The sequence below is a fragment of the Azonexus sp. genome (genome assembly GCF_030824335.1).
GTDB lineage: Bacteria > Pseudomonadota > Gammaproteobacteria > Burkholderiales > Rhodocyclaceae > Azonexus.
On record NZ_JAVBXX010000017.1, the window covers coordinates 1 to 56174 of the forward strand.

Sequence of the window (56174 nt, forward strand, 5' to 3'; positions counted from 1 at the left end):
CCGGAAGGCGTTGAAATGGTCATGCCAGGTGATAACATCCAGATGACGGTCAAGCTGATTGCGCCGATCGCCATGGAAGAAGGTCTGCGCTTCGCGATTCGTGAAGGTGGTCGTACCGTCGGCGCCGGCGTCGTTGCCAAGATCATCGAGTAATTGCTCTTTTGAAAAACCCGGGGCGGCAAGCTTGCTGCCCCATCGCTCTTTTGGAAGCCAAAAAATGCAAAGCCAAAAAATCCGTATCCGTCTGAAGGCCTTTGACTATCGTCTGATCGATCAGTCTGCTCAGGAGATCGTTGAAACTGCCAAGCGTACCGGTGCCGTCGTTCGTGGCCCGGTGCCGTTGCCGACCCGCAAACAACGTTTTGACATCCTGCGTTCGCCGCACGTTAACAAGGCTTCCCGTGATCAGCTCGAGATTCGTACCCATCTGCGTTTGATGGATATCGTTGATCCGACCGACAAAACGGTAGATGCGCTGATGAAGCTGGATCTGCCGGCTGGCGTAGACGTCGAAATCAAGTTGCAGTAATTGTAGTATTGCGGATATAATCCGCGCCTTTCGGGGGTGGCCGGCAACGGTTGCCCATTTGTTGTTTTACATCGACCGGCCAATCGCAGCCGGCGATGAGGAGAATAACCATGAGTCTAGGCCTTGTTGGTCGCAAGGTTGGCATGACTCGCATTTTTGCTGAAGATGGCGCGTCCATCCCGGTAACTGTGCTTGACGTGTCAAACAACCGCGTGACCCAAGTAAAAACGCCGGAGATCGATGGCTACGCAGCCATTCAGGTCGCATTCGGCCAGCGCCGTGCCTCTCGTGTTTCCAAGCCCCTGGCTGGCCATCTGGCCAAGGCAGGTGTGGAAGCCGGGCATGTGCTCAAGGAATTCCAGATCGATGCTGATCAACTTGCTTCTTTCAAGGCGGGCGATCAAGTGGCTGTCACTATTTTTGCTGAAGGGCAAAAAGTCGATGTGTCCGGCACTTCTATCGGTAAGGGTTTTCAGGGCGGCATTAAGCGTCACAATTTCAGTTCCAATCGTGCTACTCACGGTAACTCGCTGTCGCATAACGCGCCGGGTTCCATTGGTATGGCGCAGGATCCCGGTCGTGTTTTCCCGGGTAAGCGCATGGCTGGTCACATGGGTGATGTGCAGTCCACGATGCAGGGTTTGACCATCGTTCGCGTTGATGCAGAACGTCAGTTATTGTTGGTGCGCGGTGCAGTGCCGGGTTCCAAGGGTTCTGATGTCGTCGTGCGTCCGGCAGTCAAGGCTTAAGGGGGCGACATGGAACTTAAGGTTATTAATGAACAGGGTCTGGAAGCTGCTAAGTTGCAGGCTTCGGATTTGCTGTTTGGGCGTGAATTCAATGAGGCGCTAGTTCATCAGCTCGTCGTGGCCTATCAGGCTAACGGTCGCTCAGCTGATAGCAAGCAGAAGGATCGTTCGGAAGTTCGTCATACCACCACCAAGCCGTGGCGTCAGAAGGGTACTGGTCGTGCTCGCGCTGGTAGCAACGGTAGCCCGTTGTGGCGTGGGGGTGGTCGCATCTTCCCGAACTCTCCCGAGCAGAATTACAGCCAAAAGGTTAACAAGAAGATGTTCCGCGCCGGTATGGCAGCGATTCTCTCCGAGTTGGCTCGCCAGGATCGTCTGGTGGTGGTTGATGATATTGCTGTGGATGCGCCGAAGACCAAGTTGTTCTCGCAAAAGCTAAAGAGTATGGGTCTCGAGGGCAACCTCTTGGTTATTACTGATGCGTTGAACGAAAACCTGTACCTTTCTTCGCGTAATCTGCCCAATGTTCTGGTGCTCGAGGCACAAGAGGCTGACCCGGTTTCGCTGGTTCGCTTCGCCAAGGTGCTGGTCACCAAGAGCGCGATCGCCAAGTTCGAGGAGATGTGGGGATGAATCAACAACGTCTGATGCAGGTGCTGTTGGCGCCGCAAATCTCCGAAAAGGCAACCTACGTTGCCGAGAAAAATAACCAGGTTATTTTTCGCGTCGCCAGTGATGCAACCAAGCCGGAAATTAAATCTGCCGTTGAGTTGCTGTTCAAGGTCGAAGTTGACTCTGTTCAGGTTGCAAACGTCAAAGGCAAGGTCAAGCGCTTCAAGGGCGCAACCGGTCGTCGTAAGGGTTGGAAGAAGGCTTATGTCTGCTTGAAGGCTGGCCAGGAAATCAACTTTGTTGAAGGGGGGAATGCCTAATGGCACTCGTTAAAGTCAAGCCGACTTCCCCCGGCCGTCGTGCCGTGGTTCAGGTCGTCAATGCTCATCTGCATAAGGGCAAGCCATTCGCGGCGTTGGTCGAATCGCAATCAAAGAATGCCGGTCGCAATAACAACGGTCGCATTACCGTGCGCCACCAGGGTGGTGGGCACAAGCAAGCGTATCGCGTTATTGATTTCAAGCGGACCAAGGACGGCATCCCGGCCAAGGTTGAACGTCTGGAATACGACCCGAATCGCACCGCGAACATTGCACTCGTCTGTTATGCGGACGGTGAGCGTCGTTACATCATTGCCAACAAGGGCATGGTGGTTGGTCAGCAGATCATGAGCGGTTCCGAGGCGCCAATCAAGTTGGGCAATGCATTGCCGATTCGCAATATTCCGGTCGGTACGACGATTTGTTGCGTTGAAATGCTGCCGGGCAAAGGTGCGCAAATCTCCCGGTCGGCTGGTACGTCGGTGCAGTTGCTGGCTCGCGAAGGTACTTATGCCCAGATTCGTTTGCGCTCCGGTGAGGTTCGTCGGGTTCATGTCGAATGCCGCGCTACGATTGGTGAGGTTGGTAACGAAGAAAACAACTTGCGCAAGTTTGGCAAGGCCGGCGCGATGCGCTGGCGTGGTATTCGTCCGACGGTCCGTGGTACTGCAATGAACCCGGTCGATCACCCGCATGGTGGTGGTGAAGGCAAAACTGGCGAAGGTCGTGTGCCGGTTAATCCGTGGGGTCAGCCTACCAAGGGTTACCGCACCCGCAGCAACAAGCGCACGAACAGCATGATCGTTCAGCGCCGTCACAAGCGTTAAGGGGTAGGAAATGGGACGTTCTCTCAAAAAGGGCCCGTTTATTGATGCGCATCTGATCGACAAAGTCGAAGCAGTTCGCGCCACCAATGACAAGCGCCCGATCAAGACCTGGTCGCGTCGTTCGACAATCCTCCCCGAGTTTATCGGCCTGACGATTGCGGTCCACAATGGTAAGCAGCATATTCCGGTGTTTGTCACCGAAAATATGGTCGGACACAAGCTTGGCGAGTTTTCGCTGACCCGGACGTTCAAGGGTCACACCGCCGGCAAAAAGGCCAAGAAGTAAGGAGCTGACATGGAAACTCGTGCAAGTCTGCGAGGCGTACGCCTCTCTGCGCAAAAGGGCCGCTTGGTTGCGGATCTGGTGCGCGGCAAGCCGGTTGGTCAGGCTCTAAACATCCTGGCTTTTTCCCCGAAGAAGGGGGCCGTTATCGTTAAAAAGGTGCTGGAGTCGGCTATTGCCAACGCTGAGCACAACGACGGTGCCGATATCGACGAACTGAAGGTAAAAGTCATTTACGTCGAAAAAGGCATGGTGCTTAAGCGCTTTACTGCGCGCGCCAAGGGTCGTGGCAATCGGATCGTCAAGCCGACCTGTCACATCTATCTGACCGTTGGTAACTAAGGAAGAGCCATGGGACAGAAAATTCATCCGACTGGCTTCCGTCTAGCCGTCACTAAAAACTGGAGTTCGCGCTGGTTTGCCAACAGCAAAGACTTTCCTGGCATGTTGCAGGAAGACGTCAAGGTTCGTGAGTATCTCAAGCGCAAGCTGGCTCATGCCTCAGTTGGGCGCGTACTGATCGAGCGCCCGGCGAAAAATGCTCGTGTTACCATCTATTCCGCCCGTCCGGGTGTGGTTATTGGTAAAAAGGGTGAGGATATTGAGCAACTTCGTACGGATCTTCAGCGCATCATGGGCGTTCCCGTTCATGTGTCGATTGAGGAAATTCGTAAGCCGGAAATTGATGCTCAGTTGATCGCCGACTCTATTGCTCAACAGCTCGAAAAGCGCATCATGTTCCGTCGTGCCATGAAGCGTGCGATGCAGAATGCGATGCGTCTTGGTGCTCAGGGTATCAAGGTCATGAGTGCAGGTCGTCTGAACGGTGCCGAAATCGCTCGTAGCGAGTGGTATCGCGAGGGTCGCGTACCGCTTCATACGCTGCGTGCTGATATTGATTATGCAACGTCTGAAGCGCTGACTACCTACGGTATTATTGGTATCAAGGTTTGGGTCTACAAGGGCGATATGCTTGATCGTAACGAGCAGCCTGCTGTTGAAGAGCCAGCGGCTGATGACCGCCGGCAGCGTCGCAATCCGGGTAAGCCGGAAGGCGATAAGCCACGCACTCGCACGGTCAAAAAGGCCGATGGTGATGCGCCGGCAAAGCGCGGCGTAAGAAAGGCAGGTGCTTAACATGATGCAACCGAATCGTCGCAAGTTCCGTAAGGAGCACAAGGGACGTAACGAAGGTCTGGCGACTCGTGGCACCAAGGTATCGTTTGGTGAGTGGGGCCTCAAGGCGACCGGGCGTGGTCGTTTGACGGCGCGTCAGATTGAAGCTGCTCGTCGTGCGATGACCCGCCATATCAAGCGTGGTGGTCGCATCTGGATCCGTATTTTCCCGGACAAACCGGTTTCCAAAAAGCCGGCAGAAGTTCGTATGGGTAACGGTAAGGGCAATCCTGAGTATTGGGTTGCTGAAATTCAGCCGGGTAAAGTTCTTTACGAGATGGATGGCGTGAATGAAGCGCTGGCACGCGAGGCATTTGCCCTTGCTGCTGCCAAGTTGCCTATTTCCACCACCTTCGTGACTCGTCATCTGGGGTAATCATGAAAGCTAGTGAACTGAGAACCAAGAGCGTGGACGAGCTCAATAAGGAATTGCTGGATCTGCTGAAGGCGCAATTTGGCCTGCGTATGCAAATTGCTACGCAACAGCTGTCCAACACCAGCCAAATGTCCAAGGTGCGTCGTGACATCGCTCGCGTTCGTACTCTCATCCGTGAAAAGGCGGTGCAGCAATGAGCGAAGCCTCCAGCATCAAGCGTACGCTGATTGGTCGCGTGGTTAGCGACAAGATGGAAAAGACGGTTACCGTCCTGGTCGAACGTAAGGTCAAGCACCCGATGTACGGTAAGGTTATGGTCCGCTCTAAGAAATACAGCGCACATAATGAAGCTAACGTAGCCAAAGCCGGTGACTTGGTGGAAATCGTCGAAACCCGTCCGGTTTCGAAGACCAAGGCTTGGGCTGTAACTACTGTTCTGGAAAAAGCTATCGTCGTCTGACGATTATTTTCCAAATGCTTGCGTAGTCAGTAAAGAAGCCGGTATAATCCGGCTTCTTTTTTGCAAACACCTAAAATGGTGTTTGGCAAAATTGTTCGACCCGTACGGGTTCCAAGACTGACCGCGCAGCGGATTAAGTTGGAGTTTACTTAAATGATTCAGATGCAAACGACGCTGGACGTCGCCGATAATACCGGCGCCCGTTCAGTTATGTGTATCAAGGTGCTTGGTGGTTCGAAGCGTCGCTATGCTGGCATTGGTGATGTTATCAAGGTTAGCATCAAGGATGCGGCGCCGCGTGGTCGCGTTAAGAAGGGTGATGTCTATAACGCCGTGGTGGTTCGTACCGCCAAGGGTGTGCGTCGTCCGGATGGCTCCCTGGTGCGCTTTGATGGTAATGCCGCAGTTCTCCTCAACAACAAACTCGAGCCGATTGGCACGCGTATCTTTGGCCCGGTCACTCGCGAACTGCGTACCGAGCGCTTTATGAAGATCGTGTCCCTGGCTCCAGAAGTGCTGTAAGGAGAGCGTAATGGAAAAGATTCGCAAAGGCGACGAAGTCGTCGTTATTACTGGCAAAGATAAAGGCAAGCGCGGGACTGTTCTGCGCCGTGTCGATGACGAGCATCTGCTGGTCGAGGGCGTAAATCGCGCCAAAAAGCACGTGAAGCCGAACCCTATTAATGGTGTCCAAGGTGGCATCGTTGATAAGGACATGCCGATTCACATCTCCAATGTTGCGCTGTTCAATCCGGCGACTAAGAAGGCTGACCGTGTCGGCATCAAGTCTCTCGAGGATGGTCGCAAGGTTCGCGTGTTCAAGTCGAACGGCGAACTGGTGAACGCATAAGGGGTAGTCATGGCGCGTTTGCAGCAGTTTTATAAAGACACCGTCGTTGGCGAGTTGTCCAAGCAGTTCGGGTATAAGTCCGTAATGGAAGTTCCGCGTATCACAAAGATCACACTGAATATGGGTGTTGGTGAGGCGGTAGCTGACAAAAAGGTTCTTGAGAATGCGGTTGGCGATATGCAGAAAATCGCTGGTCAAAAGCCCGTTACTACTAAAGCCCGGACTTCCATCGCTGGTTTCAAGATTCGTGATGGTTATCCAATCGGTTGTATGGTCACGCTTCGCGGTCCTCGCATGTTCGAGTTCCTTGATCGTCTGGTGACTATTGCGTTGCCGCGTGTTCGCGACTTCCGTGGTGTGGCTGGTAAGGGCTTTGATGGCCAAGGCAACTACAACATGGGTGTTAAAGAGCAGATCATCTTCCCGGAAATCGAATACGACAAGATCGATGCTCTCCGCGGGATGAATATCAGTATCACGACGACCGCGAAAAATGATGCAGAGGCTAAGGCCCTGCTGACCGCGTTCAAGTTCCCGTTCAAGAATTGAGGCAATCATGGCAAAACTTGCTCTGATCAATCGTGAAGAAAAGCGCCGCAAGATGGTTGCGCAGTACGCCAAAAAGCGCGCAGCCCTTGAGGCCGTCTTCAATAACGTAAGCCTGTCGGACGAGGAGCGTTATGAAGCTCGTCTGAAGTTTCAGGCTTTGCCGCGCAATGCGAGTCCATCCCGTCTGCGCAATCGCTGCGCCCTGACCGGTCGTCCGCGTGGCGTTTTTCGTAAATTCGGTCTGTGTCGTCACAAGATCCGTGAGCTCGCCTTCAACGGCGAAATTCCGGGTGTTGTGAAGGCCAGTTGGTAATAGGAGATACAGAATGGCTATGAGCGATCCTATCGCGGACATGCTGACCCGCATCCGCAACGCCCAGCTCGCCGAAAAGGCGTCTGTGTCCATGCCTTCTTCCAAGTTGAAAGTGGCTATTGCCGCAGTGCTTAAGGATGAAGGTTACGTTGATGAATTCGCTGTTCGCAAGTCAGATGATGGCAAAGCGGCTCTCGAAATCGTGCTCAAGTATTATGCTGGGCGCCCGGTTATCGAGCGTATCGAACGCATCTCCAAGCCTGGTCTGCGCATCTACAAGGGTGCTGAAGACATTCCTCGTGTCATGAACGGTTTGGGTGTGGCCATCGTGTCAACCCCGAAGGGTGTCATGACCGATCGCAAAGCGCGCGCTTCCCGTGTTGGTGGCGAAGTTCTTTGCATCGTGGCCTAAGGAGCGAAGCACTATGTCTCGTGTAGGTAAAAATCCAATCGTGCTGCCGGCAGGCGTTGAAATCAGCGTCGCCGACCAGATCGTCGTCAAGGGGCCTTTGGGTACCCTGAAGATGGCCGCGAATCCCGCTGTCAAGGTTAGCCAGGAAGGCCAGAGTGTGGTCGTTTCCAAGGTTGAAGGCGTGGAAAACTCATCCGCCATGTGGGGCACCATGCGTGCTTGCATCAACAACATGGTGACTGGTGTTTCCAAGGGTTTCGAGCGCAAGTTGCAACTGGTCGGTGTGGGCTATCGCGCCCAGGCTCAGGGCGATGTCCTGAACCTCTCGCTTGGCTTTTCGCACCCGGTCGCACACAAAATGCCGGCTGGTGTAAAAGTTGAGTGTCCGACGCAAACCGAAGTCCTGATCAAGGGCGCGGACAAGCAACAAGTCGGTCAGGTTGCCGCCGAAGTTCGGGCGTATCGCAAACCGGAGCCTTATAAGGGCAAGGGCGTGCGTTACTCGGACGAAGTGGTGGTTATCAAGGAAACCAAGAAGAAGTAAGGGTGGCATATGTTTAACAAGAAACAAGCACGTTTGCGTCGTGCCCGCAAAACCCGGGCCAAAATCGCCGAGCTCAAGGCTGTGCGCTTGTGTATCAATCGTACGAACTGCCACATTTACGCTCAGATCATTTCGCCCTGCGGCGGCGTGGTGCTGGCTTCGGCTTCGACACTGGACAAGGGTGTTCGTGCCGATCTCGCCAATGGCGGTAACAAGGCGGCGGCCGCGATTGTTGGCAAGCTGATTGCTGAGCGTGCGAAAGCTGCTGGCGTCGAGCAGGTCGCATTTGATCGCTCCGGGCTGCAGTACCACGGTCGTGTTCAGGCGCTGGCGGAAGCCGCGCGTGAAGCCGGTCTGAAGTTCTGATCGCCGCGAAAGGAATAGGTTAGAAAATGGCTAAACCTGAAAGAAACAAGAAGCCCCAGCACGCAGAAGAGCGCGATGATGGCATGCGGGAGAAGATGGTTGCGGTCAACCGTGTCACCAAAGTGGTGAAGGGTGGTCGTATCCTCGGTTTCGCAGCGCTTACCGTTGTTGGTGACGGCGATGGCAGCATCGGCATGGGTAAGGGCAAGTCTCGTGAAGTGCCTGTCGCTGCACAAAAGGCGATGGACGAAGCGCGTCGCAAGATGGCCAAGGTCAGTCTGAAGAATGGTACGGTTCATCACACCGTTATGGGACGTCACGGTGCAACTACTGTGATGATTCAACCGGCTCCCGAAGGCACGGGCATCATCGCGGGCGGCGCAATGCGTGCTGTTTTCGAAGTTGTTGGTGTAACCAACGTGGTGGCTAAGGCCCATGGCTCGACCAATCCTTACAACATCGTTCGTGCGACTATCGACGGCTTGTTGAAAGTGAATACGCCGGCTGAGATTGCTGCAAAGCGTGGCCTCTCTGTTGAACAGATCACGGGGTAACTCATGGCTGACAAAAAAATCAAAGTGACGCTCGTCAAGAGCGTCATCGGCACCAAGCAGGACCACCGCGCCACTGTGCGTGGCTTGGGTCTGCGTAAGCTGAATAGCTCCTCTGAATTGGTCGATACGCCTTGCGTTCGCGGCATGATTCAGAAGGTTCAGTATCTCGTCAAGGTCGAGGGCTAATCCATGCGTCTGAATACCATCAAGCCTGCTGAAGGTTCCAAGAAGGCAGCCAAGCGTGTTGGTCGGGGTATCGGTTCCGGCTTGGGCAAAACTTGCGGTCGCGGTCATAAGGGACAGAAGTCTCGTTCTGGCGGCTTCCACAAGGTTGGTTTCGAAGGCGGTCAGATGCCTTTGCAACGGCGTTTGCCGAAGCGCGGCTTCAATTCGCTGACCCGCGCGCGCAACTATGAGATTCGCCTTACCGATCTCGAGCGTCTGCCCGTAGATGAGGTAGATTTGCTCGTTTTGCAAGCTGCGGGTATCGTCCCGGGCAACGCGTTGTCGGCTAAGGTGATTCTCTCGGGGGAAATTTCCCGTAAGGTTGTCCTCAAAGGCGTGGGCGCTACCAAGGGCGCGAAGGCTGCTATTGAAGCAGTCGGCGGCTCGGTCGCCGAGTAAGTAAGGAAAGGTTAGAACGTTGGCTGCAAATCCGAATACCGTTGGTAAGGGTGGGAAGTTTGGCGATCTGAAGCGCAGGCTTTTGTTTTTGCTTGGCGCACTGGTCGTTTATCGTCTTGGTGCCCATATTCCCGTGCCCGGTATCGATCCCAACGTTCTGGCCGATCTTTTCAATTCGCAGCAGGGCGGCATTCTTGGCATGTTCAACATGTTCTCGGGTGGAGCCTTGTCGCGATTCACAATTTTTGCATTGGGGATCATGCCCTATATTTCGGCATCGATCATCATGCAATTGATGAGCGTTGCCAGTCCTCAGCTCGAAGCCCTTAAAAAGGAAGGCGAGGCAGGACGGCGCAAGATTACACAGTACACCCGGTACGGAACGGTTGTGCTGGCTTTGTTTCAGGGTATCGGTATCGCTGTTGCGCTTGAAGCGCAGGCGGGCTTGGTTAACGATCCGGGTTTCCTGTTTCGCCTGACAACGGTTTCCACGCTGCTGACTGGCACGATGTTTTTGATGTGGCTGGGGGAGCAGATTACCGAGCGTGGTATCGGTAACGGCATTTCGATTATTATTTTCGGTGGCATCATCGCTGGACTGCCTAGCGCAATTGGTGGTCTGCTTGAGTTGGTTCGAACTGGAGCGATGCATCCATTGACCGCTATCGTAATCTGCGTTCTTGTCGCAGTGGTTACCGCCTTTGTTGTCTTTGTTGAGCGCGGTCAACGGAAGATTCTCGTGAATTACGCCAAGCGCCAGGTTGGCAATAAGGTGTACGGCGGACAGAGTTCGCACTTGCCGCTCAAACTGAATATGGCAGGTGTCATTCCACCAATTTTCGCTTCCTCAATCATTCTTTTCCCCGCGACATTAGCCGGTTGGTTTGGCTCGGGTGAATCCATGACATGGTTGAAAGATTTTGCTGCAGTATTGTCGCCAGGTCAGCCGATCTACGTGATGTTGTACGCTGCAGCGATCGTTTTCTTTTGTTTCTTCTATACGGCCCTTGTGTTCAACTCCAAGGAAACAGCTGATAACTTGAAGAAAAGTGGTGCGTTCGTCCCCGGTATTCGTCCTGGTGAACAAACAGCCCGGTACATCGACAAGATTTTGATGCGTCTAACCTTGATTGGTGCCGGTTACATCACCTTGGTTTGTTTGCTGCCCGAATTTTTGATTCTGAAGTGGAACGTTCCGTTCTACTTTGGAGGCACCTCATTGCTCATTATCGTTGTGGTTACTATGGATTTCATGTCACAAGTTCAGGCTTATGTCATGTCCCACCAGTATGAAAGTCTCTTGAAGAAAGCAAACTTCAAGGGTGCCCCGATGATTAAATAGGCAAGATGGCGAAAGACGACTCTGTCGATGTGCGCGGTGAGGTCATCGAAAATCTCCCGAATGCAACTTTCAAAGTCAGGCTGGAAAACGGACATATCGCTCTTTGGGTTGTTTTCGCATGGGTTTGCATGAGTTAGATGCGAATTTGGCTAGGGAAGACAGTTACAAGTGCAATTGACTCCGTATGATTTAAGCAAGGCCCGAATCGTTCTTCGGGTCAAGTAAAAGTTCTCTACGCAATAAACCGCAGGGCAAGGAATCACGGCTGCTTCCGAGCTCTCGCAGACGAGGAGTGAAACATGAAAGTGCAACCTTCAGTGAAGCGCGTTTGTCGCAATTGCAAGGTGATCCGTCGCAAAGGCGTTGTTCGCGTCATTTGCAAGGATCCGCGTCACAAGCAGCGGCAGGGTTAATTCCTGACGAATTTATTCGTTAATTTTAGAAATGTTGGAGTGAGTCAATGGCCCGTATTGCAGGGGTAAACATTCCGAACCATCAGCATGCCTGTATCGCCCTCACGGCGATTTATGGCATCGGCCGTACCCGCGCACAGAAAATCTGTGATGCGGCTGGCGTTGGTCGTACCACGAAAATGAAGGACCTTTCCGATACGGAAATGGACCGTCTGCGTGATGAAGTAGCAAAGTTCACCGTTGAAGGTGATCTGCGTCGCGAAGTCACAATGAATATCAAGCGCCTGATGGACCTCGGTTGTTACCGTGGTTTGCGTCACCGCAAGGGCTTGCCCTGCCGCGGTCAGCGTACCAAAACCAATGCACGTACCCGCAAGGGCCCGCGCAAGGCCATCGCTGGTAAGAAGTAATAGGGACTGAACATGGCTAAAACTGCTACCAAAGTTCGCAAAAAGGTAAAGAAGAACGTTGCCGAGGGCATTGCTCACATTCACGCTTCGTTCAACAACACCATCATCACCATCACCGATCGTCAGGGCAACGCGCTGTCATGGGCAACATCCGGCGGTGCCGGCTTCCGCGGTTCGCGTAAGTCCACCCCGTTTGCTGCTCAAGTCGCCGCTGAAGCAGCTGGCAAGGTTGCACAGGAATGTGGCGTTAAAAATCTGGAAGTGCGCATCAAGGGCCCAGGCCCGGGCCGCGAGTCTTCTGTTCGTGCGCTCAACGCGCTGGGCATGAAAATTACCGCGATTTCCGACGTGACGCCGGTTCCGCACAACGGTTGCCGTCCGCCCAAGAAGCGCCGCATCTAAGGAGAAAGACAAGTGGCTCGTAATCTCGATCCGAAATGCCGTCAGTGCCGCCGCGAAGGCGAAAAGCTGTTCCTGAAGGGCGAAAAGTGTTTTACCGATAAATGCGCTATTGAGCGCCGTGCTTATGCCCCTGGCCAGCATGGCCAGAAGTCAGGTGCACGTCTTTCAGACTATGGCGTTCACTTGCGCGCTAAGCAAAAAATCCGTCGCGTTTATGGCGTATTGGAAGGTCAGTTCCGTCGTACTTTTGCGGAAGCTGATCGTCGCAAGGGCCAGACCGGTGAAAACCTGTTGCAGTTGCTTGAAGCTCGCCTGGACTCCGTTGCTTACCGTATGGGCTTTGGTGCTTCGCGCACTGAATCCCGCCAGATCGTTCGTCACAATGGCGTTCTGGTTAACGGCAAGCGCGTTAACATTCCGTCGTACTTGGTGAAGCCTGGCGATGTTGTCCAGTTGACCGACCGTTCCCGTGCTTCCTTGCGCTGTAAGGCCGCACTGGAAGCAGCTGAGTCCCGCGGGTTCCCGGAGTGGATTTCTGTCGATGTCAAGGAAGGCAAGGGCACGTTCAAAGCTATGCCGCAACGTTCGGAGTTGCCGGCAACCCTGAACGAAGGCCTGGTCATCGAACTTTATTCGAAGTAACCCGCAAGCAGAGGAATCAAGCCCATGCAAAGCAGTGGACTTCTCAAGCCACGCATCATCGACGTACAGAGTGTTTCGCCGGTAGAAGCCAAAGTGGTCATGGAGCCGTTTGAACGCGGTTTCGGACATACTCTTGGTAACGCCTTGCGCCGCATTTTGTTGTCATCGATGCCTGGCTACGCACCGACGGAAGTGTCCATCGACGGCGTGTTGCACGAATACTCGACCATTGACGGTGTTCAGGAGGATGTCGTTGACATCCTCTTGAATCTGAAAGGGATCGTTTTCAAGCTTCACAATCGCGATGTCGTCACCCTGAAGCTGGCAAAGGAAGGCGAGGGCGTGATCCGTGCTGGCGATATCGATTTGCCGCACGACGTCGAAATCATCAATCCGGAGCACGTCATTGCTCACCTGTCGACCAACGGCAAATTGTCGATGGAAATCAAGGTTGAAAAAGGTCGGGGTTATGTCCCCGGCAATGTTCGCAACCTGGGTGATGCCAAGACGATTGGGCAATTGGTGCTGGACGCTTCGTTCAGTCCCGTTCGCCGTGTGGCTTATTCGGTTGAAAATGCACGCGTCGAGCAGCGTACCGACTTGGACAAGCTGATTGTTGATATCGAAACCAATGGTGTTGTCGAACCGGAGGAAGCCATTCGTTATGCAGCACGCGTTTTGATCGAACAGTTGTCGGTCTTTGCCGATCTTGAAGGTACTGCTCCAGTGGCAGAGGCTTCGAAGCCTGCACAGGTTGACCCGGTGTTGTTGCGCCCGGTAGATGATCTCGAATTGACAGTACGTTCTGCGAACTGTCTTAAGGCCGAGAATATTTATTACATCGGCGATCTGATCCAGCGTACTGAAAACGAATTGCTCAAGACCCCCAACCTGGGTCGCAAATCGCTGAATGAAATCAAGGAAGTTCTTGCCGCGCGTGGGCTCACGCTTGGCATGAAACTGGATAATTGGCCGCCCGCCGGTCTAGATAAGGCGTAAGCCTTTTCTCGACCAGGGTTGTCAAGGGACGCCTGCAGAACATAGAAAGGATTAACCATGCGTCACCGCAATGGACTTCGCAAACTTAACCGTACCAGCAGCCATCGTTTGGCGATGCTGCGCAACATGACCGTTTCCCTGCTCCGTCACGAGGCTATCAAAACCACGTTGCCGAAAGCCAAGGAACTGCGTCGCGTTGTTGAGCCGATGATCACACTAGGACGTAACCCGACGCTCGCTAACAAGCGTCTGGCTTTCGACCGTTTGCGCGATCGTGAAATCGTCGTTAAGCTGTTCGCCGAAATTGGGCCACGTTACGCTACTCGTCCGGGTGGCTACCTGCGTATTCTGAAGTGTGGCTTCCGTGTTGGCGACAACGCACCGATGGCTTTCGTGGAACTTGTTGATCGTCCAGAACTGACAGAAGCTGTGGAAGTTGCAGACGAAGCTGGTGAATAATCAGCAATCGTGAGTTTTTAAAAAGGCCGGATATTTATCCGGCCTTTTTTTATTCTTGATTTATCCGAGGTGATCGAGCGAGGCTTAGGGGCAGTCGATAATCATCAAGGAAACATCATCCGCTGCACTATTGCTGCCAAGGTGCGTGGCTAGTGCTTTTTCTAGCGCTGGAAACCTGTTTTCTGGTGACGTGTTGGCGATGGCCGCTAGAACACCTTCCGGACCAAATTGTTTTCCCTGTGCATTTTCTGCCTCCAGGAGGCCGTCGGAATACATGAGTAGCTGGCTTTCCTTTGCCCATTCGAAGGTTTCGGGCCGGCATTCGATGTCGCGGCTATCCAGAATTCCTAAAGCAAGATTGTCGGAGCGGAAATGCCTGGCAGGATGTCCCCAGCGATCAATGATCAAGGCTTCCGGCGTCCCTCCGACCCATATTTCGCCAATCAGGCTGAGTTCATCCAGGCACACGATGGTTGCGGCGACAAAGCGCCCAACCGGAATTGATTCCCTTAGCTGTTGATTCATCTCGATAACAAGTTCTGTAATCGAACGATTCAGGCGAGTCATTCGATAAAACAATGCCAGTACCGGGAGGACGCTTATTGCCGCTGGCAGCCCGTGGCCGGTGGCATCTGCCAAAAGCGCATAAAATCGACCCTCGGGAGAGCGGGATGCCGCAACAATATCACCACTGAAGTTTTCAGTCGCCATCACCCGATAACGAATCCGGGGATCATCAAGGCCAGGACGATGCAGTTGCTTTTCCATCAAACGGAGCGCGAGTTGTTGCTCTGTCTGGTTATGATCAAAGTAGATCTGCAACTGTTTCGCATTCTCTTGAAGTTTCAACTCGGCAGCCTTACGTTCCGAGATATCGCGAATGACACTGACGAACAGTTTTTCGGCATCGATTTTTACCTCGGATACGCCGATTTCGACTGGAAATTTTCGCCCATTGCCATGCTGGGCAAAGGCTTCCCGCTCCATACCTTGTGCTGATGTATGTTTCGCCAGTTGCTCCAGAAAACGGCCGCTTACTTTGTCCTTGCTTGCGCCAGGTAGAAGTATGGAAATGTGTTGGCCGGTCATCTCTTCTGCGGTGCGTCCAAAAATGCGCGACGTAGCGTGGTTGACCGTGAGAATCGAACCATTGCTATCTGATGTGACGATAGCATCGAGCACATTGTCTGAAATTGCTTGCAAACGTTCGAAAGCGATCGTGGCACTTTGCTGCAAGGCCAACGAACGTTGCATGGAACGCAGTTTTGCCTCCAGCACGACGAAGTTGATTGGCTTAGTCAGGTAGTCGTCGGCACCCGCCTCAAGACCTTCGACCAGGTTTTCATCGCGATTCAGGGCCGATAGGAAAATGATCGGTACCCATTTCCCCTGGCTGCCGGCTTTGATGCGGCGAGCCGCTTCAAAACCATCCATCACTGGCATCATGATGTCGAGCAGTATGAGATCCGGGCGCTCCTGCTCGAACCGTTGAACTGCAATTTCTCCATTCTCCGCAAGAATAACGTCGTGACCAAGCTTCTTCAGGAAGACCTGCAGAATGTGCAGGTTGGTTCGATTGTCGTCTACTGCGAGAACGCGAATTTTGTTGAATGCGCTAGTCATCGTTAGTTGTATTTTTCGTCGGAAGCAGTCTATCAACTCTGGCGCGTCTACCGTGTCACATGAAAGTGTTTCACCGTACCTCAGATATTGGGCAGGATCGTATCATGGGCGGCGACACTAGCTTTGCTTGTCTTGGCTCTCCTGTTGTTGCAGCCGCCACATCTGGGCGTATTTTCCATTTTTCAGCAACAACTCGATGTGCGTTCCACTCTCCAGTATTTGGCCATCATCGATTACCAGTATCTGGTCGGCGCCCATGATCGTAGAAAGTCGGTGAGCGATAACCAGCGTTGTACGACCGATCGCTGCCAACTCCAATTGCTTTTGTATGGCTCGTTCGGTATGGGAATCAAGTGCTGAAGTGGCTTCGTCAAAAATCAGAACCGATGGGTCTTTCAACAGGGCTCGAGCAATTGCCACGCGTTGTTTTTCCCCGCCGGAAAGTTTCAGGCCGCGTTCGCCAACCCGTGTCTCGTACTTGTCTGGAAGAGACTCGATGAAATCCTGCAGGCTAGCGGCATGTGCTGCGGCGATAACTTCATCTAGGCTGGCTTCAGGGCGTCCGTAACGAATGTTGTAAAGAATGCTGTCGTTGAACAACACGGTATCCTGCGGCACGATGCCAATGGCAGCACGCAGGCTGTGCTGAGTGACTTGACGTAGATCGTGCCCTCCGATTTGGATGCTGCCGCCAGTGACATCATAGAAACGATAAAGCAGTCGGGATAGCGTAGATTTCCCGGCGCCGGAAGGGCCGACGACCGCAACGGTGTGCCCTGCCGGTATGTAAATGCTGATGTTGCGAAGAATTTGCCGATTGGACTCGTAAGCGAAATCAACCGATGAAAAGCGGATATCCATCATGCGCTGGGTGGGTAATTCGAGCGCCCCTGGTGCGTCGGCAACCTCCCGGTTTTCCTTGAGTAATCCGAACATCCGTTCAATATCGGTAAGCGCCTGGCGGATTTCGCGATAGACGATACCGAGGAAGTTGAGCGGCATGTATAGCTGCATCAGGAAGGCATTCACCAGGACGAGGTCGCCGATTGTCATCGTGCCCTGTGCGACGCCATCTGCGGCACGCCACATCATGGCAGTTACGCCGAGCGCGATGATTGCCTGCTGGCCAAGATTCAGAAAGGCAAGGGTGGTCTGGCTGCGTGTGCTTGCATCCTCCAGCTTGAGTAATTGCTCGTCGTAGCGTCTGGCTTCCCACGCCTCATTGTTGAAATATTTGACCGTTTCGTAGTTCAACAGGCTGTCGACCGCACGAGTATTGGCCGCTGAGTCGCATTCATTGACGTTACGCCGGATGGCAATGCGCCAATTGCTGACTTTTACTGTAAAAATAACGTAAGCCAGTAGCGAGATGGCGGTGATCAAGACAAAACCGATGTCGTATTGCACGTACAGAATGCCGAGCACCAATACGATCTCGATCAAGGTCGGCAGGATGGAATAAAGCGTGTATGAAATCAGGCTGGAGATCGATCGGGTGCCCCGTTCAACGTCACGCGAAATACCGCCGGTCTGCCGCTCTAGATGGAAGCGCAGGGAGAGCGCGTGTAGATGGCGGAAAACCTCCAGAGCCACTTGGCGGATCGCCCGTTGTGTTACGCGGGCAAAGAGGATTTCGCGCAACTCGGTGAATAGCGAGTTGGAGAAACGCAAGGCGCCGTAAAGCATGAGCAGCATGACGGGCAATGCCAGAACGTCGCCACTCAAACCGTCGATCATCTCCTTGAAAACCAGGGGAACGCCAACATTTGCCAGCTTGGCGGCGATCAGGCAAGCGAGTGCGGCAGTGACCCGAAGACGGTATTGCCAGAGATACGGGAAGAGTGCGCACAGTGTTTGCCATGCATGGGTTTCGCCAAGCGGTTGGCCGGTTGGCGGTTTGGGCATGGCTGTAGCACGACGCATGGTGGGAAGCTCTTCTTGGAAAGAGCCAAAGTATATGAAATACGCCGGGTTTCCGGGAGAATCGCGGATATGACCTGACTAAGGATGCACCATGAATCACGAACGTGTTGAATTGCCTGATCGTCAACCGGCGCTGCGCGTTGTGCCGATGCCCGCCGATCTGAACCAGAACGGCGATGTTTTTGGCGGCTGGGTCATGGCCCAGGTCGACGTAGCCGGTGCCATTCCGGCGATGCGGCGAGCGCGCGGTCGGGTAGCGACTGTCTCGGTCAACTCATTTCAGTTTCGCCAAGCAATTTCTGTGGGTGACATTGTCAGCTTCTATGCGGAAATTGTTCATGTCGGAAGAACCTCGATTACCGTTTTCGTCGAAGTCTATGCCGAAAGAAATTACGCCAACCCGATTACTGTCAAGGTGACCCATGCCGAGTTGACCTACGTCGCCATTGATGAAGGCGGCGGCAAACGTGAAGTGCCTGCCGAAATTTGAACGAAAATGGAATAAAATCGGCCGGCTAAACAATTGGAAAGTCTTCGAGGAACGAAGCAATGATCAAAAACACTTTGCGTACGCTACCAACCCTGCTTCTGCTGGCCTTTTCAGGTGTCGCCTCGGCCTCTGCATTTCAGCTTGGAGAGCAGAATGCGAGTGGCTTGGGTACGGCCTATGCTGGCTCGGCTGCCATTGCGGATAACGCCAGCACGGTGTTTTTCAACCCGGCCGGGATGACGCAACTCAAGGGCGTCCACATCTCTGGCGGACTGGTCGGTATCGGGAGCCAGATTCGCTTTCGCGGGCTGAACGGTTCGTCTGGCGGTGATGCCGGGGGCTGGCATGGCGTGCCTAACGCTTACCTTAGCTGGCAACTGACGCCTGCCTTGACGGCCGGTGTCGGTCTTTCCTCTCCATTTGGACTGGCGACCGAATACAAGGCGGCCTGGGTGGGGCAACAGGAAGGCATCAAGTCCGAGCTTACGACGCTCAATCTGAATCCTTCTGTTGCCTACAAAGTCAATGACAAAGTATCGCTTGGCCTGGGGCTCAACTATCAGAAGGTCGATGGTGAACTGACCAGCACCGGTATCGTGCTGAAAGGTGATGACGCATCGTACGGCTGGAATGCCGGTGCGTTGTTTACCCTTTCGCCAGCCATGCGCGTTGGCGTCTCTTATCGCTCGGCCATCGGGCATACCCTGAAAGGCCATGTGAATGCTGTCGTGCCGGTCAAGGCTGACCTCGACTTGCCGGGCACGTTCATTCTTTCCGTCTGGCAGCAGGTCTCCGATCGTTGGGAGGCCATGGGCGATCTTTCCTACACCCGCTGGAATTCCCTGGATCGCTTGGTCGTCGTCAATCGCAACACAGGCATGCAGTTCGGTAATGCCGAGGTCTATAACTACGATAACTCCTGGCGCATCGCCTGGGGGGCTGCTTACCGCTCAAATGACGTGACCAAGCTGAAATTTGGCCTGGCTTATGACCGTACACCGGTCAACTCAAGGGATCGCTCGGTTCGTGTGCCGGACAATGACCGGCTCTGGTTGTCGCTGGGCGGGCAATGGAAGTTGGGTCGGGCAAGCGTGGTTGATCTCGGTTATTCCTATCTGTACATGAAAGATCCGAAGATCGCGCAGGGGAATGCTATCGGTAAATACGACAACAGTGCGCATATCGTCGGTGTCCAGTATTCCGTCGGGTATTAAGGTAACGTGCTGGGTGCCAATCTGTCCTCGCTGGAGGTGGCTGGCATGGTGATCGGCGTGCGCGAAGGGGTGCTTGCACTGATCGTCGTGGTTGCCCTTTATATCGGCCTGGTACTGTTTCGCATGCTGCGTTTGGCGAACAAGGCAGCAGAACAACCACCGGCAGTCATAACGGACGTACCAGAGAAGACTTTGCCGGCCGACAAAACCGAAGCGGCACCGGTCATCAATTCAACGACGGAGCCTCGCCTCGAAGAAGTAGAGCCTGTCAAGCTTGAGTCCCCACCACCTGGCCTGGCCAATGAGTTGTTGTACGAAGGCATGGAAAGAGAGCTCGTACAACTACGCGATGAAGTCGAAGTAATGCGGGGTGAACTATCTGCTTTGCGGGAAGACATGCAGCATGCTTTGGCACACCTGCGGGCGACCCAAACGGTATCGCCGATCTATGGCGATGCGATGCAGATGGCGGTGGCGGGCTATGATGCCGTGATGATCGCCGAACGTTGCGGTATTGCACGAGCCGAAGCCGAGTTGGTGGTAGCGTTGGCGCGCAGCCAGGTGCAGTGAGGAAAACGATGGCAGAGAAAAAGTCCGGTGAGCGTGCAGACAAGACAGTAATCGACGAGTCGGACATGCGTAACATGCTTGCCAAACGCTTGGCCGTCGCAGGGGGGCTGGTCGCGATATTACTCGGCATGCTTGGGCTGTTCGACCATTTTTCCCAGCCGTCTGACGAGGAAGAGTTGCCGGTTTTTACCCGGCCCGTGCCCGTCGTGCCAAAGAAAATGTTGACGCAACCTGTGACGCCGGCGGAAATCGAGCCGGAGCCAACGCCGGCAGCGTTGCCGGCAGCGGAGCCAAACACATCATCCGCTGTGGCGCCTTCCGCCGCAGAGCTACCCCCGCCCCCCGTGGTGTCTGCGGCCCCCGTCACCGAACCCGCCAGGCAGGCAACGTCGGTCGCCAGAGTTCCCGCTCGCTTGGCACCGAGCGAAGCCGCTACGCCCAAAGCTGAGCCGACTGCGATGCCAGAGAAAACTGTCGCTCCTCCGTCATCGCAATCATCTACTGTTCGGCCGCGTGTCCAGGCTGCGCCAACGCCAACGCCAACGCCAACGCCAACGCCAACGCCAACGCAGTCACCTGCACCGTCAGCGGCAACAGCACGTGTGATTGAGTCGGTGCCAGCAGCGGCAGCTTCGCCGCGGCTGTTTTCTGGTTTTGTATTGCAGGCCGGCGTATTTACCAGCGCGGCGCGAGCCGAAGAGTTGCATGCCAGACTGACCTTGAGTGGCATTCCCTCGTCGATCGAGGCTCGTGTCCAGGTTGGCCCATTCAAGACACGTCAAGAAGCGGCAGCTGCGCAGGAAAAGTTACGCGAGTTGGGGGTGGAAAGCCTGTTGGTGCCGCCGAAGGGCGGGCGATAGCAAGTTCTTGTCTATCAACACGAACCGGAAAAATTCACCATTTTGCGGGAGGCTGCGGGCTGACTGAGTCTGAGTTGCCTCAGCCAGCTTTTGCCAGGCGCCGGGCGAAAACTTTCATCTCCTTCGCGGCCTGGATATCGCCTCTCGCTTCGGCAATTTCGATACCAGCCATGTACGCATTCGTCGCGCCTGCGCTATCGCCGGCTTCGGCCAATGCCTTGCCTAGCGCTTTCCAGGCCGCGGAGTAGTTCGGGTCGCGTTCGACGGCGGCACGGAAGGCATTCGCCGCCGCATCTGGTGCGCCGGCCTTCAGGTATTCGTTGCCTAGTGAAAAACGCAGCAGCGCACCGTCGCGCGGGCCGTCAAGCATTTTTTCCAGGGATGCGATGCGTGGGTTCATGCTGCCTCGGGGCTAAAATATGGGTTTTGCAAATCACGGAAGAAAGATCAACATGGCCAAGACTATCATCGCTACCCCGAATGCACCGGCTGCCATCGGCACCTATTCGCAAGCCGTTCGGGTCGGCGACACCGTTTATATGTCCGGGCAGATCGGCCTCGACCCGCAGACCATGCAGATGGTAGACGGCATCGATGCGCAAATCGTTCGCGTTTTTGAAAACCTGCAGGCCGTCGCCGAAGCCGCTGGCGGTTCGCTGGCCAATGTGGTCAAGCTCAATGTCTTCCTGACCGATCTCGGCAACTTTGCCCGGGTCAACGAGACGATGGCCAAGTATTTCAGCGAGCCGTACCCGGCGCGTGCTGCCGTTGGCGTCAAGGAATTGCCGCGTGGTGCGCTGGTCGAGGCGGATGCGGTGATGTTCATCGGCTGAGCGTCGTGCTCGGGCTTCCTGCTACTGGTGTCGCGCCGATTCGCGCCAGCGAGGCGCTGCGCAAGAAGCTCGCCAAGCTCGGCCTGTATAACGAGGCCGACTTGCTGGTGCACCTGCCTTTGCGCTACGAGGACGAAACGCGGATCACCTCGTTGAACCGCGTGTTTACCGGTGAGCCGGTACAGATCGAAGTCGTCGTGCTGAGCAATGAAGTGCAGTATCAGCCGCGCCGACAGATGGTGGTGCGGGCGGCTGACGAGTATGGCGAAATCACGCTGCGTTTCTTCAGCTTTTACCCGAGCCAGCAGGCCGTGCTCGGTGTCGGTTCGCGCATCCGTGCCTTCGGCGAAGTGCGCGGCGGATTCTTCGGCTTGGAAATGGTCCATCCCCGTTTTCATCAGGTAACGGAGAACCAGCCGCTGCCGGTGGAAATGACGCCGATTTACCCGTCGACCGCAGGATTGGCCAATTCGGCATTGCAGAAACTGATTGCCCGGGCGCTGGTCGATGGCGATCTCTCCGAAACGCTGCCCGAGGTTGTGCGCCTGCGCCTGAAATTGCCGGGGCTGGCGCGCAGCCTGCATTTCCTGCACAAGCCGCCGCCGGATGCCGATCTCGATACCTTGCATGCGCGCAACCATCCGGCCTGGCGCCGGGTCAAGTTCGACGAGGTGCTGGCCCAGCAACTTTCCTTGCGTCGGGCTTACCTCGCGCGCCGGGAACAGGGTGCGCCGGTGCTGGTGGCGAAAGACAATCTGGGCGCTCGTTTGCTCGACAGCCTGCCCTTCGGTCTGACTGGTGCGCAATTGCGCGCCATGGCCGAAATCGCCGGCGATCTGGCACAGCCTTACCCGATGCAGCGCCTGTTGCAGGGCGATGTCGGCGCCGGCAAGACCATCGTGGCCGCACTGGCGGCCTGTCAGGCCATCTCGGCCGGCTGGCAGGCCGCATTCATGGCGCCGACGGAAATTCTGGCCGAGCAGCATTACCTGAAACTGAAGGACTGGCTGGCGCCGCTCGGCGTCAAGGTCGCCTGGCTGTCCGGCAGCCTGAAGAGCAAGGCCAAGCGCGAACAACTGGCGGCCACGGCGGCCGATGCGCAACTGGTCATCGGCACGCATGCGCTGATCCAGGATGGTGTGGATTTCGCCCGGCTGGGCCTGGCCATCATCGACGAGCAGCATCGTTTTGGCGTCGCCCAGCGCCTGGCACTGCGCAACAAGGGCAACAATCCGCACCAGTTGATGATGTCGGCGACGCCGATTCCGCGCACGCTGGCCATGAGCTATTACGCCGATCTCGACGTCACCGTGCTCGACGAGTTGCCGCCCGGCCGGACGCCGATCAAGACCCGGCTGGTCGCCGACAACCGGCGCCAGGATGTGGTCGGCTTCGTCAAAAAGCATGTCGAGGAAGGGCGGCAGGCGTATTGGGTCTGCCCCTTGATCGAAGAGTCGGAAGCACTACAGTTGCAAACGGCGCAGGATACCTACGCGGCGCTTTTGGTCGATTTGCCGGAGTTGACCGCAGGATTGGTGCACGGCCGGCTGAAAGCCGACGAAAAACAGGCGGTGATGGCCGCCTTTGCCGCTGGCGAGATTGATGTGCTGGTGGCGACGACGGTGATCGAAGTCGGCGTCGATGTGCCGAATGCCAGTCTGATGGTGATCGAGCACGCCGAGCGCTTCGGCCTGTCGCAACTGCACCAGTTGCGCGGCCGGGTCGGGCGCGGCCAGTACGAGTCGAGCTGCGTGCTGATCTACGCCGGGCCGCTCGGCGAAATTGCCCGCCAGCGGCTGAAAATTATTTTCGAGAATACCGACGGTTTCGAGATCGCCCGGCAGGATTTGCAGATTCGCGGCCCCGGCGAGTTTGTCGGCGCCCGGCAGAGCGGCGTGCCGCTGTTGCGTTATGCCGATCTGGAAATGGATGCCGACCTGGTCGAGATGGCGCGCGAAGTCGCCGAGGAAATGCTGACCGAACATCCGGCGCTGGCCGAAAAGCATCTGCAGCGCTGGCTGGGGGCGCGCGAGGAACTGCTCAAGTCCTGATCTGCGCTGTCCTGCCGCCAGCGCCGCCGATTGGTCTGGCGCTCAGGTTTCGCTTTTTCGCCAGCGTTCGTTCAGCGCACTGGCTGGTTCCGGGCGACCGTACAGGTAGCCTTGCAAGAAGTCGCAGTGATGTTCGCGCAGGAAGCGACTTTGCCCTTCGGTTTCTATCCCTTCGGCGACCACTTTCAGGCCAAGGCTGTGCGCCAGCGTGATGGTGGCGGCGCTGATCGCCGCGTCGTTCTCGTCGGTTTCGATATCGCGGACGAATTCACGATCCAGTTTCAGCACCTGGATCGGCAGGCGCTTCAGATAGGCCAGCGACGAATAGCCGGTGCCAAAATCGTCAATTGCCAGCGTGACGCCCAGATCGCGCAGGGCCTGCAGTTTTTCGATGGCGCTGGCCGGATCGCTCATTGCCACCGACTCGGTGATTTCCAGTTCCAGTTCGCCGTGTTGCAGTCCGCAATGCTCGAGTGCTTTGGCGACATTGCCAACCAACTGCGGATTGCGTAACTGGTGCGCCGAGAGATTGACGGCGACCCGACGTGGGCCGATATCTTCGGCTTTCCACAGGGCGAGTTGCCGGCAGGCTTCCTGCAGCACCCACTCGCCGATTACTTCGATCATGCCGGTTTCTTCGGCAATCGGGATGAAGCGGATTGGCGGGATCAGGCCGCGTTTCGGGTGGCGCCAGCGGACCAGTGCCTCCACGGCAAATGGCCGGTCGAAGGTCGCGCCATTGGCGACAAACTGTGGCTGGTAATGCAGTTCGAACTGCTTTTGTTCGATGGCGACACGCAACTCGCGTTCCAGTTGCAAGCGTTCGCCGGCTGCTTCGTTGAGTGCTGCAGTGAAGTACTGCAGGTTGTTGCGACCCTGTTCCTTGGCGTGATACATCGCAGCATCGGCATTTTTCATCAGTGTGCCGGCATCTTCGCCGTCGTCCGGATAAATGCTGATGCCGATGCTTGGGCTGGAGTGCAGGCGGTCGCCGTTGATATGGTAAGGCTGCGCCAGTGCGTGCAGGATTTTCCCGGCAACTGCCGATGCCCGGTCCAGATGGTCCAGCGCATTGAGTACAACCACGAACTCATCGCCACCCTGGCGGGCAACGATGTCGCTTTCGCGCACGCATAGTCTGAGGCGGCGGGCGACTTCGATCAGCAGCAGGTCACCGATGTGGTGACCCAGCGTGTCGTTGATCACCTTGAAACGGTCGAGATCGATGAACAGCACGGCCAGTTTTGACTGCTCACGGTGGGCCGTCAGCAGGCTCTGCGAGAGACGGATTTCCAGGTTGTAGCGGTTGAACAGGCCGGTCAGGCTGTCATGGTGCGCCAGGTGTTCAATACGCTCTTCGGCCACCTTGCGATCAGTGATGTCGGTAAAGCTGGCGATGTAGTGGGTGATGCCACCCTGTTCGTTGCGAATGGCGGAAATCGCCGCCCATTTCGGGTAGATGCCGCCGTTGCGGTTGCGATCCCATAACTCGCCTTGCCAGTAGCCACTTTTCTGCAGGGCAGCCCACATCAATTGGTAGGTGTCTTGTGGCGTTCGGCCGGAGGCCAGCAGTTTGGGATTCTTGCCGGCAATTTCATTGAGCGTATAACCGGTTTGTCGGGCAAAAGCCGGGTTGACCGCAATAATCCGGTTGGCGTGATCGGTCACCATTATCGCTTCGCCGCTGTGCTCGAAAATCTTGGCGTAGAGCTGAAGCGATTCCTCAACCTGGCGTCGTTCGGTAACATCCTTGAATACTGAAAGAATCTCCCCTTCCGGCAAGCGGATGACGTCGTTTTCTACCCACAGATTGATCGTCCCATCGTGGTAATCGGTCAGATTGACGGACTCGCTGCCGCCGAGTTGATTGACCCGCTGGAACGCTGCAAAAATCCCCGATGCTTGCAAACCGGGAAAAGCGGTGCACGAGCGTTGTCCGATGACCTCGCTGCGCTTGACGCCTGCAATGCGCTCACCAGCAGGGTTGATATCGAGCACGATGAATTCCTTGCCATCCGAGGTTGGGCGGTAAAGGGCCACGCCGTCGTTCATGTTGCCGAACATGGCGCGATACCGGGCTTCCTGGCGCGCGATGGTGTGCTCGTTGCGGATGAAGCGTCGTCCCAGAAAGACGCCTGCGCCGCTCGATAGCAGCAAGAAGAACAAAAATACCAGGACAGTGAGTTGTTGCTTTTTGTGTAGCGGGGAGAGCGCTTCATCTACATCGATCTTGACCACCATTCCCCAGTTGAGTGCGGGCAGGTAGTGCCAACTGGCTGCGATGGCACGGCCCGAGTAGTCGCGGGTAATGCCCCGGCCATGCTCACCAGCGAGGGCGCGTTGCAGGGGAGGGGCCATCTGGGCCAGCGGTTCAACTTGGGAAAAGGCTGCGCCGGGCCGGCGAGCCAGTTCGACGGTGTAGCGGGCCTGGTCTTTTTCCTGCACGGCCAGCACGGTTTCGCCGGTGGTGCCGAGGCCGGTTCTGTCTGCAACGACTGGCATCAAGGTCGATAAATTGACCTGCAATGCGATGGCTCCTAAAGGTTTCCCGTGCAACAGGACAGGGGCGACAGCAAAGGCGGCAATCTCGTCGTTGGAGGGGGCGTAGGGGGTGAACCGGGTCAGGTCGATATGCAGGAAGGTCATTGCCTGGCGGAAACCAGCCCCCAACCCGCTATCCCAATAAGGACCATGCAGCAGGTTGGTCCCGAGATCGGCTTCGCCCAGGAGAGAGAACACGACATTGCCGTGTTCGTCGATCAGCAGGACGTCGTGATAGGTGCCGCGTTCACCGAGCGAGGTCAACTCGTTGCGTACGCGCTGAGCAATACTGGCCGGCATGACAGGACGTTGCTGGCGATATTCCTCGGACAGGGCGAGCAGTGCTTCGCGGACTGCCGCCTGACCTGCCGCCAGACGCGCATCGGCAAGACGCTCATCAATATATTGTTCAATCTGGTCGGATTTCTTGTCGGCAATTGATGAAATGTTCTGCAAGACCGTAGTGGTCAGCGATTGTTCGAAACTGTGCAGATAGAACCAGGCCAGACCAAGCATCGGCAAAACAGCGGCGATGAGAAACCCGAGGGCGAGACGCAGGCCGAGGCTGGGTGTTGTCATTTCTCGCCCTTGTCCGCTGGTGTTGCCGGGTGCGTGATTTGCTTGACCTGTGCCAGCCATTCGGCCCGGCTGCGATACGAAGGGAAAGGTGCCGGGCGAACCGGGGCTTCCGAAATTTCTGTGGCCTCGAACTGCCCATTGACCTGGGCCTTGCCCACATAAACCCGACGCCATAGATGACGGGTTGTTGCTTCCGTGGCGACAATGCCTGCCGGACTGGGGATGCTGACGCGACCGATCGAGCGGTTGACCTGCGCCGGATCGGCTGTGCCGGCTTCGCGTACGGCAGTGGCCCACAGCAAAACTGCGTCGTGGCTGCTCAGTATCGGGTCGCTGGTGACGCGTTCCGTGCCGAAACGTTGCCTGAATTGAGCGACAAATTTTTGGTTGGCAGCCCCCGGCAGGCTTTGGAAATAGCCCCAGACGGCGAAATGTTCCGGGTGGAAATTCTGCAAGCCGAGCGCTTGAAGTTCCGGTTCGGCAATGCTGAATGAGACGACCGGGGTGTTGCCCAGACCGGCTGCGGCCAGGGCAGCAAAGAAATAACGGTTGCTGGCACCGTTCAGGGTGTTGAGCACGACGTCAGGCTTCAGTTGGCGGATTTCTTCGGCGATGGCACTGAAGTCGCTGGCGGTCATCGCCTGGTAGCGCTCAGCCAGCAAGTGACCTTTGCCTGTCTGGATTAACTCGCGAATCAGCAGGTTGGCGGCGCGAGGGAACAGATAGTCCGAACCCAGCAGGTAAGTCTTCGGGCCGAAGCGATCCATCGCCCAGCGGGCGCCAGGAATGATCTGCTGGTTGGGGGCGGCACCCATGTAGATGATGTTGGGCGACTGTTCCATCCCTTCGTATTGCAATGGATAGAACATGAGGTGACGATATTTTTCGACCACCGGCCGCACGGCCTGTCGGCAGGATGAGGTCCAGCAGGCAAAGAGGGCGCTGACCTTCTCATCGCGGATCAGGCGTTCGGCTTCTGCTGCGGCGTGCCCCCAATCTGAACGACTGTCGGCAATCAGCATTTCGACCGGCCGACCAAGCACGCCACCGTTGGCATTGAGTTCCTCGACGGCCAGTCGGGTTGCGTCAACCAGGCCGCGTTCGCTATCCGCCATGACGCCGCTTAATGCATGGACGACGCCAATCCGGATTGGCGTTGGCGCCTCCGCACGCAAGATCAGCCAGGCGCCCAACAGAGTGGCGAACAGCAAAAGTATAGCCAGGCGGGCAAGGTTGGCGGACATGGGCTGGCGAGAGTGGTCAGGCCAAGGATTATGCCAGTTTCGTCGCTTTGCGGTGCTGGTGTCTGGTGCTCAGGAAAACCAGCGCTCGATGCACTGTGCTACTTCCTTGGGCTGGTCGTGATGCAGCATGTGATCGGCCTGGTCGATCCAGACTTCCTCGATGTCGGCGAAGCAGGCGCGGCGGGCTTCCCAGTCGCCGGGACGGCTGGCGAAGTCGCGTACGATCCAGGATTGACGGCCGGCAACCCAGAGTACCGGGCAGGTGATCTGGCGCCAGATGGCCATCGATTCTTCCAGCCGGAACAAGTAGGGTGACATGGCTTTGTGCCACGGATCGCCATTCCAGATGATGCCGTGCCGATGCTCGCCGCCCTTGGTCGTGCCATCGCCAATCCGTGCCAGATGGCGGGACAGAAAATCGGCCCGCTCGGCACTCAGGAACGGATCGCCTTTCATCATGCGTCGGGCGAAGGCGGTGCGATCGGCATAAACGTGCAGGCGCGGTGGATTCTTCAGCTCACCCAGCCAGTGCCGGAAGCGCTCGCCGGCCATGTCCGGCGTGGTTGGGGCGATGCCGAATCCTTCCAGCGAAATCAGACGCTCGACCTGCTCGGGATAGAGGCCGGCGTAAAGTGTCGCGAGGATGCCACCCATGCTGTGCCCCGCCAGCTTGAGCTGGCCGGTCGGTGCGTAATGGTCGAAGATGGCCATCATGTCGCCCAGATGTTCGGCAAAAAAATACGGGCGATCCAGCCATTGCGATGGTCCGAAGCCGCGCCAGTCCGGCGCGATGATGTTCCAGTCCTGCTGCAGTTCATCGACAACGAATTGCCAGGAGGCAGAAACGTCCATCCAGCCGTGCAGCAGGAACAAGGTTGGGGCGTCAGGATTGCCCCAGCGGCGAATGTGCAGGCGGACGCTGGGCAGATCGAGAAATTCGGAACGGGAAGGGCGCATGGCGACATCGGGAAGGACGGGGGGATGATTGTAATGAGCCGTAGCGATCCGCGTCGAGCTTTGCGCTTGGGTTTTCTGTCAGGCGAGTTCTGCCAAATGGCGATTACAAGCCTTGGCTGCGCAGAAACAGCAGGCCGATCAGGCTCAGGGAAAGCAGTCCCGTCAGGCATTTCCAGAAAAGCACCGGATCGCGTTCAATCAGTGGCGGGTGTTGTGAGCGGCAAAATTGGTTGCCCGGGAATTTCAGGTCGTAAGCCAATTCCGAAACAGCTTCCTGGCGTTTCGCCGGTGTCGGGTGCAGCGCCTTGCCGAGAACGGCATCCACCCAGGCCGGCAAATCCGTCCGGTGGTGCCGTAAGGGAATGTAGCGCAGGCGGCGCAGGTCCGCCGCCTGGCGGACCCTCGCCGCATTCAGGCCGTAGGGCAACTGGCCGCTGAGCATCTGATAGGCAATGGCGGCAAGCGAAAAAAGATCCGCTTGTGTTGTCGCCTCATCGCCAAGCAGGCACTCGGGGGCGAGGTACTGCAAGGTTCCAGGCGGTGTTTCCGTGGGCAAGCTGCCTGCTCCTTCAGCCAGACCAGCAACGTGTACGCTGGCCAGATCGATCAGTTTGACCGTGCCATGCTGATCAATCATCACGTTTTCCGGGCGTAAATCGCGGTGGATCATTTCCCGGCGATGCAGCGCCTGCAGACCATTGGCGATCTGCTCGACAATACTGCGCACAGCTTCAAGCGTGGGCAGTGGGTGGTCGATCATCCACTGCGCCAGTGTCTGGCCTTCGATGTATTCCAGTGCGACATAGAGATGGGTACGCGGTCGGTCGCTCGCCCAGGCCTTGACGACGTGAGGACTGTCGACACGGCGGGCCACCCACTCTTCAAGGACGAAGCCGTCGAGATAATGCGGGTCGGTTCGCAGGTCGACCGAAGGCGTCTTCAGCACGACTTGCTGACCACTGCTGTCGTCAAGTGCAAGATGCAGGTGGCTGCGGGCGCTGACCTGCAAAGCGCGGACGATGGTGAATCCTTCGAAGCGCATGCGCGGCGACAGTTGCGGCGGCAACAGCCGTTCTTCCCGGCGTAACTGGGTTTGCGGTGTCTCATCTTCCGGTAGTTCGTCAATGCGCAACAACTGCAGCGTCGCATCGTCGTCGCTGCCATGTGCCCGGGCGTCCGCCACCAGTTCGGCTGCGGCGGCATCGAGGTCGTCAGCATGGCGCGTCAGTGCTGCATGAATTGCTGCTGGCCCGAGATGCGTGCAGGCGCCATCGGTGGCGAGAATATAGATTTCGCCTACTGCTGCTTCCCAGTTGCGGTAGTCGATTTCGACATGTGCGCCGGTACCCAGCGCACGCGCCAGATAGCTTTCCGAGGCCGAAAGGCATGCCCGGTGATCTTCCGTCAATTGCTCGAGTGCCTGGGCATGCAGACGGTAAATACGCGAGTCGCCGACATGCAGCAGGTGCAGTTCCCGTCCCTTGAGAATCAGGGCGCTGAACGTGCAGACGTAGCCCCGATCCTTGTCGAATCGGGCATCGCTGCGCATCGTCTGGCCGTGCAACCAGGCATTGGTAGCCGCCAGTACGCGCTGGGCCGAGCGGCGAACCGTCCATGCTTCGGCGGTGGCGTAGTAATCGTCGAGGAAGGAACGGACGGCGGTTTCGCTGGCCAGGTGGCTGACGCGGCTGGAACTGATGCCGTCGGCCAGCGCCAGGACGATTCCCTTGCTGCTACGCAGATGGCCGGCAGGCAGCAATGCACCGTGGAAGTCCTGGTTCGTTGCGTGCGTACCGGCCAGCGAGTGCTGGCCGACCGAGACGCGGAGCGATTTGCGCATGGCTGCCCGGTTTTTCTCTGGCTCAGGCGATCTTGCGTTTCGGTGCCGTCTTGTAGTGCGTGGAGTACAGTGTTGCGCCGACGAAAGTCAGACCACCAATCAGGTTGCCCAGTACGGTCGGAATTTCGTTCCAGATCATGTAGTCCATGAAAGTGAAGTTGCCACCCAGCATCAGGCCCGACGGGAACAGGTACATATTGACGATGCTGTGCTCGAAACCCATGTAGAAAAATACCAGGATCGGCATCCACATTGCGATCACCTTGCCGGAAACGCTGGTGGACATCATTGCTGCGACGACGCCGGTCGAGACCATCCAGTTGCACATGACCGCACGCACGAACAGCGTCAGCATGCCGGCGGCCCCGTGAGCTGCATAACCAACCGTCCGGCCTTCGCCGATATGGCCGATTTTCTGGCCAACAGCATTCGGCGCCTCGGTGAAACCGTTGGTGAAGATGATCGCCATGAAAACAGCGACAGTCAGTGCGCCGGCAAAGTTGCCGACGAACACGAGCGACCAGTTGCGCATCACACCGCGCCAGGTAGCGCCCGGACGCTTGTCGAAAACAGCCAGGGGGGCCAGGGTGAAAACGCCGGTGAGCAGGTCGAAGCCGAGCAGGTAGAGCATGCAGAAGCCGACCGGGAAGAGTAGTGCGCCGATCAGCGGATTGCCGGTATTTACCGATACGGTGACAGCAAAGGCTGCGGCAAGTGCGAGGATGGCACCGGCCATGTAGGCGCGGACCAGCGTATCGCGGGTAGACATCAGGAGTTTCGATTCACCGGCGTCGACCATTTTGGTGACGAATTCGGCAGGTGCAAGGTAGGCCATGCTTGTTCCTCTCGGGATGTTGGCGTGATTCAGGACACGGCGACGAACACGTCTTCGTCGCGGATTTGTACGGAGTAGGTGCGGACTGAGTGTTCCGGGGTCTCCAGACACTCACCCGTGCTCAGGTCGAAGTGGTTCTTGTACAGCGGCGAGGCGACGACGATCCGTTCGCCGAGGTTGCCCAGCAGGCCGCGTGACAGCACGCTTGCGCCGGAACGCGGATCAATGTTGTCGATGGCGTGATAGCTGGCGGCGCCCAGACGAAAAATCGCGATGTGGCGGTCGTCGACCAAGGCGCAGACGCCGGTACCGGGAAGGATGTCGGCGGTCTTGCAAACCGCCGTCCAGTGCAGCTTGTTTGTTGTCATGATGGATTCCTGTAGCGATCAGAAGGTTAGCGGTTCAGCTGACGCGGTATCCCGTTCTTCGGGGTTGGCGGGACGAATCTGACCGCGTTCCCGGACAAAGACGATGCGCTGGTCGGCCTGCTCGCTGTTGATGAATGTGCGGAAGCGCTGGCGCACCGCCGGATCGGAGATCGCGGTTTTCCATTCACACTGGTAGGTATCCACCACGTGTTGCATTTGTGCCTCGAGTTCGCTGCCGATACCCAGGCTGTCATCAATCAGGACCTGCTTCAGGTAGTCGAGGCCACCTTCCAGGCTTTCGCGCCAGGTGCTGGTGCGCTGCAGCCGGTCGGCGGTCCGCACGTAGAACATCAGGAAGCGGTCGATCAGGCGGATCAGCCCGGCCTTGTCGAGATCGCTGGCGATCAGCTCGGCGTGGCGTGGTTTCATGCCGCCGTTGCCGCAGACGTAGAGATTCCAGCCGCGCTCGGTGGCGATGATGCCGATATCCTTGCCCTGTGCCTCGGCACATTCGCGGGTGCAACCGGAAACACCGAACTTGATCTTGTGCGGCGCGCGCAAGCCCTTGTAGCGGTTCTCCAGTTCGATAGCCAGGCCGACCGAATCGTCGACACCGAAGCGGCACCAGGTGCTGCCGACACAGCTTTTGACCGTGCGCAGCGATTTGCCATAGGCATGCCCGGATTCGAAGCCGGCGGCGATCAGTTCTTCCCAGATCGTCGGTAGTTGCTCGACGCGGGCGCCGAACAGGTCGACGCGCTGGCCGCCGGTGACCTTGGTGTAGAGGCCGTACTTCTTCGCTACCTGGCCGACCGCGATCAAGCCATCCGGCGTCACTTCGCCACCCGGCATGCGTGGCACCACCGAATACGTGCCGTCCTTCTGGATGTTGCCGAGGAAATAATCGTTGCTGTCCTGCAGGCTGGCCAGTTCGTCTTTGAGCACGAACTCGTTCCAGCAGGAGGCGAAGATCGAGGCCGCCGTCGGCTTGCAGATATCGCAGCCGAGACCGTTGCCGTGTTGCGCAAGCAGATCCTCGAAGCTGCGGATTTCGCCGACCCGGATCAGGTGAAAGAGCTCCTGGCGCGAATACGGGAAATGTTCGCAAATATGGTTGTTGACCGTAAGACCCAGACGCGCCATCTCGGCCTTCATGATCTGCGTCACCAGCGGTACGCAACCGCCGCAGGCAGCGCCAGCCTTGGTGCAGGATTTGATCTGGGCGATGCTGGTCGCTCCGTCGGCGACTGCTGCGCAGATCTGGCCTTTGCTGACATTGTTGCAGGAGCAGATCTGGGCGTTGTCCGGCAGTGCGTCGGGGCCGAGCCCCGGCTTGGCCTTGCCATCGCTCGCGGGGAGTACGAGGAATTCGGGATTCTCCGGCAGGGCGATGCCATTCAGCGTCATCTGCAGCAGGGTGCCGTATTCGTCGGCATTGCCCACCAGCACGGCGCCAAGCAGGTGTTTGCCATCCTCGCTGACGACAATTTTCTTGTACACCTGTTTGCATTCGTCGGTGTAGCGGAAGCTGCGGCAGCCAGGTGTCTTGCCTTGGGCGTCGCCGATGCTGGCAACGTCGACACCCATCAGCTTGAGCTTGGTGCTCAGGTCGGCGCCACCGAAGGCCGCGCTCGTTTGTCCGGAGAGATGGCGGGCGACCACACGGGCCATTTCATAGCCGGGGGCGACGAGGCCGAACAACTGGTCGCGCCAGGCGGCACATTCACCGATTGCATAAATCTCCGGGTCGCTGGTCAGGCAGTGGTCATCAATCGCAATGCCGCCGCGGGGGCCAACGGCCAGGGCGTTCTGCCGGGCCAGTTCATCGCGCGGCCGGATGCCGGCAGAGAAGACGATCATGTCGGCTTCAAGGTGGAAACCGTCGTCGAACACCATGCGATGTCGGGCCGTTGCGCCGTCCCGGATTTCCTGGGTGCTGCGGCTGGTATGGACGCGGACGCCGAGTGCCTCGATCTTGCTGCGCAGCACACGCCCACCATCATCATCGACCTGAACGGCCATCAGGCGCGGCGCGAATTCAACGACATGGGTTTCCAAGCCGAGGTCGCGCAAGGCCTTGGCGCATTCCAGCCCCAGCAGACCGCCGCCGATGACCACGCCACTGCGCGAAAGCGCACCGGATGCCTGCATGGCCTCGAGGTCTTCGATGGTGCGATAGACGAAGCAGTGTTTGCGATCATTGCCCTTGATCGCCGGCACGTAGGGGTAGGAGCCGGTGGCCAGCACCAGCTTGTCATAGGACAGGGTTTCGCCGTCCTGTGTCGAGACCGTCTTGCGGCGGCGATCGATCGCCACGGCCCGGCTTTTCAGGCGAATGCGGAATCCGCTTTTGCTAAAAAAGCCATCGTCTGCAAGCGCGAGATCGGCAGCGGTTTTTCCAGCAAAGAACTCGGACAGGTGTACCCGGTCGTAGGCCATTCGCGGTTCCTCGCACAGGACCGTGACCTCCGCACCCGGAAGCTGGATTTGATGTAATTCTTCAAGAAATTTGTGGCCCACCATGCCGTGGCCGATGACGATTATCTTCATGATTGGTATTGCCCAGCCACTTCGGAAGGGCTTCGCGCATTACCTCGATAGCCGGTGAATGCCGGTTATCTGCATGAAGGCCTCCGCGATTTGCGGCGCATTGTCGGTTTGGAATTGCCGGATGGGGAAAAGTTGATCCATCCGGATTCCGCCGTCTTTGGCGGAGGCTGCTGCCCGGTGCTGCGTTGCACTCGGGCGGCAAGGTCTAAGCATGATTTGTGCCAGTCAAGATATCCCCGGTTTTGCCCACTACTGAACAAAAAGCGCTGAATTCAACTGGGGGCTTTGCACCACAAGCGTGCCCGGTGCGGCCAATATGGTGCGTTGCCAGACTTGCCCAGACAGCCCTACCACTTCATCTCGCCCTTGTTGACCTTGGCGCCGATGTCCAGCGCGATGCCCAGGCCGGCCTCGGGGTAGGCCTGACGCATCGTGGCGATCAGCGTCGCGGCGGCCTTCGCCCTGGCCAGTTCGCCTTCGAAGCGCTGCAGGTAATTGCGGGTGTAGTTGATCGCGCTTGCGTCCAGCGGTGTGCCGGGGGCCATGTGGCCGGGGACGACGATGGCCGGGCGGCGCGCCTGCATCTCGTCAAGCTGGGCCAGCCAGGCCTGACGCTCGGCGGCTGACTGCGTATCTGCGGTCCACACGTGCAGATTGCCAAAAACCGCGATGTTGCCGGCGATCGCCTGCAGCGACGGAATCCACACATACGGCCGGTGTGCCAGCACGCCGGTGGTGCCGTGAATTTCGATCGTTTCGCCGTCTACCGTCAGCGTGTTGCCGGCGATGGCTTCCGGCACGATCGGCTGGCGCGGCGCGTTGGCGCCGAGCTTCGGTCCCCAGAAGGCGAGTTTGCCAGCCAGCTTGGCGGCAATCCGCTCGCGCACTGCCGGCGTCGTCAGCACCCGGGCTTGCGGGAAGATTTCCTTCAGCGTTTCGGCGCCGAAGTAGAAATCGGGATCGGCGTTGCTGATGAAGATCGTCTTCAGCGTGCGGCCGCTGTCGAGCACGTTGGCAGCGACGCGCAGTGCGTCGGCACGAGTGAAGCCGGTGTCGATGACCAGCGCCTCGGACTTGCCGCTGACGACGACGGCGTTGACGTGGAAGCTGCCGGCGTCGGCGTTATGGACCTTGAGGCTGAGCGGCGGGGTTTCCTGGGCGCCGGCATTGCCGGCGGCGATCAGGCCGAAGCTGAGTGCGGGCAGCGCCAGGCGCAGGAACTTGAAGGATGCAGACATGGTTTTCTCCGTGAGCGTTGATCAGTGACGGAGTGAATTCTATTGACCTTGTATCACGCAAAAAACACCGTTCTGGTTTAATATTTATTGCGTAAATCGATGCAATTGGGAGCAAGCATGGACCGTCTGACCGCCGCCAGTGTCTTCGTCAGCGTCGCCGAACACGGCAGCCTGACTCAGGCCGCCGAACAACTCGACATGTCGGTGGCGATGGTCAGCCGCTATCTCGCCGCCATCGAGAAGTGGCTCGGTGCCCGTCTGCTGCACCGGACGACACGGCGCGTCAGTCTGACCGACGCCGGCCAGTCGGCGCTGCATTCGTGCCGGCAATTGCTCGGCCTCGCCGACGACATCGCACAGCAGGCCGGTGCCGCCAGCCAGGTGGCGCGCGGCACACTGCGCATCACCAGCGCGCTGTCCTTCGCCGAAGCGCAACTGGCGCCGGCGCTGGTCGACTTCCAGGCACGGCATCCGGAAGTCGCCGTCAACCTCTCGGCCACCGACCGCAGTGTCGACCTTGCTGCCGAGCGCATCGACCTTGCCGTGCGCATCACCAACACGCTCGAACCGACGCTGATCGCCCGTCCGCTGGCCGTCTGCCGCTCGGTGCTGTGCGCCGCGCCCTGCTACCTCGCCGCGCACCCGCCGATCCAGCACCCCGATGATCTGCAGCAACACCGTTGCCTCAGCCACAGTTTCGCCACGGGGGCTCGCTTCAATTTCCAGCGTGCCGGCGAGCGCATCGAAGTGCCGGTTAGTGAAAGCTTCTCGACCAACGACACTGCGATCATGCGTAGCGCCGTTCTTGCCGGCGGCGGCATCGGCGTGCTGCCGACCTACTATGTCGGTGAAGACCTGCGCCAGGGCCGCTTGCTGCGCCTGCTACCCGATTGTGAACTCGATACCCTCGGCATCCACGCACTCTTCCTGTCCCGCCAGTACCAGCCGCTGGCGCTGCGTCTGCTGCTCGATTTTCTGGTCGAGCGTTTCGGCGGTGCGGTGCCGTTCTGGGATCGCTGGGCGGGGGCGTGAGTGTCTAAGAGTGGTGTTGGGGTCTGTAAATCGGCCAGAGCAGCCGTTGCTATACATTGCATCTCAAGTCAGTTCAAAACCATAGAGCAGCCGCTACTCATTCATACATAGGCTCGCTCACCTCTAGGCAATGATGCGAGAATAAAACATCAAAAAATTACGCCTTGGGGTGGGGTATGAACTTAAGCAAAGTATCGATCCGCAATTTTCGACGCCTAGAAAATGTCGCAATCGACATTGAAGACAAAGAAACTATCTTTGTTGGGCCGAACAATAGCGGCAAAACCACTGCAACGGCAGTTTTTCGCTGCTTCCTCGGCGGGCGTGATTTCGCTATTCATGACTTCTCGGTGGCCCGCTCAGCAGATTTCGAACGATTTGCTGCATCGGGCAACGCGCTCGACTTACCGGAGATCAGTCTCGATCTGTGGTTTACGATCGATCCTGAGTCGATCGCTTTTGGGCGCGTATTTACTTTGCTACCGAAGCTTTCAGACTACACCAAGGTTGGATTTCGGCTTTCTTACGGCATCGAAGATCCAAAAAAGCTTCACGAGCAATATCTTGCTGCTTACCCTGTTGGCGAAAATGGAAAGCGCGCAAAGACGCTCCTCCAGTATCTTGCCGCAGACAGCAATCTTGGCCGCCATTCGGTCGTCAGGTACGCGTCACTTGAGGAAAATGCGGCCGAAGGCGCTGAGATCGAAGTGATTCCAACCCCATTGGAGCCAAATGAGGGGAAGCGACTGGTCAAGCACCTGATTCGAGTCGAATTTATTGACGCGCAGCGTAATATCAACGATGACGATAACAGTCGGAGTAACCGGCTATCCACTGCCTTTGCCTCCTACTACCGAAAGAATCTCGAACAGGCTGAATACGCTGTAGAGGCCCACAAAGTCATTGATGAAAATAACAGGCAACTCACTGAGCATTACCAGGTTCAGTTCAAGCCTCTTTTCGACCTGATCAAAGGACTAGGTGTCCCATCCGTCAATGATCGCGAGCTTCGCATAGTGTCGTCGCTTAGCCCAGAAACTGCGCTGCGCGGTAGCACCGATCTTCTTTATGTCGATCCCGGTCGGGAGCACGAGTTGCCAGAACTCTATAACGGTCTTGGCTTCAAGAATCTTATCTTCATGGCAATTCAGGCAAGGCACTTCCACTCACAGTGGTTGTTGACGGCCGAAAACCGGCCATTGTGCCTGCTCATTTTTATTGAGGAGCCGGAAGTTCATCTTCACGCGCAGGTTCAACAAACCTTCATTGCCAATATATGGGAGGTGATCAATCAATCTGCCAAGGCTGCTCAACTACCACATATGGTGCCGCAGCTGTTGGTGACGACTCATTCCTCACATGTGCTTGATGCAGTCGATTTTGAAAAGGTTCGCTATTTTCAGCGCTGCCATCTGATCAACGAGGCATCCAATGGCGGTATCCGCAATGCGTCCGATGTTAAGAGCTTGCGCGCCTTTCAGCCTGAAGCCGATGTGCTCGACGATGTCCCTATTTCGCCTGCGGACTCGCTCGCCTTCCTGAAGCGATACCTTCGCCTCACGCATTGTGATCTTTTCTTTGCCGACGGGGCCGTTTTAGTCGAAGGGGCCGTTGAAAAACTGCTGATGCCTTCAATGATTGAGAAGTCGGCAAACCGCTTGAGTTCGACCTATCTCACGGTTCTTGAGGTTGGTGGTGCATATGCGCATCGCTTCGACGGACTGCTTGCGTTCCTTCGCATCCCGTATCTTGTCATCACTGACATAGATTCCGTCGAGCCTACTGGATACCCAAGTACATGCCGCGCGGACGTTCCTGGTGCGCGCACTTCGAACGCGTCACTGAAGAAACTCTGTGGCAAAAATACTGTGAGTGACCTGGTGACAATGTTGGCGACTGAGAAAGTCGATAATGCCAAAGACCGGTGCGTTGCCTTTCAAACGGATGTCCTGGTAGAGGAAGGTGGCGTCCAAGTCATGATGCGCCCGCGCACGCTTGAGGAAGCAATCGCTTACGAGAACTTTTCGCTTCTGCGGTCGGGAGATATATCGATCGGTACCGCAATCCCAGACACCCTGCCGGAAGCCTATCAGCAGATATATGACCGAATTCGCTCTGACAATTTCAAGAAGACAGCCTTTGCAATGAGTCTTCTCGCCGGAAAACAGACTTGGTCTGTGCCGACCTATATTTCCGAGGGCCTTGGCTGGCTAGAGACACGATTTTGCGGTCCCGCTCCCGGCGTTGGTGTTCCGGGAACGACTAGCGAGGCTTCAGCATGATTGAGAAAGTCGAAACAGTGGCTGATGTACTTGTTCGTGCAAGCTTGGACAAGCATCAGAGCTTCGCTCTTATTGCCGGTGCGGGTTCAGGGAAGACCAGTTCTCTCGTGGAGGCCTTGGAGCGGATTCGCGAGCGAGAAGGGCATTGGCTTCGGCAAAATGGGCAGCGCGTTGCCTGTATTACCTTCACCAACCGTGCTGTTGAAGTAATCAAGGCACGTCTCGGGTTCGACGATCTATATCAAGTGTCGACGCTGCATAGTTTTTTGTGGGGTCAAATCGGCTGCTTCCAGTTCGATATCCGAGAAGCTCTGCGCTTATGTCGCTTGCCAATGCTGATTGCCAAGGAGCAGGCTAAAGATAACGGAGGCAACAGCAGGGCAGCGACTGAAGCTAGGGCCAAGGCAAAACGGTTCGAGCAAGACCTTGAGGTGCTCGATACGGTAGAGCACTTCGAGTATAGCGATGCCCCAGTCGGCGATTATCAGAACGGCCAGCTCGCTCACGACGATATCATCGAGATTGCGACCTATCTGTTTGAAGCGAACGAGACCTTCAGGCGAATCACTGGTCTGCGGTTCCCCTATATCTTTGTAGATGAAGCTCAGGATACGTTTGAGGGGATCGTTGCTGGCCTTAACCTCGTCTGTGCCGCTGAAGGGCTTCCGATCATCGGCTACTTCGGTGACCCGTGGCAGCAAATCTATGACCGCAGTGCCGGTTCCTTCGCTCCACCAGCGAATGGCATAACGATCTCAAAGACCGAGAATTTTCGGTGCTCCGAAAGCGTCATTCGGCTACTTAATGCATTTCGTGATGACGTAAAGCAGTATGCGGCGGGCGAAAGCAAGGGACGAGAAGGGAGCGTTATATTTCGTCTTGTAAAGGCGGAAAAGCCGGAGATGCAACGTAATCGATACTCTGAGGAGCAGATAACGCGGGCGCTGGGGAAAATGGACGCTGCACTTATTGATTGGGGCTGGAATGAACGCGATGACGTCATCCGGTTGTTTCTAGTCCGCCAAATGATCGCAAGGCGGATGGGGTTTTCCAAACTAAATAGGCTATTTAATGGGCCTTATGCATCGTCGCGGACCGAGGATGCTTTTGAGGCTGGTGAGCATTTCTTGCTCATGCCGCTGACTACAACTATTTATCCATTGGTAGCAGCTCACAAAACTGAGGACAGCCGCCAGATCATCGACCTCTTGCGGCGTGACAGTCCAGCATTCGCCGTCGACGGCATGAATGCAACCAAAACACTCAAAGCCATGATCGATACCTCCCGTTCGCTGGTCGGTCAGCTGGACATGCGCTGGACGTCAGGCACAGTCAAAGACGTGCTGCAGTTTTGTGTCGACAAGCAGATCATTCGTGCATCGGAGAAGTTGCGCGAGCATCTTGAGCGTGTGCCACGTACTGAGGAATACGATGAATCAATCCATAGCCTGGATAAGGGAGATTGGCTTGCCGATGCGTTCTTCAGTATGGATACGACAGAAATTCCTCCCTATACCTCGTTCATCTCAAAAAACACGGCGTACAGTACTCAACACGGCGTCAAAGGTGAGGAATATCCTAAGGTGATGGTGGTTTATGACGACATCGAGGCAAATTGGAGCAACTACAGCTTCTGCAAGATACTGACGCCGGAAACTGCGGGAGAGCCAACGGACGGGCAGCGGGCGCGGAGCCGAAAGTTGGCCTATGTTTCCTTTTCAAGGGCACTAGAAGACCTTCGCGTATTGTTTTTTACACCAGATCCAGAGGCCGCACGGCAGGAATTGATTGCCAAGAAATTACTTGAGCCAGACCAGATTGAGTTAGCGTGATAGCCAAATTGCCTCAACGAATGCCCGCTTAGGAGGCGGATTCGGTCGTTCGTTTACAGCAATCTGACAGTCCGCAACGGCCGAAATGTCGCCGCGCAGCATGCCACCAGAGTTCTGCTCGAATAGCTCAGTAAACTGAAACTTGGTTGGCTTGCCTGGAAAACTTAAAAGCACGAAATCACTGCTTTCTGCTGCTCTTGGATGTGATGAAGTCTCCAAAACCCTTGTAGCACAGAGGTTAGCTATCTCACCTTAAGCTGCGGGCGAGAATGTCGTCCAAAATTCCACTTGACTACATCATATCGATATAACTAATATCATCGATATGAAATCCGACTACCGCCAAACCATCCCCCCGCAGTGGGCCGTCATGTCCAAGATTTTCGTTGCCCTGGGCGACGAGCATCGGCAGCGCATCTTGCTGTTGTTCGAGCCGGGCGAGCGGCTGAATGTCGGGCAGATTGCCGAAGTTTCGACGCTGGCGCGGTCGACCGTGTCGCATCACCTGAAAGTTCTTCATGAGTCTGGCGTGCTGGCCTCGGAGAAGATCGGCAAGGAGGTGTGGTTCTGGATCGACCGGCAGGCGCTGGAAACCACCTTTACCAATGTCCTCGATTACGTTCGGGAGTTCACCTGATGCGTGCCTTGTTGCGTCCATTTTTGCGAGTGATTGTCCGCTTGCTGTTCCGCGTCGATGTGCAGTTTCGCCAGGCCAATTTTTCCCAGCCCAAACTGTTGATCGTCGCCAATCACGAATCCTTTCTTGATGGTTTGTTGCTCGGTTTGTTCCTGCCGGTCGATCCGGTTTTCGTCGTGCATACCGGGATCGTGCAGCAGTGGGTGTTTCGGCTGCTGTTGTCGCAGGTCGATTATCTGGCGGTCGATCCGACCAGTCCGATGGCGATGAAGAAGGTCATCCGGCTGATCGAGGCCGGGCGGCCGGTGGTGATTTTTCCGGAAGGCCGGATCACCCAGACGGGTTCGTTGATGAAGGTGTACGACGGCCCCGCCTTCGTCGCCGCGAAGACCGGCGCGACGGTGATCCCGGTGCGCGTCGATGGCGCTTCGCGTTCTTACTTCTCGCGGGTGTCGGGTAAATATCCGAAGGAAATTTTCCCGAAAATCCGCCTGACCGTACTGCCGGAAGCGCATTTTCCGATGCCGGTGGCGTCGACCGCAAAATTGCGTCGACGCATGGCTGGCGTGCAGATGCGCAAGCTGATGCAGGCAATGATTTTTGCCTCACGGCCGGCGCAGACGCTGTACGGCGCGCTGTGCGATGCCGCGGTGCTGTTTGGTCGGGGGCGCTTGTTGCTGGAGGACGTCAAGCAGATCGAGTATTCGTACAACGATCTGCTCAAGATGGCGTTGATCCTGACGCGGCAGATCGAACGCGTGTCGCGGCCGGGCGAGAAAGTCGGGCTGTTGCTACCCAATCTGGTGCCGACAATTGGCCTGATTTTCGGGTTGACCGCAAGAAAACGCGTGCCGGCCATGCTCAACTACACCGCCGGCACCGACGCGATGCAGGCTGCCTGTACGGCCGCCGAGGTGAAGACGGTGCTTACCTCGCGCGCCTTTGTCGAACAGGCCAAGCTCGGCGACAAGCTGGCCGGCTTGCAGGGCATCGACTTGCTCTATCTGGAAGACATTCGGGACCGCATCAGTTTCGCCGACAAACTTTGGCTGGTGCTGTGGGCGCTGCGTTTTCCGCGTGCCTTCGAATTACGTACCTCACCGGAAGATGCGGCGGTGGTGCTGTTCACCTCCGGTTCCGAGGGCAAGCCGAAAGGTGTCGTGCTACCGCACCGGGCGATCCTTGCCAACATCGCGCAGATTCGCGCAGTGATCGATTTCTCGGTCGATGACAAGGTGCTCAACGCGCTGCCGATCTTCCACAGCTTCGGCCTGACCGCCGGCGCGCTGCTGCCGGTGTTGACCGGCGCCAACCTCTTTCTCTACCCGTCGCCGCTGCATTACCGGGTGATCCCGGAAATCGCCTACGACCGGGGCTGCACCGTGCTCTTCGGCACGTCGACTTTCCTGGGGAATTACGCCAAGTTCGCCAATCCCTATGATTTCTACCGCCTGCGCTACGTTGTCGCCGGTGCCGAGAAGCTTTCTGATGCGGTGCGCAGTCTGTGGTTCGAGAAATTCGGCGTGCGCATCTTCGAAGGCTACGGCGCCACCGAAACGGCGCCCGTTCTTGCGGTCAACACGCCGATGGCCTACAAAACCGGCACCGTCGGCAACCTGCTGCCGGGCATCGAATACAAGCTGGTGCCGGTGCCGGGCATCGCCAAGGGCGGCATCCTGCATGTCCGTGGCCCCAATGTGATGGCCGGCTACCTCAAGGTCGATCAGCCGGGTGTCTTGCAACCGCCAGCCTCGGCCGTCGGCGATGGCTGGTATGAAACCGGCGACGTGGTCGACATCGACGACGAGGGGTTCGTGAAAATCGTCGGCCGGGTCAAGCGCTTCGCCAAAATCGCCGGCGAAATGATCAGTCTGGAAATCGTCGAAAAACTCGCCGTCGCCGCCTCGCCGGACAAGCAGCACGCAGCGTCTAGCCAGCCGGACGAAAGCAAGGGCGAGGCGCTGGTGCTGTTCACCACCGACCCGGCACTGAGCCGCGAGATGCTGGCGGCCAAAGCGCGTGAACTCGGTCTGCCGGAACTGGCCGTGCCGCGGAAGATCCAGGTGGTCGAAGCGCTGCCGTTGCTCGGCACGGGCAAGATCGATTACGTGACGCTGAAACAGATGGCGGAGGCCGCATGATGACTTTCAATGCGCAACGCCGCCGCCTGCTCGGCTTTCTTGCCGGCGGCACCGCCCTGACTGCCGCCGGGGTCAGTCTGGCCAAGCCGGTTGTCGTCAATCCCTGCCGCGCAGCCATCCCGGTGCGGCTGCTCGATAGCCCTTGGCTCAAGCAGGCCTGGGCCGGCATCGATCCGGCCGGGCTGTGGGATTGCCACGTCCATCTGGCCGGGTTGGGCGATGGTGGTAGCGGTATCGAGATCGGGCCGCAACTGTCGTCGCCGCTACAGCCGGTGCATTACGCGCAGCGCCTGTTCTACATGAACGCCGGTTGCGCCCACGACGCGGCGGGGGCAGTCGATGCTGCCTACGTCGCGCGCCTGCTCAATCTGTGCGACGCGATGCCCGAGGGCTTCAAGGTCATGCTCTTTGCCTTCGAGCGTTTTCACGACACGGCCGGCCACGCCCACCCCGAGCATTCGGCGTTCTACGTGCCGAACGCCTGGGCAGAGAAACTGGCGCGGGAATTCCCGGCGCGCTTCGAGTGGGTCGCCTCGCTACATCCTTATCACGCTACTGCGGTCGACGACCTGAAACAGGCAATTTCCAGCGGCGCCCGCGCCGTCAAATGGTTGCCGGCAGCGCAGGGCATGGACCCGGCGTCGGCAAAATGCGATGCCTTCTACCGCGTCCTCGCCGAATCCGGGACGCCGCTGATCGTCCATTGTGGCGAGGAGAAGGCAGTCAAGGGCAGCGACACGCAGGTCTTCGGCAATCCATTGCGCCTGCGCCGGGCGCTCGATCTTGGCGTCAAGGTCGTGGTCGCCCATTGCGCAACGATGGGTAACGATGTCGACGACGATGGCAAGGTGCGTCGCAGTTTCGACCTTTTTCTCAAGGCGATGGCTGAACCGCGCGCCAAGGGGTTGCTCCATGGCGATGTCTCGGCGATCACGCTGCGCAATCGCCAGCCGACAGTGATTCGCACGCTGCTCGAGCGGGAAGATTTGCACGAGCGCCTGCTGCACGGCTCCGATTACCCGCTGCCCGGCGTACTGCCGCTGATTTCATCGGCGACGCTGGCGCGGGCCGGGTTGCTACCGAAGGACGCGGTTGGTGATCTCGATACATTGCGCGAGCACAACCCGTTACTTTTCGATTTCGTTCTCAAGCGCCTGCTCAACTGGCAGGGCCATTCCTTCTCGCCGGCGGTGTTCAATACCCGGCGCATTTTTACGGTCGACCAGTCATGAGCGGACAATTCGGACTTCTCAGGGAAAAGCGTTTCGCCCCCTTCTTCGTTACGCAGTTTCTCGGCGCGTTCAACGACAACCTGTTCAAGAACGCGTTGGTGGTCTTGCTGACTTTCCAGGCGGCGCAATGGACGACGCTGCCGGCAGAGTTGCTGGCCAATCTGGCGGCCGGTGTATTCATCCTGCCGTTCTTCCTGTTTTCAGCCACGGCCGGCCAACTGGCCGACAAGTACGACAAGGCGTCGCTGGCCCGGCTGGTCAAGGTGCTGGAGATGGCGATCATGGCGATTGCCGGCGCCGGTTTCTTCCTGCATAGCCTGACTGTGCTGATGACCGCGCTATTTCTGCTCGGCCTGCATTCGACCTTGTTCGGGCCGGTCAAGTACGCCATCCTGCCGCAGCATTTGCAGGCCGATGAACTGGTTGGGGGCAATGCGCTGATCGAAGCCGGTACCTTCGTTGCCATCCTGATCGGTACCTTGGCCGGTGGTCTGCTTGCCGGTTCGGTCGAGCATCCGGCGTGGATTGCGCTTGGCGGTTTCTGCGTTGCCGTGGCCGGCTATTTCACCAGTCGCGGCATTCCGGCGGCGCCGGCCCCGGAGCCGGGGCTGACGGTCAATCTCAATCCGTTCTCCGAAACCTGTCGCAACATCACATTTGCCCGGCAGAACCGCACGGTGTTCCTGTCGATACTTGGCATCTCGTGGTTCTGGCTGTACGGCGCGATGTTCCTGGCGCAGTTCCCGGTCTATGCGAAAAATGTACTGGGCGGCGGCGAGATGGTGGTCACGCTGTTGCTGGCGGTATTCACGGTGGGGATCGGCATTGGCTCTCTGCTTTGCGAACGCATGTCGGGCAAGCAGGTCGAGATCGGTCTGGTGCCCTTCGGCTCGATTGGCCTGACGCTGTTCGGGCTGGATCTCTGCTTTGCCTCGCCGGTTGGTCTGGTTGGCACGACGGCGCATGAACTGGGTGCCTTGCTGACGCTGCCGGCTGTCTGGCATGTGTTGTTCGATTTGCTGATGCTGGGCATGTTCGGCGGTTTTTTCATCGTGCCGCTGTATGCCCTGGTGCAGTCACGCAGCGAGGCCGGACATCGGGCGCGAATCATCGCCGCCAACAATATCCTCAACGCCTTGTTCATGGTCGTCGGTGCGCTCGGCGCGGCAGCGGCGCTCGGGGCGGGGATGTCGATCCCGGCACTGTTCGGCGTTGCGGCGCTGCTCAACGCGGCGGTGGCGGTGTATATCTACGGCTTGGTGCCGGAATTCCTGCTGCGTTTCATTGCCTGGTTGCTGGTCAAGGCGGTGTACCGGCTGCGTCGCGAGGGGATCGAGCAGATTCCGCTGAACGGGCCGGCCGTGCTGGTCGCCAACCACGTCAGCTTCGCCGACGCGGTGATCTTGCTGGGGGCATCGCCGCGGCCCATCCGTTTCGTCATGGATCACCGCATTTTCCAGACGCCCGTGCTGGGCTTCATCTTCCGCCATTCCGGCGCGATTCCCATTGCTTCGGCCAAGGACGATCCGGCCTTGATGGAAAAAGCCTTCGCCGAGGTGTCGACCGCACTCGCCAACGGTGAACTGGTCGGTATCTTCCCGGAAGGCAACATCACCCGCGATGGCGAGTTGCAGCCCTTCCGGCCGGGCATCGCGCGCATTCTTGCGGCCAATCCGGTGCCGGTCGTGCCGATGGCGCTGTCCGGGCTGTGGGGCAGTTTTTTCTCGCGCATCGACGGCGAGGCGATGAAAACGCCATTTCGTCGTGGCATGTTCTCGCATATCGTGCTGCGCGTCGGCACGCCGCTGGCAGCCGATGCGGCGACGCTGCCGGTGCTGCACGAGCGCGTGCTGGCCTTGCGTGGGGGGCTCAAATAGGCGCCGATCATGACCCGCAAGGGCACTGGGGCCGGTAAAATTGCCCCTTTGCCCGCCGCGCCCAAATGACCACCGCTGCCCAGATTCCTGCCGACCCGTTCGCCGTCCTGGCGAATACCGAAACCCAGCGGCTTGCCGCACGCATGGCACAAGATGCCTTTGCCGCTGTCTTCCGCATGGCGGTAACGCCGGATAGCGATATCGAAACGGGGGCGCTCGGCGAGTTGGCCGGGCGCTGTTACAACTGGAGCCAGGCGGGCGCCGACCAGGAAGCCTGCGCGCTGCGCCTGGCCTTGCTGATCGCCGGCCTCGATCAGTGGGGGCTGGCTTATACGCAGGCATTTCATCTCAATGCAATTCCCGCGCTGACGGCGCTGATCGGCGGTTTGCGGACACGGCTCGATGCGCAAGCCGATGCGCGCTTCCAGAAGTATTTTTCGACACTTGCTGACAATGAGTTTGCCGTTGTCGATTTCAAGGTCGAACTGCGCCGGGCCATCCATCTTGCGCTGTGGCACGCGATGGCCGCTTGCGAAACGGCTGAGCAGGTCCAGGGTATCGTCCAGTCCTTGGGCAGCATGATGCTCGGACTGAACGAACAAATGCCGGCACTCGGCTGGCGCCTGCTGGCGGATGCGCTGGCCAGCATCCAGATCTCGTTGCTGGCCGATGGCAGCGCTTCCGCACTGGCACAGGATGGCACGCAGCAACTGTTTGCCTCCTTGCGTCATGCCTTGCCGGCTGAGCGCTACCAGGCCATCCTCGCCCATTCCGGGCAGGCTCTCCTTGCCTGGCAGCAAGCAAAACGCGCCCACGCGCAGGCTCAGGATGGGCAAGGTAGAATCGACGCATGACATTGTCCGCGCTCAAGGAAAGACTGGGGCTTTATGGAAAGCTGATGCGGCTGGACAAGCCGATCGGTATTCTGCTGCTGCTCTGGCCGACGCTGTGGGCTTTGTGGCTGTCGGCCGATGGGCGACCGGATTGGACGGTGCTGGGCGTTTTTGTGTTGGGGACCGTGCTGATGCGTTCCGCCGGCTGTGTGATCAATGACTATGCCGACCGCGATTTCGACAAGCACGTCGAGCGCACCAGGGAACGCCCGCTGACTGCCGGCCGGGTCAGCACCAAGGAAGCGCTGCGCCTCTTCGCCGTGCTTTGTCTGCTGTCTTTCGCGCTGGTGCTGGCGCTGGGCAAATCACTGGTCATCTGGTTGTCGATTCCGGCGGTTTTTTTGGCCGCCAGCTATCCTTTCACCAAGCGTTTCTTCGCCATTCCGCAAGCCTATCTCGGGATTGCTTTCGGTTTCGGTATCCCGATGGCTTACGCTGCGCATCTTGGCAGCGTGCCGGCTGAAGCCTGGTGGATGTTGCTGGCCAATGTGTTCTGGGCGGTGGCCTACGATACCGAATACGCCATGGTGGACCGCGAGGACGACTTGAAAATCGGCATCAAGACCTCGGCCATCACCTTTGGCCGCTTCGATGTGGCTGCCGTCATGGCGTGCTATGGCGTGACGCTGCTCATCCTTGGCGCGCTGGGTCTGGCGCGTGATTTCGGCGCCTTTTATTTTGCCGGGATCGCTGCAGCAGCAGCGATTGCCGGTGTGCATTTCAGCTGGATTCGTGATCGTCAGCGCATGGCCTGTTTCAAGGCTTTCTTGCATAACAACTACATCGGCCTGATGATTTTTCTTGGATTGTTACTTGAGTTTTTGACGCGATAACTGCCCTGAAGGGGCGATGTCGGGTGGTTGGGCCAAAAGGGGGCGGGGGATGGTACTTGCAGCGGGGAAGCGTCATGGCGCTTGGTGAAAACAGTACGTATGTCCGGCTGGAATTTGCCGATGTCGAACTGGGGGTGCCACTGCAAACGCCGTTGTACGACGGTAATCGTCGGGTGCTGCTGAAGCGTGGCGAGAGTATCGAGACGGTGCACGAGCTGGAGGATTTGATCCTCCGCGGACTTTACCGGAATACCAGCGAACGCTCGTCACACCTGCTTGGCATACTGGCTGCGACGCCATCGTCGGCGACTCGCGAGCGGAGCAGTCCTGCATCGTCCGCGCCGGAACAGAGCATGCCGAGTGCTGCGGCAGTCCAGCGTGACGCCATCACGACACTGGATGCAGCCAAGTTGCGCATCGGCGACCCCTTGTACTTGCAGAGCTCCCCGGAAGCACCGCGCCTGGTGAGCAAATTGATTGGCCATCTGAAGAACAAGGGACTGATCGTCACGGTGCCCGAGTCGGAAAGCGAACTGATCATGCTGCGCGATGGTCAGAGCTTCATTGTCCGTTTTTTCTCCGGGCAGAATGCCTATGCCTTCACGACGGCAGTGGTCAAACAGACCAGCGTGCCGTATCCGCATGTGCATCTGTCTTATCCCAAGGAGGTGCGTGGTCGGGAAATCCGCAAGGGCTCGCGGGTCGATGTCGATCTGATTGCCGCTGTCGCCGTTGAGGAGGGCGGGGCTTATACCGGTTCGGGGAAGATCGTTAATCTCAGCATTAGCGGCGGCGCCTTGCGTGCCAAGACTCGCCTGGGGGAGAGAGACCATGTCATCAATGTCAAATTCAAGATACTGATTGGCGACATGCCATCCTACGTGGCGGTCGATTGCGTGATCCGGGCAATTTCCGAAGATGCCGATCCTTCGGGCATGCCTTGGCTGCACGGCCTGCAATTTCTCAATCCCGAACCGGCCATGGCGCTGGCGTTGACGGCTTTCGTTTATCAAAAAATTGTGGGCGAGACATAATCTTGAAATACAACGATCTGCGCGACTTCATGTCGCAACTGGAAAAGACCGGCGAACTGAAGCGTGTTGCGGTAGGCGTCGATACCAAGCTGGAAATGACCGAGATTTGCGACCGCGTGCTGCGTGCAGAAGGGCCGGCAATCCTGTTTGAAGCGCCGCGTACCGGCCAGACCCGGCACGACATTCCGGTGCTGGCCAACCTGTTCGGCACGCCGAAACGCGTTGCGCTGGGGATGGGCGAAGAATCGGTGACGGCGCTGCGCGAAGTCGGCAAGCTGCTGGCTTACCTGAAGGAACCAGAGCCACCCAAGGGCTTGCGCGATGCCTGGGACAAGTTGCCGATCTTGAAGCAAGTGCTCAACATGACGCCGAAGAAGGTGTCGAATGCGCCGTGCCAGGAAATCGTCTGGGAAGGTAAAGATGTCGACTTGAGCCGTCTGCCGATTCAGCACTGCTGGCCGGGCGATGTCGCACCGCTGATCACCTGGGGGCTGGTGGTGACGAAGGGGCCGCACAAGGCCCGGCAGAACCTCGGTATCTATCGTCAGCAGGTGCTGGGGCCGAACAAGGTCATCATGCGCTGGCTGGCGCATCGCGGCGGCGCGCTGGATCTGCGCGATCATCAACTGGCCAATCCTGGTCAGCCCTTCCCGGTGGCGGTGGTGCTGGGCTGCGATCCGGCGACCATCCTCGGCGCTGTGACGCCGGTGCCGGACAGTCTTTCCGAATACCAGTTCGCCGGTCTGCTGCGTGGCGCGAAGACCGAACTGACGCAATGCCTCGGTTCGTCGCTGCAAGTGCCGGCGCGGGCCGAGATCGTGCTGGAAGGCCATATCCATCCCGGCGAGATGGCGCTCGAAGGCCCCTACGGCGACCACACCGGCTATTACAACGAACAGGCAAATTTCCCGGTTTTTACGGTCGACCGCATCACGATGCGTAAAAACCCGATCTATCACAGCACCTACACCGGCAAGCCGCCCGATGAACCTGCCGTGCTTGGCGTCGCGCTCAACGAAGTCTTCGTGCCGCTGCTGCAGAAGCAGTACCCGGAAATCGTCGATTTCTATCTGCCGCCGGAAGGCTGTTCGTATCGCATGGCGATTGTCAGCATCAAGAAACAATATCCCGGCCACGCCAAGCGCATCATGTTCGGCATCTGGAGTTTCCTGCGCCAGTTCATGTACACCAAGACGATCATCGTGGTCGACGACGACATCGATATCCGCGACTGGAAGGAAGTGGTCTGGGCGATGACGACGCGCATGGATGCGACGCGCGATACGACGCTGGTCGACAACACGCCGATCGATTACCTCGATTTCGCCTCGCCGGTCGCCGGTCTCGGCTCCAAGATGGGGCTGGATGCGACCAACAAGTGGCCGGGCGAGACGACGCGCGAATGGGGCCGGCCGATTGTCATGGACGCCGACGTGAAGCAGAAGATCGATGCGATGTGGGATGGGCTGGGGCTATGAATCTGCGTATTGTTGCGGTCGACTTCGAAAATCCGGCAATTTCCACCGCCTGGCTCGATTTGCTCGAGCATTACGCGCAAGACCCGATGGGCGGCGGCACCGGCTTGTCGGCGTATGCGCAGCAACATCTGGTTGAACGCCTGCGGGCGTTGCCGACTTTTCATGGCGCCATGGCTTTCGACGGTGAGCATGCGGTCGGTCTGATCAACTGCTTCACCGGTTTTTCCACCTTCGCGGCACAACCGCTGCTCAATATCCATGACATCGTGACGCGGGCGGATCGGCGTGGACAAGGCATCGGCCAGGCCTTGCTGGGCTGGGCGGAAATGCGGGCGGCTGAACTGGGCTGCTGCAAATTGACGCTGGAAGTCCTGTCGAACAATCAGCGGGCGCTGGCCAGTTATGAACGTGCCGGGTTCGCGCCTTACGTGCTTGATCCGCAGGCCGGCCAGGCGCTGTTCCTGCAAAAAATCCTCAAGGAATAGTCGTCATGAACGAAAACGCTCCGTCTTTGAGCCCGCAAACGGTTCGTCCATCCCTGATCAATCTGACGCATGTGATCTACGGCTTGCATGCGATAGCCGTGCTGGTCGGGGTTACGTCGTCGGCGACGGTGGCTGGCGGATTCGTTTTCGGCCTGCCCTCGCTGCTGGCGGTATTCCTCAACTACCTGAAGCGCAGTGAGGTACGCGGCACCTGGCTGGAAAGCCATTTCCGCTGGCAGATCCGGACTTTCTGGTTCACGCTACTCTGGCTTGGCGTTTATGGCTTGTTCGTGATCACCATCATCGGCATCCCGATTGCCTTTTTGTTGATCCTTGTCCTCGGCATCTGGGTGGCTTATCGGGTTATTCGCGGTTGGCTGGCCTTGGCGAAGTCGCGCGCCTTAGTGATCTGAGGCTGGGCTGGTCGGCTTCTTCCGGCGCAGCCATTTCAGCACGGTTTCGAACAGGTCGTCCGGATTCACCGGCTTAGTGAGGAAATCATTCATGCCGGCATCGATGCAGCGCAGGCGATCATCAGCGAAGGCGTTGGCAGTCATTGCCAGAATCGGTATCTCGCGCTGACCAGGCAACATCCGGATGCGTCGGGTGGCTTCAAGGCCATCCATGCGCGGCATCTGCATATCCATCAGGATCAGGTCGTAATTGTGCTGGCTGGCGAGCTCCAGTGCGCTTTGCCCATCTTCAGCCACGTCCAGCTTGATGTTCACATCCTGGAACAGGGACATGGCTACTTCCCGGTTGATCGGCTCGTCTTCTGCCAGCAGCAGACGACAATGGCTGTAGTCGCGCATCAGGATGCTTTCCGCCGTTGTCTCGCGCTTCGGTTTGGCGGCGGATTCGGTCAGTGCTTCGCCGTGCCGCAGCCGGGCGGTCAGCCAGAATGTGCTGCCGACGCCGAGTTGACTGACGACGCCCGCGTCGCCGCCCATGGCCTGGGCCAGCTTGCGGGAAATGATCAGGCCCAGTCCGGTACCGCCAAAACGCCGGGTGATCGAGTTATCGGCCTGTTCAAATGCGCTGAACAGGCGACTTTGTGCTTCCGCTGCAATGCCAATCCCGGTGTCTTCAACTTCGAAGCGCACCAGCATGCCTTGCGTGTCTTCGCTCTCGGCCCGTACGCGCAGGGTGACCTGTCCTTGCTCGGTAAATTTGACGGCATTGGCGGCAAAATTGAGCAAGGCTTGTTGCAGGCGTGCCGCATCGCCGCGCAGCACACGGTCGGGCAGGCCGTTTTCGATGCGCAGTGGCAAGCCCTTGGCTTGTGCTTTGTCGATCAGCATCGATGAAACATTGGCCAGGATGCTGCCGGGGTGCAGGTCGGCTTCTTCGAGCTCGAATTTGCCGGCTTCGATTTTCGACAGATCGAGAATGGCATTGATGATGTTGAGCAAGTGCTGGCCGGCGGTGTCGATTTTGTTGAGACGATCTTCCTGTTCCGGTGCGATGCCGGCCCGGCGCATCAGATGCGTCATGCCGGTAATGGCGTTCAGTGGCGTGCGGATTTCGTGGCTCATGTTGGCCAGGAAAGCGCTTTTTGCCAGACTGGCCGCTTCCGCTGCTTCCTTGGCTTGCTGCAAGGCTTGCTCGGCCGCTTTCTGCAGGCTGATGTCGGTGACGAAGACGATCAGTCTGGGCGGTTGGTCGTCATCTTCCGGACGGTAGTAGAGACTGACGCTGACCGGTATGCGCCGGCCATCCTTGGTGATTTCTGTCGTTTCGAATTTCAGCGATCCGGCGATCCTGGCGTCTTTGACGACATCGACAAAATCTTCAAGGCCGATATGGTCGTCGATATCCGGGATGCGCAGGGCAAGCATTTCTTCCTGCGTATAGCCGAGCATTTCTGCGGCATGGCGGTTTGCGTAGGTCAGGCGGGCTGTGTTCGGATCAACCCAGTGAATGCCAATGCCGACGCTGTCCATGGCAAACTGGGTTTCGCTGAGCTGAGAATGGGCATTTTCCAGTTGGGTTGTCCGCTCCCGGACCTTTTCTTCCAACTGCTGGCGATGCTCGGCCAGTTCGTTCATTGCGGTGCGCAGCTTGGTGATGTCGTGGGCGATGCCGAGTACGCCGATCACGCTGCCATCAGCAAGACGCATGGGCACCTTGGTGGTCAGGAACAAGCCTTGATAGCCGTTGCTGGCGAAGGTCAGCGACTCTTCATTGTGTGTCGGGACGCCGGCCGCCATCGCCGCCATATCGTTCTTGCGGAAAAAATCGGCCAGTTCAGCATCAACGAAGTCGTAATCGGTTTTTCCGATGATGGCTTGTTCATCGGCACCGAAAAACTGCTCAAAACTCGGGTTGCAGGTGAGGTAGATACCATTGATATCTTTCAGCCAGATCAGGTCGGGAATGGTCGCGACCAGGGTGTGCAAGTGGGCGCGTTCACGGGTCAGCGCCATCATGGTGTCGTTCAGGAGGATGCCGAGTTGGCCGAGTTCGTTGTTCGGTAATTGGCCTGAAAGTGGCTGGAAATTGCCGGCACGGGCCGAGTCGACCGCACGCATCAGCTGATTCAATGGCGTGGTGACCTGGCGTCGCACATAGATCAGGCTGATGCCGAAAACCAGCAGCGATATGCCGGCCAGACTGGCCACGCCGGCGCCGATCAAGGTGGCGGTGGGGGCATCATCCGTTGTGGGCGGGCGAACGAAAATCAGGGTGGCGGTCTTTTCATCCGGCAGTTTTACGACGGCGCTGACGAAGGTCTGCCCGGATTTTTCGCCGATCTGCGGCCCGCTCAGTCTGCGCAACTCAGCGTTCAGCGGCGTGCCGGCGTTCGGCGTGATGGTGAAGTCAGGCATGAGCGCAGATCCCAGGCGTTCGTCGGCATCGATGGCAAAGGCCAATCCTGTTTCGTTGGCGCTGCGCTCGATGAATGTCTCGTTGAGGCAGTGGCCGAGGGAAATCCGCCCGAGTTCATTGCCATTGCTGCCGAGTACGGGTTTTTCAAGAACGAGGGCGATACCGTTGCCAGTACGGCAGCGGTCGAAATGCACGTTTTGTCCGGCGGCGGGGAGCGCCACAAGCTTCGGTGCTGCGCTTAGTGGTTCGAACGATGAGCGATCGGTCTTGCTGGCCAGTAATTGCGCAGCTTCACCGGTGCGTTGGGACCAGTAGAGTGCGTGCTTTGCTGCATAGCCCGCGATGGGGCCGTGCTTGCCGGAAATGACCATCCAGTCGGCACCGCTAGCCCGGGCGTGGTCGCTGATCAATGCCGATAGTTCCTGGGCCGGGAAGTCGAAAACTGCCGGGTTGCCCAACTCGGTTTCGAAATAACCGTGGAACAGGTTGAGTGTGGCCTGCAGCTTCGGCGATTCGGTCAACGACCTGGCCGCCTCGGTCAGTTCGCCAGCCAGGTGTTCGATGCCGTTATCCAGATGTTGCAACGCAGCCTGGAGTTCGCGCTGGCTATCCGTTGCTTGCTGATGTGTGCGCAGAATTGAAAACAGGCTGCCGGCAACCAGCAGGACAGCGAAGGTTGCGGCGAACCAGAAAAGGAGCAGCCGATGGGCCAGCGATAGTTTGGGCACGGTCAGAAAATGGGTTCGACCCGCTCCACGTTATCGCGCGTTACCGTGATTGAAGGGACTGTCCGTTCCTTGGCCGCGAGCTTGCCGCCGCGCAGCAGGGTCAGGGCGGCTTCAGCCCCTTCGTGACCGAAGGTCGGGTAGGTGAAGCTCGCATCCAGTTCGCCGGCCCGAATGGCGGCGCGGGCTTCACTGATGAAATCCAGCCCGGTGATCGGAATTTTTCTTGGGTCCAGGCCGGCTTTCTTCAGCGCCATGATGGCCCCCAGTGCCATGCTGTCCGATTGGGCGTAGATGGCATCGAAGGCAAGGTTTTCGGCCAGCGCTTCTTCGACTTTCTGAATGGCCAGTGCGCGTTGCGAGTCGGCACGCTTGATTGCTGCAATCTGCAGGCCGGGGTGTTTTTTCAGTTCGTCGAGGAAGCCCTCTGTCCGTAACTGGCCGGGAGTCGATGTCGGGATGTGTTGCAGCATCAGGATGCGGCCCTTGCCTTTCATGCGCTTGGCCAGGTGCTGGGCGGCCTGACGGGCGATTGCACGATTGTCGGCGCTGACGAAATGGGTGAATTCCTCGCCATTGACCCGGCGCGACAGCAGGATGACTGGAATGCCGCTGCGGTAGACGCGGGCAATCGGTTCGCGCATCAATTCGGCATCGCGTGGGCTGGTGATCAGGATGTCGACACGACGTGCGGCAAAGTTTTCGATGTCCTGCACTTGTCGCGCGGTATCGCCTCCCGCATCGCTGAAGACGAATTCGACATCCGGGTTCTTGCTCAGAGCCTGTTGCAGATTGCGCACCTGCGCCGCGCGCCAGTCGTTGGCCATGGTGTCCTGGGCAAAGGCCACGACATATTTGCGTTTGTTGAGTGGGCTGGCGAACAGGATGGGCGCAGTGCTTAGCCCGAGTGCGAGCAGTGTGAATTGCCGGCGTTGCA

60 protein-coding genes and 2 pseudogenes (1 of these 62 running past the window's edge) are annotated in these 56174 nt (G+C 57.7%); 49 read left to right on the plus strand and 13 right to left on the minus strand.

The genetic code is table 11. The annotated features are described in order from the left end of the window. The 30 genes and pseudogenes from tuf to rplQ all read left to right on the plus strand — a co-directional run. Positions 1-153 (plus strand): annotated as a pseudogene (tuf, locus tag RCI20_RS11170) (elongation factor Tu); the annotation flags it as partial. A gap of 64 nt (positions 154-217) precedes the next feature. Continuing rightward, positions 218-529 (plus strand): 30S ribosomal protein S10, encoded by a 312-nt coding sequence (gene rpsJ, locus RCI20_RS11175; RefSeq protein WP_028994183.1) that lies wholly within the window; start codon positions 218-220, stop codon positions 527-529. 110 nt (positions 530-639) lie between these two features. After that, the gene (rplC, locus tag RCI20_RS11180; protein ID WP_306605495.1) at positions 640-1278 is read left to right on the plus strand and encodes a 50S ribosomal protein L3; all 639 of its coding nucleotides are present in this window, start codon (positions 640-642) and stop codon (positions 1276-1278) included. Positions 1279-1287: 9 nt separating this feature from the next. After that, a complete protein-coding gene (gene rplD / locus RCI20_RS11185; RefSeq protein ID WP_306605497.1) occupies positions 1288-1911 on the plus strand; it encodes a 50S ribosomal protein L4 in 624 nt (207 codons plus the stop codon). After that, positions 1908-2210 carry a 50S ribosomal protein L23 gene (gene rplW, locus RCI20_RS11190; RefSeq protein WP_306605499.1) on the plus strand — a complete coding sequence of 101 codons (303 nt, stop codon included), beginning with the start codon at positions 1908-1910 and terminating at the stop codon, positions 2208-2210. The genes rplD and rplW overlap by 4 nt, the downstream gene beginning before the upstream one ends. After that, a complete protein-coding gene (gene rplB, locus RCI20_RS11195; RefSeq protein ID WP_306605501.1) occupies positions 2210-3037 on the plus strand; it encodes a 50S ribosomal protein L2 in 828 nt (275 codons plus the stop codon). The genes rplW and rplB overlap by 1 nt, the downstream gene beginning before the upstream one ends. Positions 3038-3047: 10 nt before the next feature. Further along, complete coding sequence (gene rpsS, locus RCI20_RS11200; RefSeq protein ID WP_076091637.1) at positions 3048-3323, plus strand: 30S ribosomal protein S19; 276 nt, start codon at positions 3048-3050, stop codon at positions 3321-3323. A 9-nt stretch (positions 3324-3332) separates the two neighbouring features. Continuing rightward, positions 3333-3662 (plus strand): 50S ribosomal protein L22, encoded by a 330-nt coding sequence (gene rplV, locus RCI20_RS11205; protein ID WP_306605504.1) that lies wholly within the window; start codon positions 3333-3335, stop codon positions 3660-3662. A 9-nt stretch (positions 3663-3671) separates the two neighbouring features. Further along, positions 3672-4457 carry a 30S ribosomal protein S3 gene (rpsC, locus tag RCI20_RS11210; RefSeq protein ID WP_306605506.1) on the plus strand — a complete coding sequence of 262 codons (786 nt, stop codon included), beginning with the start codon at positions 3672-3674 and terminating at the stop codon, positions 4455-4457. Between the two features lies 1 nt (position 4458). Further along, entirely contained in the window at positions 4459-4872 is a 414-nt protein-coding gene (gene rplP, locus RCI20_RS11215) for a 50S ribosomal protein L16 (protein ID WP_306605509.1), read from the plus strand. 2 nt (positions 4873-4874) lie between these two features. After that, complete coding sequence (gene rpmC, locus RCI20_RS11220) at positions 4875-5069, plus strand: 50S ribosomal protein L29 (RefSeq protein WP_306605510.1); 195 nt, start codon at positions 4875-4877, stop codon at positions 5067-5069. After that, the gene (rpsQ, locus tag RCI20_RS11225; RefSeq protein ID WP_306605512.1) at positions 5066-5332 is read left to right on the plus strand and encodes a 30S ribosomal protein S17; all 267 of its coding nucleotides are present in this window, start codon (positions 5066-5068) and stop codon (positions 5330-5332) included. Before rpmC ends, rpsQ begins: the two co-directional genes overlap by 4 nt. Before the next feature lie 153 nt (positions 5333-5485). Further along, entirely contained in the window at positions 5486-5854 is a 369-nt protein-coding gene (gene rplN, locus RCI20_RS11230) for a 50S ribosomal protein L14 (RefSeq protein ID WP_306605514.1), read from the plus strand. Positions 5855-5864: 10 nt separating this feature from the next. Continuing rightward, positions 5865-6182 (plus strand): 50S ribosomal protein L24, encoded by a 318-nt coding sequence (gene rplX, locus RCI20_RS11235; RefSeq protein ID WP_306605516.1) that lies wholly within the window; start codon positions 5865-5867, stop codon positions 6180-6182. A 9-nt stretch (positions 6183-6191) separates the two neighbouring features. Beyond that, complete coding sequence (gene rplE, locus RCI20_RS11240; RefSeq protein WP_306605518.1) at positions 6192-6731, plus strand: 50S ribosomal protein L5; 540 nt, start codon at positions 6192-6194, stop codon at positions 6729-6731. Positions 6732-6738: 7 nt separating this feature from the next. Then, the gene (gene rpsN, locus RCI20_RS11245; protein ID WP_306605521.1) at positions 6739-7044 is read left to right on the plus strand and encodes a 30S ribosomal protein S14; all 306 of its coding nucleotides are present in this window, start codon (positions 6739-6741) and stop codon (positions 7042-7044) included. 13 nt (positions 7045-7057) lie between these two features. Beyond that, entirely contained in the window at positions 7058-7456 is a 399-nt protein-coding gene (gene rpsH / locus RCI20_RS11250) for a 30S ribosomal protein S8 (protein WP_306605523.1), read from the plus strand. Positions 7457-7469: 13 nt separating this feature from the next. Continuing rightward, on the plus strand, positions 7470-8000 hold the full coding sequence (gene rplF, locus RCI20_RS11255) for a 50S ribosomal protein L6 (RefSeq protein ID WP_306605525.1): 531 nt from the start codon (positions 7470-7472) through the stop codon (positions 7998-8000). A 9-nt stretch (positions 8001-8009) separates the two neighbouring features. Continuing rightward, positions 8010-8366, plus strand: coding sequence for a 50S ribosomal protein L18 (gene rplR, locus RCI20_RS11260; protein ID WP_306605527.1), 357 nt, complete (start codon positions 8010-8012; stop codon positions 8364-8366). Positions 8367-8392: 26 nt separating this feature from the next. Then, positions 8393-8920, plus strand: a complete 528-nt coding sequence (rpsE, locus tag RCI20_RS11265) for a 30S ribosomal protein S5 (protein WP_306605529.1) — start codon at positions 8393-8395, stop codon at positions 8918-8920. A 3-nt stretch (positions 8921-8923) separates the two neighbouring features. Beyond that, positions 8924-9106: a 50S ribosomal protein L30 gene (rpmD, locus tag RCI20_RS11270; protein ID WP_306605531.1), complete on the plus strand. Its 183-nt coding sequence runs from the start codon at positions 8924-8926 to the stop codon at positions 9104-9106. Between the two features lie 3 nt (positions 9107-9109). Further along, a complete protein-coding gene (rplO, locus tag RCI20_RS11275; RefSeq protein WP_306605533.1) occupies positions 9110-9544 on the plus strand; it encodes a 50S ribosomal protein L15 in 435 nt (144 codons plus the stop codon). A gap of 19 nt (positions 9545-9563) precedes the next feature. Then, entirely contained in the window at positions 9564-10886 is a 1323-nt protein-coding gene (gene secY / locus RCI20_RS11280; RefSeq protein WP_306605535.1) for a preprotein translocase subunit SecY, read from the plus strand. Positions 10887-10891: 5 nt separating this feature from the next. Next, positions 10892-11111: pseudogene (gene infA, locus RCI20_RS11285) on the plus strand (translation initiation factor IF-1). A 74-nt stretch (positions 11112-11185) separates the two neighbouring features. Continuing rightward, positions 11186-11299, plus strand: a complete 114-nt coding sequence (gene rpmJ, locus RCI20_RS11290) for a 50S ribosomal protein L36 (RefSeq protein WP_028994206.1) — start codon at positions 11186-11188, stop codon at positions 11297-11299. Between the two features lie 47 nt (positions 11300-11346). Continuing rightward, positions 11347-11709: a 30S ribosomal protein S13 gene (gene rpsM / locus RCI20_RS11295; RefSeq protein WP_306605538.1), complete on the plus strand. Its 363-nt coding sequence runs from the start codon at positions 11347-11349 to the stop codon at positions 11707-11709. A gap of 12 nt (positions 11710-11721) precedes the next feature. Continuing rightward, complete coding sequence (rpsK, locus tag RCI20_RS11300) at positions 11722-12111, plus strand: 30S ribosomal protein S11 (protein WP_028994208.1); 390 nt, start codon at positions 11722-11724, stop codon at positions 12109-12111. 12 nt (positions 12112-12123) lie between these two features. After that, positions 12124-12753, plus strand: coding sequence for a 30S ribosomal protein S4 (gene rpsD, locus RCI20_RS11305; protein ID WP_306605541.1), 630 nt, complete (start codon positions 12124-12126; stop codon positions 12751-12753). A gap of 24 nt (positions 12754-12777) precedes the next feature. Next, positions 12778-13752, plus strand: coding sequence for a DNA-directed RNA polymerase subunit alpha (locus tag RCI20_RS11310; RefSeq protein ID WP_306605543.1), 975 nt, complete (start codon positions 12778-12780; stop codon positions 13750-13752). A 57-nt stretch (positions 13753-13809) separates the two neighbouring features. Then, entirely contained in the window at positions 13810-14211 is a 402-nt protein-coding gene (gene rplQ, locus RCI20_RS11315) for a 50S ribosomal protein L17 (RefSeq protein WP_306605545.1), read from the plus strand. An 84-nt stretch (positions 14212-14295) separates the two neighbouring features. On the opposite strand, the gene RCI20_RS11320 is transcribed toward rplQ, so the two are convergent. Both RCI20_RS11320 and RCI20_RS11325 read right to left on the minus strand, forming a co-directional pair. Continuing rightward, complete coding sequence (locus RCI20_RS11320) at positions 14296-15834, minus strand: SpoIIE family protein phosphatase (RefSeq protein WP_306605547.1); 1539 nt, start codon at positions 15832-15834, stop codon at positions 14296-14298. A 117-nt stretch (positions 15835-15951) separates the two neighbouring features. Next, positions 15952-17757, minus strand: coding sequence for an ABC transporter ATP-binding protein/permease (locus RCI20_RS11325; RefSeq protein ID WP_306605549.1), 1806 nt, complete (start codon positions 17755-17757; stop codon positions 15952-15954). A gap of 91 nt (positions 17758-17848) precedes the next feature. Between RCI20_RS11325 and RCI20_RS11330 the strand changes: the two genes are divergently transcribed. The 4 genes from RCI20_RS11330 to RCI20_RS11345 are packed head-to-tail and all read left to right on the plus strand — an operon-like array spanning position 17849 to position 20891. Continuing rightward, positions 17849-18247, plus strand: a complete 399-nt coding sequence (locus RCI20_RS11330; protein ID WP_306605551.1) for an acyl-CoA thioesterase — start codon at positions 17849-17851, stop codon at positions 18245-18247. Between the two features lie 59 nt (positions 18248-18306). Further along, positions 18307-19461: an OmpP1/FadL family transporter gene (locus tag RCI20_RS11335; RefSeq protein WP_306605553.1), complete on the plus strand. Its 1155-nt coding sequence runs from the start codon at positions 18307-18309 to the stop codon at positions 19459-19461. Positions 19462-19467: 6 nt separating this feature from the next. Next, positions 19468-20031, plus strand: coding sequence for a DUF2802 domain-containing protein (locus RCI20_RS11340; protein WP_306605555.1), 564 nt, complete (start codon positions 19468-19470; stop codon positions 20029-20031). A gap of 8 nt (positions 20032-20039) precedes the next feature. Beyond that, positions 20040-20891, plus strand: coding sequence for an SPOR domain-containing protein (locus RCI20_RS11345; protein ID WP_306605557.1), 852 nt, complete (start codon positions 20040-20042; stop codon positions 20889-20891). A gap of 79 nt (positions 20892-20970) precedes the next feature. Here RCI20_RS11345 and RCI20_RS11350 read toward each other — a convergent pair whose 3' ends face one another. Beyond that, positions 20971-21291 carry a tetratricopeptide repeat protein gene (locus RCI20_RS11350; protein WP_306605558.1) on the minus strand — a complete coding sequence of 107 codons (321 nt, stop codon included), beginning with the start codon at positions 21289-21291 and terminating at the stop codon, positions 20971-20973. Positions 21292-21343: 52 nt separating this feature from the next. On the opposite strand from RCI20_RS11350, the gene RCI20_RS11355 reads away from it, so the two are divergent. Together RCI20_RS11355 and recG are read left to right on the plus strand one after the other, a co-directional pair. Next, entirely contained in the window at positions 21344-21724 is a 381-nt protein-coding gene (locus tag RCI20_RS11355) for a RidA family protein (RefSeq protein ID WP_306605560.1), read from the plus strand. A gap of 5 nt (positions 21725-21729) precedes the next feature. Beyond that, positions 21730-23775, plus strand: a complete 2046-nt coding sequence (gene recG, locus RCI20_RS11360; RefSeq protein WP_306605562.1) for an ATP-dependent DNA helicase RecG — start codon at positions 21730-21732, stop codon at positions 23773-23775. A 42-nt stretch (positions 23776-23817) separates the two neighbouring features. Here the strand turns inward: recG and RCI20_RS11365 are convergent, their stop codons facing one another. The 8 genes from RCI20_RS11365 to RCI20_RS11400 form a co-directional block, all read right to left on the minus strand. Next, complete coding sequence (locus RCI20_RS11365; protein ID WP_306605564.1) at positions 23818-26895, minus strand: EAL domain-containing protein; 3078 nt, start codon at positions 26893-26895, stop codon at positions 23818-23820. Next, positions 26892-28139 (minus strand): urea ABC transporter substrate-binding protein, encoded by a 1248-nt coding sequence (locus RCI20_RS11370; protein ID WP_306605566.1) that lies wholly within the window; start codon positions 28137-28139, stop codon positions 26892-26894. Before RCI20_RS11370 ends, RCI20_RS11365 begins: the two co-directional genes overlap by 4 nt. A gap of 69 nt (positions 28140-28208) precedes the next feature. Beyond that, a complete protein-coding gene (locus RCI20_RS11375; RefSeq protein ID WP_306605568.1) occupies positions 28209-29096 on the minus strand; it encodes an alpha/beta fold hydrolase in 888 nt (295 codons plus the stop codon). A gap of 103 nt (positions 29097-29199) precedes the next feature. Then, on the minus strand, positions 29200-30936 hold the full coding sequence (locus RCI20_RS11380; protein WP_306605570.1) for a bifunctional protein-serine/threonine kinase/phosphatase: 1737 nt from the start codon (positions 30934-30936) through the stop codon (positions 29200-29202). A gap of 22 nt (positions 30937-30958) precedes the next feature. Beyond that, positions 30959-31771, minus strand: coding sequence for a formate/nitrite transporter family protein (locus RCI20_RS11385; RefSeq protein WP_306605573.1), 813 nt, complete (start codon positions 31769-31771; stop codon positions 30959-30961). Between the two features lie 29 nt (positions 31772-31800). Further along, on the minus strand, positions 31801-32139 hold the full coding sequence (gene nirD, locus RCI20_RS11390) for a nitrite reductase small subunit NirD (RefSeq protein ID WP_306605575.1): 339 nt from the start codon (positions 32137-32139) through the stop codon (positions 31801-31803). 18 nt (positions 32140-32157) lie between these two features. Continuing rightward, the gene (gene nirB, locus RCI20_RS11395; RefSeq protein WP_306605577.1) at positions 32158-34689 is read right to left on the minus strand and encodes a nitrite reductase large subunit NirB; all 2532 of its coding nucleotides are present in this window, start codon (positions 34687-34689) and stop codon (positions 32158-32160) included. 347 nt (positions 34690-35036) lie between these two features. Beyond that, positions 35037-35927 carry an MBL fold metallo-hydrolase gene (locus tag RCI20_RS11400; protein ID WP_306605579.1) on the minus strand — a complete coding sequence of 297 codons (891 nt, stop codon included), beginning with the start codon at positions 35925-35927 and terminating at the stop codon, positions 35037-35039. A 117-nt stretch (positions 35928-36044) separates the two neighbouring features. Here RCI20_RS11400 and RCI20_RS11405 point away from each other — a divergent pair, with 117 nt between their 5' ends. The 13 genes from RCI20_RS11405 to RCI20_RS11465 all read left to right on the plus strand — a co-directional run bounded on the left by RCI20_RS11405 (position 36045) and on the right by RCI20_RS11465 (position 52096). Beyond that, positions 36045-36959, plus strand: a complete 915-nt coding sequence (locus RCI20_RS11405; RefSeq protein ID WP_306605581.1) for a LysR family transcriptional regulator — start codon at positions 36045-36047, stop codon at positions 36957-36959. A gap of 176 nt (positions 36960-37135) precedes the next feature. Continuing rightward, positions 37136-39241, plus strand: a complete 2106-nt coding sequence (locus RCI20_RS11410) for an ATP-dependent endonuclease (RefSeq protein ID WP_306605583.1) — start codon at positions 37136-37138, stop codon at positions 39239-39241. After that, positions 39238-41073 carry a UvrD-helicase domain-containing protein gene (locus tag RCI20_RS11415; protein WP_306605585.1) on the plus strand — a complete coding sequence of 612 codons (1836 nt, stop codon included), beginning with the start codon at positions 39238-39240 and terminating at the stop codon, positions 41071-41073. Before RCI20_RS11410 ends, RCI20_RS11415 begins: the two co-directional genes overlap by 4 nt. Positions 41074-41443: 370 nt before the next feature. Further along, positions 41444-41710: a helix-turn-helix transcriptional regulator gene (locus RCI20_RS11420; protein WP_306605587.1), complete on the plus strand. Its 267-nt coding sequence runs from the start codon at positions 41444-41446 to the stop codon at positions 41708-41710. Then, on the plus strand, positions 41710-43851 hold the full coding sequence (gene aas / locus RCI20_RS11425; RefSeq protein WP_306605589.1) for a bifunctional acyl-ACP--phospholipid O-acyltransferase/long-chain-fatty-acid--ACP ligase: 2142 nt from the start codon (positions 41710-41712) through the stop codon (positions 43849-43851). The genes RCI20_RS11420 and aas overlap by 1 nt, the downstream gene beginning before the upstream one ends. Further along, positions 43848-45083: an amidohydrolase family protein gene (locus tag RCI20_RS11430; protein WP_306605591.1), complete on the plus strand. Its 1236-nt coding sequence runs from the start codon at positions 43848-43850 to the stop codon at positions 45081-45083. The genes aas and RCI20_RS11430 overlap by 4 nt, the downstream gene beginning before the upstream one ends. Next, positions 45080-46960, plus strand: coding sequence for an MFS transporter (locus RCI20_RS11435; protein WP_306605593.1), 1881 nt, complete (start codon positions 45080-45082; stop codon positions 46958-46960). Before RCI20_RS11430 ends, RCI20_RS11435 begins: the two co-directional genes overlap by 4 nt. A 65-nt stretch (positions 46961-47025) precedes the next feature. After that, positions 47026-47814, plus strand: coding sequence for a hypothetical protein (locus RCI20_RS11440; RefSeq protein WP_306605595.1), 789 nt, complete (start codon positions 47026-47028; stop codon positions 47812-47814). Continuing rightward, positions 47811-48686, plus strand: a complete 876-nt coding sequence (gene ubiA / locus RCI20_RS11445; protein ID WP_306605597.1) for a 4-hydroxybenzoate octaprenyltransferase — start codon at positions 47811-47813, stop codon at positions 48684-48686. Before RCI20_RS11440 ends, ubiA begins: the two co-directional genes overlap by 4 nt. A gap of 74 nt (positions 48687-48760) precedes the next feature. After that, positions 48761-49720, plus strand: coding sequence for a flagellar brake protein (locus RCI20_RS11450; protein ID WP_306605598.1), 960 nt, complete (start codon positions 48761-48763; stop codon positions 49718-49720). Positions 49721-49722: 2 nt separating this feature from the next. Beyond that, a complete protein-coding gene (ubiD, locus tag RCI20_RS11455; protein ID WP_306605601.1) occupies positions 49723-51198 on the plus strand; it encodes a 4-hydroxy-3-polyprenylbenzoate decarboxylase in 1476 nt (491 codons plus the stop codon). Then, entirely contained in the window at positions 51195-51683 is a 489-nt protein-coding gene (locus RCI20_RS11460) for an N-acetyltransferase (RefSeq protein WP_306605603.1), read from the plus strand. Before ubiD ends, RCI20_RS11460 begins: the two co-directional genes overlap by 4 nt. 5 nt (positions 51684-51688) lie before the next feature. Next, on the plus strand, positions 51689-52096 hold the full coding sequence (locus tag RCI20_RS11465; RefSeq protein WP_306605605.1) for a hypothetical protein: 408 nt from the start codon (positions 51689-51691) through the stop codon (positions 52094-52096). Here the strand turns inward: RCI20_RS11465 and RCI20_RS11470 are convergent. Both RCI20_RS11470 and RCI20_RS11475 read right to left on the minus strand, forming a co-directional pair. Then, positions 52085-55240, minus strand: coding sequence for a response regulator (locus RCI20_RS11470; protein ID WP_306605607.1), 3156 nt, complete (start codon positions 55238-55240; stop codon positions 52085-52087). The two genes, RCI20_RS11465 and RCI20_RS11470, sit on opposite strands and share 12 nt — an antisense overlap. Before the next feature lie 2 nt (positions 55241-55242). Beyond that, a protein-coding gene (locus RCI20_RS11475; protein WP_306605609.1) for a substrate-binding domain-containing protein crosses the window boundary here: on the minus strand, positions 55243-56174 show its 3' portion. Its footprint extends 1 nt past the window's final position; 932 of the gene's 933 nt are visible here — the last part of the coding sequence; the start codon is cut by the window's right edge — 2 of its three bases fall inside, at positions 56173-56174; its stop codon occupies positions 55243-55245.

Bases quoted from the DNA above. Each gene is read 5' to 3' on its own strand.
- rpsJ (WP_028994183.1), top strand. From the start codon at position 218: ATGCAAAGCCAAAAAATCCGTATCCGTCTGAAGGCCTTTGACTATCGT.
- rplC (WP_306605495.1), top strand. From the start codon at position 640: ATGAGTCTAGGCCTTGTTGGTCGCAAGGTTGGCATGACTCGCATTTTT.
- rplD (WP_306605497.1), top strand. From the start codon at position 1,288: ATGGAACTTAAGGTTATTAATGAACAGGGTCTGGAAGCTGCTAAGTTG.
- rplW (WP_306605499.1), top strand. From the start codon at position 1,908: ATGAATCAACAACGTCTGATGCAGGTGCTGTTGGCGCCGCAAATCTCC.
- rplB (WP_306605501.1), top strand. From the start codon at position 2,210: ATGGCACTCGTTAAAGTCAAGCCGACTTCCCCCGGCCGTCGTGCCGTG.
- rpsS (WP_076091637.1), top strand. From the start codon at position 3,048: ATGGGACGTTCTCTCAAAAAGGGCCCGTTTATTGATGCGCATCTGATC.
- rplV (WP_306605504.1), top strand. From the start codon at position 3,333: ATGGAAACTCGTGCAAGTCTGCGAGGCGTACGCCTCTCTGCGCAAAAG.
- rpsC (WP_306605506.1), top strand. From the start codon at position 3,672: ATGGGACAGAAAATTCATCCGACTGGCTTCCGTCTAGCCGTCACTAAA.
- rplP (WP_306605509.1), top strand. From the start codon at position 4,459: ATGATGCAACCGAATCGTCGCAAGTTCCGTAAGGAGCACAAGGGACGT.
- rpmC (WP_306605510.1), top strand. From the start codon at position 4,875: ATGAAAGCTAGTGAACTGAGAACCAAGAGCGTGGACGAGCTCAATAAG.
- rpsQ (WP_306605512.1), top strand. From the start codon at position 5,066: ATGAGCGAAGCCTCCAGCATCAAGCGTACGCTGATTGGTCGCGTGGTT.
- rplN (WP_306605514.1), top strand. From the start codon at position 5,486: ATGATTCAGATGCAAACGACGCTGGACGTCGCCGATAATACCGGCGCC.
- rplX (WP_306605516.1), top strand. From the start codon at position 5,865: ATGGAAAAGATTCGCAAAGGCGACGAAGTCGTCGTTATTACTGGCAAA.
- rplE (WP_306605518.1), top strand. From the start codon at position 6,192: ATGGCGCGTTTGCAGCAGTTTTATAAAGACACCGTCGTTGGCGAGTTG.
- rpsN (WP_306605521.1), top strand. From the start codon at position 6,739: ATGGCAAAACTTGCTCTGATCAATCGTGAAGAAAAGCGCCGCAAGATG.
- rpsH (WP_306605523.1), top strand. From the start codon at position 7,058: ATGGCTATGAGCGATCCTATCGCGGACATGCTGACCCGCATCCGCAAC.
- rplF (WP_306605525.1), top strand. From the start codon at position 7,470: ATGTCTCGTGTAGGTAAAAATCCAATCGTGCTGCCGGCAGGCGTTGAA.
- rplR (WP_306605527.1), top strand. From the start codon at position 8,010: ATGTTTAACAAGAAACAAGCACGTTTGCGTCGTGCCCGCAAAACCCGG.
- rpsE (WP_306605529.1), top strand. From the start codon at position 8,393: ATGGCTAAACCTGAAAGAAACAAGAAGCCCCAGCACGCAGAAGAGCGC.
- rpmD (WP_306605531.1), top strand. From the start codon at position 8,924: ATGGCTGACAAAAAAATCAAAGTGACGCTCGTCAAGAGCGTCATCGGC.
- rplO (WP_306605533.1), top strand. From the start codon at position 9,110: ATGCGTCTGAATACCATCAAGCCTGCTGAAGGTTCCAAGAAGGCAGCC.
- rpmJ (WP_028994206.1), top strand. From the start codon at position 11,186: ATGAAAGTGCAACCTTCAGTGAAGCGCGTTTGTCGCAATTGCAAGGTG.
- rpsM (WP_306605538.1), top strand. From the start codon at position 11,347: ATGGCCCGTATTGCAGGGGTAAACATTCCGAACCATCAGCATGCCTGT.
- rpsK (WP_028994208.1), top strand. From the start codon at position 11,722: ATGGCTAAAACTGCTACCAAAGTTCGCAAAAAGGTAAAGAAGAACGTT.
- RCI20_RS11310 (WP_306605543.1), top strand. From the start codon at position 12,778: ATGCAAAGCAGTGGACTTCTCAAGCCACGCATCATCGACGTACAGAGT.
- rplQ (WP_306605545.1), top strand. From the start codon at position 13,810: ATGCGTCACCGCAATGGACTTCGCAAACTTAACCGTACCAGCAGCCAT.
- RCI20_RS11320 (WP_306605547.1), bottom strand. From the start codon at position 15,834: ATGACTAGCGCATTCAACAAAATTCGCGTTCTCGCAGTAGACGACAAT.
- RCI20_RS11325 (WP_306605549.1), bottom strand. From the start codon at position 17,757: ATGCGTCGTGCTACAGCCATGCCCAAACCGCCAACCGGCCAACCGCTT.
- RCI20_RS11330 (WP_306605551.1), top strand. From the start codon at position 17,849: ATGAATCACGAACGTGTTGAATTGCCTGATCGTCAACCGGCGCTGCGC.
- RCI20_RS11335 (WP_306605553.1), top strand. From the start codon at position 18,307: ATGATCAAAAACACTTTGCGTACGCTACCAACCCTGCTTCTGCTGGCC.
- RCI20_RS11345 (WP_306605557.1), top strand. From the start codon at position 20,040: ATGGCAGAGAAAAAGTCCGGTGAGCGTGCAGACAAGACAGTAATCGAC.
- RCI20_RS11350 (WP_306605558.1), bottom strand. From the start codon at position 21,291: ATGAACCCACGCATCGCATCCCTGGAAAAAATGCTTGACGGCCCGCGC.
- RCI20_RS11355 (WP_306605560.1), top strand. From the start codon at position 21,344: ATGGCCAAGACTATCATCGCTACCCCGAATGCACCGGCTGCCATCGGC.
- RCI20_RS11365 (WP_306605564.1), bottom strand. From the start codon at position 26,895: ATGACAACACCCAGCCTCGGCCTGCGTCTCGCCCTCGGGTTTCTCATC.
- RCI20_RS11370 (WP_306605566.1), bottom strand. From the start codon at position 28,139: ATGTCCGCCAACCTTGCCCGCCTGGCTATACTTTTGCTGTTCGCCACT.
- RCI20_RS11375 (WP_306605568.1), bottom strand. From the start codon at position 29,096: ATGCGCCCTTCCCGTTCCGAATTTCTCGATCTGCCCAGCGTCCGCCTG.
- RCI20_RS11380 (WP_306605570.1), bottom strand. From the start codon at position 30,936: ATGCGCAAATCGCTCCGCGTCTCGGTCGGCCAGCACTCGCTGGCCGGT.
- RCI20_RS11385 (WP_306605573.1), bottom strand. From the start codon at position 31,771: ATGGCCTACCTTGCACCTGCCGAATTCGTCACCAAAATGGTCGACGCC.
- nirD (WP_306605575.1), bottom strand. From the start codon at position 32,139: ATGACAACAAACAAGCTGCACTGGACGGCGGTTTGCAAGACCGCCGAC.
- nirB (WP_306605577.1), bottom strand. From the start codon at position 34,689: ATGAAGATAATCGTCATCGGCCACGGCATGGTGGGCCACAAATTTCTT.
- RCI20_RS11400 (WP_306605579.1), bottom strand. From the start codon at position 35,927: ATGTCTGCATCCTTCAAGTTCCTGCGCCTGGCGCTGCCCGCACTCAGC.
- RCI20_RS11405 (WP_306605581.1), top strand. From the start codon at position 36,045: ATGGACCGTCTGACCGCCGCCAGTGTCTTCGTCAGCGTCGCCGAACAC.
- RCI20_RS11410 (WP_306605583.1), top strand. From the start codon at position 37,136: ATGAACTTAAGCAAAGTATCGATCCGCAATTTTCGACGCCTAGAAAAT.
- RCI20_RS11415 (WP_306605585.1), top strand. From the start codon at position 39,238: ATGATTGAGAAAGTCGAAACAGTGGCTGATGTACTTGTTCGTGCAAGC.
- RCI20_RS11420 (WP_306605587.1), top strand. From the start codon at position 41,444: ATGTCCAAGATTTTCGTTGCCCTGGGCGACGAGCATCGGCAGCGCATC.
- aas (WP_306605589.1), top strand. From the start codon at position 41,710: ATGCGTGCCTTGTTGCGTCCATTTTTGCGAGTGATTGTCCGCTTGCTG.
- RCI20_RS11430 (WP_306605591.1), top strand. From the start codon at position 43,848: ATGATGACTTTCAATGCGCAACGCCGCCGCCTGCTCGGCTTTCTTGCC.
- RCI20_RS11435 (WP_306605593.1), top strand. From the start codon at position 45,080: ATGAGCGGACAATTCGGACTTCTCAGGGAAAAGCGTTTCGCCCCCTTC.
- RCI20_RS11440 (WP_306605595.1), top strand. From the start codon at position 47,026: ATGACCACCGCTGCCCAGATTCCTGCCGACCCGTTCGCCGTCCTGGCG.
- ubiA (WP_306605597.1), top strand. From the start codon at position 47,811: ATGACATTGTCCGCGCTCAAGGAAAGACTGGGGCTTTATGGAAAGCTG.
- RCI20_RS11450 (WP_306605598.1), top strand. From the start codon at position 48,761: ATGGCGCTTGGTGAAAACAGTACGTATGTCCGGCTGGAATTTGCCGAT.
- RCI20_RS11460 (WP_306605603.1), top strand. From the start codon at position 51,195: ATGAATCTGCGTATTGTTGCGGTCGACTTCGAAAATCCGGCAATTTCC.
- RCI20_RS11465 (WP_306605605.1), top strand. From the start codon at position 51,689: ATGAACGAAAACGCTCCGTCTTTGAGCCCGCAAACGGTTCGTCCATCC.